This window comes from Legionella maceachernii, from assembly GCF_900167045.1.
Classification (GTDB): Bacteria; Pseudomonadota; Gammaproteobacteria; order Legionellales; family Legionellaceae; genus Tatlockia; species Tatlockia maceachernii.
In genome coordinates this window covers 57,672-115,342 of the sequence record NZ_FUXJ01000005.1, presented here as the reverse complement: position 1 = coordinate 115,342, position 57,671 = coordinate 57,672, and the positions used below count along the sequence as shown (strand labels likewise).

Sequence of the window (57,671 nt, the reverse complement as noted above, 5' to 3'; positions counted from 1 at the left end):
TGGAGTGAACAGATGGTTAAATCGGTTCTCCCAATAGTGCAGAAAGTTGAACCGCAAATCCTAGACGATTTCAACAATCAAAATAAAGCGCCTATCGATCGTCATTATTCCGAAAATTTTAAAGAAAAAACCCAATTATGGTGGAATAAAATCAAACGCAATATGGCCCTAGATGCCCTTTTAGCCAGTAATTTCAAAGAAGAAAATAAAGCCATCGCTGTAACGAATACTCTGGCTCGCGCTTTGCCAGACTCTGCGCCAGATTTTTATCATGTGAGTCTTCCAGGTCAAGGCTTTCCTTTTGATAACTTACAAGAGTCCGCCATTTGGGCTGGGACACCGCTTTATGTGGTCAGTACTTCACAGGATAAAGCATGGTCATTAGTTCTTACCCCAGATGCCTATTTTGCTTGGGTAAAAAGCAGTGATATTGCTTATGTCTCGAGTCAATTTATTAATCTATGGCAGCAAGCCGCACAAAAAAATCTGGTTGCAATCACTAAAACGGAGGCTAGTATTGTTGATACAAAGGGTAATTTCCGTTTTACAGGATACGTTGGGGCTGTATTCCCTCTTGCTCAACGCAATACGCAAAAAACATCTCTCTTAATCCCTGTTAAAAACGAGCATAATCAGGCGATCATTAAAACCGCCGTCGTTCAATCTCACAACGCCGAAGTAATGCCCTTAGCGGCATCGAAAAAAAATCTTGTTAAAATTCTCAGGCAATTAAAGAATCGCCCCTATGGCTGGGGAAGTACTTTCTTTTTTAATGACTGCTCCCAAGAGATGAAAAGCATTTTCACTCCTTTTGGCCTATGGCTACCAAGAAATTCGGGAGCACAAGGACAATTAAGCGCCTCCCTCGATTTATCTCAAAGCGATATGGATCAACGCCTTGCAGTGCTTAAAGAAAAAGGTCATCCATTGATGACACTTATCTATATTGGTGGTCATGTCATGTTGTATGTGGGCAATAAAAAACTGAATAACCAGGAAACAGAAGCCATTAGCTACCAAAATGTCTGGGGTCTATCACCTAAAAACCGAGATAAACGCTATGTGATAGGCCAGTCTGCTTTTCTTCCTCTTCTTAAGTACTTTCCCGAAAATCCGGATATTAATTCGCAAGCCAATGCCAAGTATTTCAAATTGGTTTATCTGGATCAATTACAAACAATACCAGAAACACCACAAGCCTTTTCAAAACACTTCATGGCCAAACTTGAGCAACCTGTTGGCTTTAGTAATTAATCGATAAGCTCTATATACATGATTATCATCTTGCGCGCAGCGAAGGACCTCCCGACTCTTAGGACATAGCCTGATGGAGGAGCTCCTTGTGCTGTGTTCAGGATGACGAGCAATGTAATGTTCTATAATTAATCAGAAAGGTTATTTAGGAGTATTCCCATGTTAAGCACATCTATTAAGAGCTATCTGGATAACCACAATATAAGCTATAAAACGGTCAGCCACCCAAGAGCCTATACCGCTTTGCAGTGCGCACAAGCAGCCCATATTAAAGGAGGCAATTTTGCTAAGTCTGTTGTTGTCAAATTGGATGGTAAGTTTGTACTTGTCGCAATTCCTGCCCACCTTCGCCTAGATTTAGATGAATTTAAAAAAGAGACTCGTGCAAAAGACGCAGAAATTGCTCATGAATACGAATTCCAAGATAAATTTTCAGACTGCGAAATTGGGGCTATACCCCTTTTAGGGGAGCTCTACGGCATGGATGTCTACCTTGCAGACAGTCTGGCACATCAAGAATGGTTAGCTTTTAATGCAGGTAATCATAATGAGTTATTAAAAATCAACAGCAAAGATTTTTTAGCTTTAGTGCATCCGAAAACGTTATCGTATTGTTAAAAGTCATCTTATTAGCAAAATAAAAAGACGAGATAAGAAGAACGAGGCTTAGACAAAACGAATGAAAGATAAGTCCATATTGATTGTAGAAGATAACGTTAAGTTAGCAAATTACCTCAAAGAAAGCTTACAAGAAGCAGGCTATGATGTTTCTATTGAAAAACGTGGTGATAGAGCGGTCTATCGCATCATTCGTGAGCAACCTTGCCTAGTGATATTAGATATCATGCTTCCTGGCATGAATGGGGATCAAATATGCCATACCATTAGAGATGAGTATTTAGGAAAAGTACTCATGCTAACAGCAATTAATGATATTGAAAGTGAAGTATCCTCTTTAAATTTAGGAGCGGATGACTACTTAACTAAACCTGTTGCAGACGAGGTTTTGAAAGCAAGAATAGAGGCATTGTTACGTCGACCCAATTTAGTGAATAATCAAAATCAATTTCAATTTGGCAATTTTTCTATCAATTTTAGTACTAAGAGTGTTCATCTCTTTGATAAAGAAATTTCAATAAGTACCAGTGACTTTGAAATGCTTGCTTTGTTGGTTAAAAACCATGATAGGTTGCTGAGTCGGGATAGCATTATGTATGCCCTTTCCGGGCATGAATACGATGGGGTTGATAGAGGTATCGATTTAAAAATCTCACGTTTAAGAAAAGCATTGAATGATAATAATAAAAAGCCCTATCGTATAAAAACAATCCATAAAAAAGGATATATTTTTGTATCAGCGGCTTGGGAATAAATATAGATCACAGCCACCGTTCTTATGTAAGTCTTATGAAAAATAGTAAAAAACTCTTTTGCCTCGACCTTGGGGGGTTTCGTCCAGTTATGAAAGCTTCACCAAATATATCGCAAATCGATAATCATTTACCCTCGACAAAGTAGCATTTTAAAATGCCTGTACAATATATATACATTTGAGCCAAGTGTTTTTGATAAAATCAACTTATTCTTTTAAGTAATAGTCGAGATGAGCCATGAAAGACGCTGCAATAGAAATTTTAATATATAAACCAGATCCAGATCATCCACTCCCTGAAAATCAGAGAGGTGTGGTGATAAATCCTCACTTAAAACAAAGGTTCAAGCAATTTATTCCCATTGGCGCCTATTTAGAAGGCTCTGACTTGAAGTATTATTTTTTCGATCAGTGTGATAAATCCCCAAAAATCTATAGTAGCTTGGATGAACTCAAACGAGACTTACCGGAAGAACTAGACAATATATTTGAGAAAAACCCCAAATTATTTATTATGGGCCATGCTAGTGGTGGCGAATATGGTATGGGAAATTGCCATGGCCCAAGTGAGCAGTTATATGATGATAATTTTGATAATTTATTACATGCTTTTAAACGAACATTGCCCGCACATCATGGTGAAGTTTTTGTGACTTTAGAAGGTTGTAATACAGACAACCAACTTAATGCTGTAGCAAACTCACAGGAAAAAACATTTTTAGAAAGAGTATCAGCGAAACATCCAGAAATCACGTTTGGTGGAACTGGACCATGGGGTGCGCAAGATGTACAAACAGGCTTTCGATCCCTTTCCCCGGCATCCCCAATCACATCGATGGCAGGAAATATTTGGAAGGCTGGAAACAGTGTTATTTTTCATCACGGTGAATACCAAGTTGCCGTTCGAAAATCTTTGTTTGCCTCAACACAAACAGCTAAAGAATTAAAAGTTAACACCATCGAATATGCTCGTGCAATTCTAGGTGAAGACGGAGCTGATGAGCAAATAGCAAAAATCGCTTTAAATCGAGATATTCTAACTATTCAAGATTTAGAGAAAATTGATGGTTTTCCAGAATTGCGATTTGAAGGAGATGATGTTGCAAAGTTTGTTGAACAGGAAAACCAAATATTAGGTAAAGAACAAGAAAATTATTTAATACGTGTCCGTGATATCTTAGGTCGGGCAGATCCTATAGAACAACTGACAGATAGAGATGTACTAGAAATTCTCTTAGGTTTACAAGAACCTTCTGTATTTAAAGGTCATGAAGGCTTGCGAGAGTTAATTCTATCTAATAAAGCTTTGTTAAATTTGGCAATAGTAAGTTGTGGAAAAGTCCTTATTGGTGGCCCAAGTAATGATAGCGTCATTGATTTATTATTAAAACATGGCGCTGATATTAATAGTACAGATAAAAAAGGCATGACGAGCTTACACTATGCAGTCCAGAATTTTTATAACTATAGAAAAGAGCCGCTAAATCTCATTAAAAAGTTATTAGAGTGTGGTGCTAGCCTTGAAGTGCGAAATGAAAAAGGACAGACTCCTATCGAGACAGCGCAAGAACATAGCAAAGATGGAAGAGTAACTGCTCGTGATAAGCTTCTCGCATCTTTGAAATCGAGCGATCCGCTGCCAACGCCCTTAGAACTAAAACAATCTGTTAGACAAATATTTCAGATGAGTCAACACAAGGCTGATGAACTGCTTTCGTTACCTATTGCGAAACGTGAATATAGCAAATGTAGTGAAGGCACTCTTTATATTCCTGGAGATGTAGTGGAAAAGTTGCATGGAATCTTGCAATCTGCAAAGGGGAATAATGAACTATTATCGGTGTTTGAATCAGAGCTTAGTATGGTTATCAGTGCTCTTGAAAAAGGCATTGGGACTGGAGAAGTGGTTGATGGCGAGGACGATGAATTTATCCCTAAACGTTTTGAAAACGCAAAATTCAAATTAACAGCGGTTATGGACGCACTGGTTGAGATGAAACAAGAGATGGATACTTCAAAAGATGCTAAAGTTGGGGTTCAACTTCCAAAACTAAACTCTTAATCGCTAAGAGCATACTGGAAGTACTATGGTGAATCGAGCACCTTTTAATATCGGTGATTGTGTAGCCATGACCTTTCCTCCGTGGAGATTAACAACTTTTTTAACAATAGCTAATCCTAACCCAATATGTTTATCTCCAATTCCGGAGTCTTCGGCAATGGTATATTCAGAAAAAATGTCATCCGCACCATCATCCGGCAAGCCTGGGCCATCATCGTCTACGTGAAGTAAAATATGACTCTTATCCTGCGAAATGGTTAAAGAAATAGTGTGCGCTGCAAATTTCATGGCATTTGTAATCAAATTGGTAACTGCGTGTTTTAAAATATTTTGATCTATATATGCTTTCAAAGAATTTAACTCATTAGAATGAAATGTAATTTCAAAGGGTGAGGAAGAATAAGACTCTAATAACTTTCTTAACCATACTATTATATCAGTCTCAGACTGTATTAATTTCAATTCGTTCGAATGCATTTTTGAGTAAATTAAAAAAGTGCTGACCAGCCGATTCATATCTGCAATATCTTCTTGTATGCTGTTTAGCTGTTTATTGAGCAATACATCTTCAGCGTTTTTCCTTTTGATACTATCCGTCGCCATTTGTATGGTTGACAAAGGGGTCCTAATTTCATGCGCGACAAATCGGCACATTTGTTTATGTGATTCAATCAGTTTTTTTAATTGCTCACCCATTTGGATGATATTTCTGTACAGCCCATACAAAACAGAGGTAGTCCCTATTTTCCGATGAAAATCAAAGTTCCCTTGACTGAAATGTTTAGTTATCTGATACACCTTTTTCATATTTCTAACAAAAAGCAATGAAAAAAAGGCAATAAAGCAGAGGGATAAAAAAAAGAAAGTCCCTATAAAATAGTACATAACATCACTGATTCTTGCCATAACTGGTAGATAGTTGAGTGGGCCTATTTTGAGTATTCCACCACTAAAACTATAATAGAGAATAACAATTTGTGACGAGTTTTTATTGGTTTCAAATACTAAACGCTTTGTTGATAAAGAATTAATTATATTATCAGGTAAGTGTTTACTTTTAATTTTATAAACATGAAGAGGAAAACCATATATTTTTTCTAAATGTAATAGTTCATTACTCCATGTATTTTTTGATTTTGATAATAAATGTTGGACGATTTGTATTAAAACAGGATTCATATAATTAAAAATAATGTCGCCAGGATCTGAAAAATTGTAAGCTAATGCATATGAAGTATTACCCATTTTTTTATACGCAGTATGTTCTACAATTACCTCGTTTAGAAATTGATAGGTTTTACCTGATAAAAAAATGATTTCACCATTATTTAATTGATTATTCTGCTCCAGGGTGAGTTTTAGACTGTCGATTGCTATAAGATGAATAAGATTATCTGTTTTTTTCTTTATTATTGAATCCCAGGTTGATTTTGGGTTATTAATTAACTCTTTTTCTAAACTAATTAAAAGCCCTTGTGACGTCGTTTTCCCTGCATTAACAACTATCTTTTTCTCAACTGACTTTAAATATTTAAAAAATGCCAAAACAAGAATTAAAAAAATCACAAAGAACGCAGTCAATATTTTAATATAAATATTAAATTTCATTACTATGTACTCTAAATAATAGATGCCTTTTCACAAGATAGTACTCTGGATTATCTTTGATAATTTCAATATCTAATTCTAGGCTGTGCTCTTCTCAGAGTTCTTCGCAAAAGTTGCGTGTAAATAGGTTCATTGCGAGCCAGTTGCATAATGGTAGTTGAAGTTAAGCAAGACACCATTAAAGGTAAAATTAAAGAATAATTTTGAGTCATTTCGACAACCAAAATAATACCAGTAAGCGGTGCGCGCACTGCTGCAGCAAATAAAGCACCCATACCCGCAACAGCAAACATTCCCGGATGAATCGTGATGTCTTGCATTAGGTTTTGTAATAAATAAGAGGAAGCCGTACCAAGCAAGGCACCTAAAGCAAGCATCGGCGCAAAAATTCCTCCGGGCACACCAGTCGAATAACACAGCATCGTAGTAAAAAATCGAATAACCAAAATAAGAACAAGCACAGAAGCACTCGGAGTAAAGGTTAACGCTTGATGAATAATCCGGTATCCACCTCCTACCCAATCAGGTTGATAATACGCTAAAAAACCTACCCCAGCACCGATCACCAGCACATAGATAACACGCATACCCACAGTGAATGTATCGATAATTTTTAAAGACAGTATTAATACCTTGTTAAACAAGATACCTATAAAGCCCACCATGATTCCAAGAATGAAAAAAAGCCAGAGGGATTTAAGACTAGGAAGCGCAAAAACATTCATGGGAATAGCGGCTTGTGGCCCAATAATGAAATGTAACGTGGCCGTTGCCATGACACAAGCGATAGCAACTGTTTTAAAATTAGTAAAAGTAAAATTGAATTCATTTCGTAGCTCTTCTAATACGAAAAGCACACCCGCTAAAGGCGCATTAAATGCAGTCGCAAGACCAGCGGCAGCTCCTGCCATGATTAAAGTATCTCGTCTGTCCTGTGAGAAATGCAGCAATTCGCCAAACATATCACCAAGGTTTCCCCCCATCTGAATCGTTGGGCCTTCACGACCAAGAACAAGTTTGGCGGAAATGGCCATTGCTCCTGCAACAAATTTAACCGGTAACAGCCGTCGCCAAAAAATAGGTCTTTCATGAAGCAACGCCCCTTCAATTTCTTGCACCCCACTTCCGGAGGCTTCTGGTGAAATGTAACGAACCATAAGCCAAGCAATAAAAGCAAAAATCATAGTGATAAGTGCAGAAAAGAGCCCTGCAGTCGCACCTTGCGCAGAAATGAAAGCAAGAAGTTGCTCAATACGATCATCTAACCAATGAATTGCAATTTGAAAAAAAGACCCCACAATCCCTGTGGTTATTCCTAATAGAATCGCTACACTATAAACGATCAATAATTTATCGCGCATGTCCTCTAATCAGTCCCATTAAATTAGAAATAATCCGCAATCCTGCTTGATTAGACATCGATAGAATTGTTTCAGGATGAAACTGCACAGCATATACGGGTAAGGTTTGATGCTCCACTGCCATAACAACACCATCTTGACTTAATGCAGTTACTTTTAATTCGTCTGGAATGGCTGCAAGGCGAGCATACAAAGAATGATAACGTCCAGCTGTGAAAGAAGAGCCAAGACCGGCAAATAACCCTGACTCGTCTTTCACTTCAATTTCAGACGCCTTACCATGCATTGGATAAGATAATACATCCAATACCCCACCAAAATACTCAACAATACCCTGTAAACCTAAGCATACCCCAAAAAGAGGAATTTTACGGTTAAGCACCTCTGCGATGGTTTCGGCGACTTTAAAATCAGCAGGCCGTCCTGGACCCGGTGAAAGCAGAACAAGGTCGAAATCCTGCTTTAAGTAATCCATCACATGCTCGCTGCGTATGGTCATGACGTCTGCACCCGTTTGGCGCACGTAATTTGCTAAGGTATGAACAAAAGAATCTTGATGATCCACTAAAAGCACTTTTTTTCCTAAACCTTGTTTAGGCATGGCACTGGACTGCTGCGGTTGCCTGTCCGGCTTTTGCAAAATATCCAAAAAAGCAGACGCTTTAAGGCGAGTTTCCTGCTCTTCCGCCTGCGGTTGCGAATCATAAAGTAAGGTGGCACCAACACGCACTTCTGCAATACCCTGCTGAATGCGTATCGTTCTTAAGACAAGTCCTGTGTTTAAATTCCCGTTAAAACCAAACCATCCTACCGCTCCTGCGTACCACTTGCGGGGTGATTTTTCATGTTTTTCAATGAAATTCATTGCCCAAAGTTTAGGCGCTCCCGTGACAGTAACCACCCACATGTGTGTCAAAAATGCATCCACAGCATCAAACCCTTCACGCAATGTACCCATCACATGGTCAACGGTATGAATCAAACGCGAATACATTTCAATTTGCCGACGGCCAACCACTCGTACCGAGCCTGCCTCACAAATTCGTGATTTATCATTGCGATCCACGTCAGTGCACATGGTCAATTCTGAAGCCTCTTTTTCAGAATCCAATAAGACTTGAATGTTGTGAGCGTCTTCTATTGCATCAGAACCCCGCTTAATCGTTCCTGAAATAGGACAAGTCTCGACTTGTCTGCCTTGAACCCGAACATACATTTCTGGTGAGGCTCCAACTAAATATTCCTCCTCTCCTAAGTTGATAAAAAAGCCATAAGGAGAGGGATTAGTTTTCCGCATTCTACGGAAAATGGTTGAAGGCTGTTCAGGGCAATGCGCATAGAACGTTTGGCTTGGCACTACTTCAAATAAATCCCCACAAGCAAACCGCTGTTTGGCTAATTCCACAAGTTGAGCATATTCACCTGGCGCATGGTCGCAATTTTTTATAGGCTTATTTTTAGGGTTATAAGGGCTAAATTCACCCTCGCGAGGCAATGATTGCGTGGACTTTCCTTTGTGTTGAAAATTATAACGCCGAATAAACGCAATTTCTTTGCGATGATTCACCACATAAATTTCATCCGGAAGATACAAAATCATTTCACGTTGATCGGAAGGGCGTTCTTTGCATTGCGCTAAGTGTTCAAATTGAAAAATTAAATCATACCCAAAAGCACCATAAAAACCTAAATAAGGTTCCTCTGTTTTAAAAAAGGCGAGCAATAATCGCAAGAGAGTAAAAACCGAAGGCTGATGACTGCGCTCTTCTTCACTGAAAATACGCTGTGAAGGTTTCACGGTTATTTGACATAAACGCTCAGAGCATTCTTTGATGAGCAAATCAGTTGAAGACTGCAATACTGAAGTGACAATCGCTAATAAAATTTCACCTCGTTGATTCAATGCTTCCACATGAATTTCATTACTCTTACAAATTAACACCAAAGGTGGGTTATAAAAACCAATATCCCAACAGGTATAGCGCCCTGGGAACTCAAAACTGGAAGCGAATAATGCACCGCGATGGGTATCTAGTCGCTCAAGAAGTGGCTCTATAGCATTCTCATAAACTAAATCATGATGTTCGTATTCAATATGAATACCACCGTCGGTTTTAATTTGGTGCAGCATCAATCCAACTCAATAGAAAAAACATGCTTTCATTCTACTTTAAAACACGCGCACTGCAAGGTTGTCTCTCTTCTATCCCATTTAACTTTTTCTTAATAATCTTTTGCTAGGATGTATTTCTATATGACAAGAGGATTAATGATGACTCAGTCTATAGAAGTGCTCGATGAAAAAATTGATAAGCGTCTAGCCCGTCTTAAAAAAACACGAGGACATCATAACGCCATCCAACACCACGCTGAAGCCATCGTGTTTCATTATTATTTGAAGCAACTGATGCAACACCAGCCTAGTCGAAAACAAAACCAGCTCATTCAACGAGTGACTTACGAGTCAAGATTAATCTCAGAAATAAAACCTTACTTTAGGCTATTTACTCTTCTCGAACTAGCGATTAAAGAAGATGATAGCGAACTCCTTGAAGCGGTCATTGATGCAGATCACACAATTGCAAATCATGTGTTTACTGACGAACAAAGCAAAAAAACAGCATTGGTTATGGCGGCAGAGCAGAATAAAGCAACACTTCTTGACCTGCTTGTTCGTATCGATGGGTTTGACCCGAGCGATACTTATACCCAAAAAGCGTTAAATGCAGCAATTTTTAATGGCGACATCACTATTGTTAAAACCTTGTTGGCTGCAGGAGTAACTCCTACTCAAAGTGATTTTCAAAGAGCCTGTGCTCAAGGTCGATTAGACATTGCCAAAATGCTTAACGCGGCGAGCCCTGAACCTTTTGATTACAATTCGGCATTGCTATCCGCGACGGCAGCCGGGAACCTCTTAGCAGTAAAATACCTGGTTGATGATTTACAAGCGGATGTTAATTACTTAGAACCGCCTTTATTTAAATTTTCAAAACATGAGCTCATGCCCCTTATTGTCGCAATTCAATACAAAAAGCCTGAAGTTGCCCGATATTTAATTGACCAAGGCGCTAATGTTAAGCAAGCTCAAGACGCTTTAGGCTTGAATACATTAAATTTAGCTGCCTTTTTGGGTAAATCAGAAGCTATTCAAGCGGAATTGAGGCAAGGCGAAGAAGACAATATTGAAGAAGGGGATGACATTGCGTGTGCTAGCCTCAATGAGCCAGACCATGAAGGATTTACACCATTAATGCGTGCAGTCCAAAATGGCAATGTCGAGAATATTGACTTACTTATTGCAGCAGGAGCTGATGTTAATGCGCACAGCAAAAATGGTCACACACCGCTTATCGAGGCTGTCATTAAAAATGACCCTGCAGGGGTTGCTGCTCTATTGAAAATCGATCACTTGAATGTAAATGCTCGAGAAAAAGTGAAAGGACTTTCAGCCAGGGAAATCGCTTTGCGAAGTAAAAATACAGTCATCGTTGAAGCCATTGATGCCTTTGTTGCTCATCGCAACCTGAAAGAAAATCAAGAATTGATAAAAGAGAATAAATTATACGAGTTGCACAAAATTATTGATACTTACCATCAACATCGAAAAGAACAAAAGAACGAAAAAGGCAAGGTAAAAGAGTATTTACATATCAACATTTTTGGGTTGTTTCAAAAAAGTTACACACAAAAAAATGCAGCCATTAAAGCACTAAAAAGTGTATTAAAAGGGGATTATTTTGATAAAGAAGGAAATCCTATTGATTTAATTGCTCACTTGTCTACTCTTAGAAAAGGACGCTTAGGAGACGATTTAAGAACATTTATAAAAGAAGGGCACGCTGATTGTATTATTGGTCGCCCAGTGAATACTGTAAGCGATTTTGTAAAAGCGTTGCAGGAATCAATTCCTCCACAAAGACCTACTTTTGAAATGCCTTAGTTTTATTAGCTAAGCATGAGCCATCATTTCTAGGATTAATGCCTAAAAGAGTTTCTTCGCTGATACGATGCGAGGTATAATCTCACCTTCAACTTATTGGAATTATTATGACAGTTTCTGAAACCGATTTAAAAAAAATAGAAGAACTTGCTTACCTAGACAGTGAATCAGAAGATCATTGCCAATTAGCCGAAGAAGTCAATGCAATCATGGATTTTGTGGATCAACTGCGCAGGATAGACACCTCTGGCGTAGCTCCTCTCTTTCATTCCTTTGATGAACACCAGCGCTTAAAAGCAGATAAAGTAACGGAGAAAGACCATAGTGCAGAGTTAGCGAAAATAGCTCCCCTTTTTGAAGATGGACTTTACTTAGTTCCTAAGGTCATCGATTCAGGACAATAATTATGCACAAGCTTTCTTTATCTGAACTAAGTCGTGCGCTTCATCATCGCGAGCTTTCCAGTAAGGAGCTTACCCAGCATTATCTTAAACGCATTCAGCATCATCAATCGCTCAATGCCTTTATTCATGTCATCGATGAAGAGCAGGCTTTAATTACTGCAGATGCGGCGGATAAATCGCTAGCAACAGGTCAAGCAAAACCTTTGACCGGTATCCCCATGGCTCATAAAGATATTTTTTGCACAAAAAATATGCCTACGACATGTGGTTCCAAAATGCTTGAGCACTATTATTCTCCCTTCCAAGCCACTGTAGTCAATCGATTAGAAGAGCAAGGTGTTATTCTCCTTGGAAAAACCAACATGGATGAATTTGCCATGGGTTCAGCCAATGAAAATAGCTATTTTGGCCCAGTAAAGAACCCCTGGAATAAGGAACACGTTTCTGGAGGATCTTCTGGGGGATCAGCGGCGGCTGTTGCTGCTCGATTGATTCCTTTTGCGACCGGAACAGATACAGGAGGCTCGATTAGACAGCCGGCCGCATTTTGTGGTATTTCAGGAATTAAGCCTACCTACGGTCTGGTTTCTCGATTTGGAATGGTTGCTTTTGCTTCAAGTCTTGATCAAGGGGGCCCATTAGCAGCCAGCGCAGAAGATCTTGCCTTCGTTCTACAAGCCATGGTTGGTTTTGATGCACATGACTCTACCTCAGTGAATCAACCCATTCCTGACTACTTAGCCTCATTGAATCACTCTATTAAAGGATTACGTATTGGCTTGCCTTCCTGCTTCTTCCATGAACAAGTGGAACAGGATATTCAACAAGCCATTCATGCAGCGGTTACTCTTTTTCAACAAGAAGGTGCTGAGATTATTGAGTTGGAGCTTGCATTACAACCTTTATGGGTCCCCTGCTATTATGTGATTGCCTGCGCGGAAGCGTCATCGAATCTCTCGCGCTATGATGGAATACGTTTTGGCTATCGCAGCAAAAAAGGGAATAGCTTGCGGGAGCAAATTACGCATACGCGTACTGAAGGATTTGGTATTGAAGTTAAACGTCGCATTCTTACCGGTACTCATGTACTCTCTTCAGGTTATTTCGATGATTATTACTTACAAGCATTAAAAATTAGGCGATTAATCCAGAATGAATTGCTCGATAACTTAAGCAAAGTAGATATTATCTTAGGTCCTACTACTCCTACTTGTGCCTTTAAATTAGGTGAGAAAATCGCTGATCCAATTCAGAATTACCTTGCGGATGTGTTTACCGTCGCTGCAAATTTAGCAGGCCTTCCTGCGCTTTCTATTCCGACAGGATTTAGCCAAGGACTGCCCATCGGCATGCAATTCATTGGCAAACCTTTCAGTGAAGCGCTACTGCTTAACTGTGCTCACCATTATCAACAATGTACGGACTGGCACCAAGCCAGACCTACCTTCAAAGGGTGATTTATGGCATGGGATACTGTGATTGGTCTTGAAGTTCACGCTCAATTAAAAACCAAATCCAAACTCTTCTCAGGCACAGCCACACGTTTTGGTGCGCCACCTAATACTCAGACTAGCTTTATTGATGCAGGTCTGCCGGGTGTTTTGCCAGTGCTTAATGAGCAAGCCGTCTTTATGGCGATCCAATTTGGTCTAGCGATTAATGCGCAAATTAATGATCATTCCTATTTCGAGCGGAAAAACTATTTTTATCCTGACTTGCCTAAGGGCTATCAAATAAGTCAATTCCAATGCCCTATTCTCTCTCATGGGCGTTTAATCATTGAAGTAGACGGCCATGAAAAGCAAGTTGAAATTGTGCGAGCTCATCTCGAAGAAGACGCGGGAAAATCACTTCATGATGCGCATCCACACTATACAGGAGTCGATCTTAATCGTGCGGGAACCCCTCTTCTTGAGATTGTTACTGCCCCCTGTTTATATTCCGCGGAGGAAGCAATCGCCTATCTTAGATCTCTTCATCGTTTAGTGCAGTTTTTAGGAATTTGTGATGGCAATATGCAAGAGGGTTCTTTTCGCTGCGATGTCAATATTTCACTTAAACCGCAAGGTGCAAACCAATTAGGCGTGCGCACTGAATTAAAGAACCTTAATTCGTTCCGTTTCATTGAGAAAGCCATTCACTATGAACAAGCAAGACACATGGATTTGCTTGAACGTGGGCAAGCCGTTCAACAGGAAACCCGCCTTTATTGCCCGAATTCCAATACTACCCAGGTTTTACGCTCAAAAGAAAATGAAAACGATTACCGCTATTTTCCCGATCCTGATTTATTACCTATTCGAATTCAACGCGAAGACATCGAGAAAATTAGAAAAACAATGCCTCCTTTACCTCAAGAGCTTCGGCAAAAACTTAAGATGAATCAAGACCTGCAGGATGAAGATATTAATTTTCTTCTCTCTTCACCTGCCACTTATCAATTTTTTAGTGAGGTAAAGCAGTTAAGTCAAGCGAATGAAAAAATGATTATAAACTGGCTTAGGGGGAGTTTTGCCGCAGCATTAAATGAAGCAAATCTTGGCTTTGAACAATCCCCAGTACCAGCAGCTAAGTTCGCGCCTCTTTTAAGTTTATTGGTCGAGCAAAAAATCTCCGTCAAAGTTGCCAAACAAATTTTCACTAAGTTATGGGCTGGCGAGGGTACCGTTGAGGAGATTGTTCAAAAAGAAGGTTATGGACAAATTAAAGATGACCATTTACTTGAAAGTATAGTACGCGCAGTCATTGACCAACATCCTCAACAAGTTGTTGATTTCCGAGCCGGTAAGGACAAATTATTAGGCTTTTTTGTGGGGCAAGTAATGAAGCAAACAGGAGGTCAAGCCGCTCCGGAACAAATTCATTCTTTGCTGAAAAAATATTTAAATGATCTGAAATAGCCCCTTTCTCAACGTCTTTTCTATTTACTCATTGACGTTGAGAAAAGGTGAGCCGTTGCCACCGCGTTAGCGGACTCTCAAGCTATTTTCTACCGGCGATTCTTCAATGCTATCAATTTCCTCCGATTTATCGTTAGGTTCATTTACTTTTCTGCCCATCGCCGCTGTTAATCTCGCTGGATCATTGATCTTTTCAAAGTGATTTTTCAACAGAAAATTAATTTCAGAAAAGGATAATGACTCAAGATAGTCATCATCTTCCAATATCGGTTGCAATAAATTAGGTTGTGCTTGAGCAACACTTAAAATCCAATGAGGTAACATTTTAGGCCGTTTATTAATCAGAATATCCTTGCAAGTCGAATCGAACAAAATAGCGTAACCTGTCTTTTCATCGACTGTTATGCAATCTAAAAACTGGCAAAACGCATTAGGACTTGGATTTTGTAGCACTTTAAAGAGGCGTCTTTGCATTTCTACCATGGTTACAGCCTTCACTTCTGGAGAAAAAAAACCCAGGGATCGTTCCTCTGTGATGTTCAGTCGATTACAAATTTGTACCAGGATTTCATACGGAAGGTTTTTAAACATAAGAAATCTCCTCTCCTTAATGTTTTCTTAATAAATGCATAATTTGCTCTTAATTTAAGCATGTTATTTTATCAATGTGGTGCTCATTATATCACCACATTGAAAAATGTAGTGCTTGAATTTGAGGTATTTTATGACAATTGGTACTTTATTTGCTGAATCACGTTTAATTGCCAAAACAGTCAACCGAATCATTTTAGATCCTGATTATGTAGGTTTACAGGATTGGCGTACCGAAGGCAAACTGTTATGCAGTCCAGGAGGCGATTGCCTTTCATCAACAACCTTACTTGTGAAAGGCAAATATGTTCCTACCTATGGAATTGATGGACGCTGCTATGGCCTTCTACTCGATGCTAACCAATGTTACATCTACGATGTCAACTCTATCGATGCAAACACCAATAGAACAGATAAATTGGAAAAACGGGCCGCTCGCAAAGGCATTAATTTTTTAACTGAAAATAAAAAGGGATTTAAAACGTTAGACGAGTTAAGTGCCGAAATAAAATCAGGCAATGATGGCCATATGAACGAAGTGTTGCTTGATGCATGGAAACATTCAGTAGCCGGTCTATTCGTGAAAATAGTGGATCTCGAAACTGCCTCCTCGGAAGCATTGAAACACTATTACCAATCTTTGCTCGAGATTAGGCTGATTCAAAAATTTCTCATTCAGACTTATGGTTTTTCCCCAGGGTCATTACCCATCTGCCAATATAACGAAAAAGAAGGCAGACTTCTTAAATTCCCATCAGATGAGCAATTGTTTGCTTATGCCAGAATGCACGGTTTTAGTAAAGTAACTTATCCTAAACTCTTCGAGCTTTTAAGCGATGAGTATACCTTTAAACCAGCACCAAAACCGATCACAGTTAAGGAGTATCTAGAACTGAATATCCCTACAGAAATTCTTGCTGCTGATTATGAGGAAATTTGTATGCAATTGGCCGCCAAATTTGAGCCTTTTGATGGAAGACCAGTGGATACAGTTAGCATTCTTGCAGAACCTGTCGATGATGTTATCGGCTTATCTGAGACCGCCATTAAAGAAGTTACAGACATTTATCTTTTGAAACAAAAGATAAATGAAATCAGCTTATCAGCGTCCAGAGATAGTTTTTTTAACCAGTCTAACGCTTCAGCTACTCGTTCAGAAGACTCTGTGTTAACCCCAGCCTCAGAAGAGGCGGATAAGAAAAAAATGCCTGATAGTACAGCAGCTATCTTTAATTAATTAACATGCAATACAGCATTAACATGCTGTATTGCATGCATTTGCTAGTAAGGCTTAACAATAACGGTTGAACCCACATCCAGAAATTCTTGATTCAACCATTTAGCTGCACTCGGTAAAACCCGAATACAACCATGGCTTGCATTGTAGTTGGGTACTTCATAGGCAGCGTGAATAGAATAACCACCACTGAAGTGCATACAATAGGGCATACGGGCACCACCATTCGTTTCGATAGGATAGAGGCTTGAAGTACAGTCCTCCCCTTTCTTAGAATAAATATGGTAAGTACCGGTAACAGTATGACAGCTTCTACCGATGTCCTCGCAGAAATCTTTACCCCCTGAAGCCCTACCCGTTTTAACCCGGTTACCTTGAGCATCATAAGCTGCCCAAGCGGTAGCTTTCGGATCGAAAACAAACACTTTTCTACCCGTGGGCTCACGATGTTCAGGGAAATAACCAGCACCTTTGTGATCAGAATTCATGCTCATTGTATAATGCGTATTACCCGCATCATCAACTATGGGCACTGATCTATCCATTGATGCACACGATGCTGCTAATACCGACAACGAGCCAATGATGAGTTGTTTTTTCATTGGTGACTCCTCCCTTCTTCTTTTTTTTATGTTATCGGGAGGAATTTGAATAAATTTAGGCTTTTTTATAAATTATTTTAACTATTTGTTTATTTTATGATCTTTTTTATTCGGTAAAGCCTCTGCTTTCAGCGACTTAGGGAGCATAGAAAGTATTGCTAACATGAGCTGCTCATCACTGCACTCAAAGCAACCACCACGCGCTGGCATCGCATTAAACCCTTCTTCGGTATGACTAAATAAACTGTTAATACCTCGTTTAATTCTCGGCGCCCAGTCCTCTTTCTCTCCAATTCGAGGGGCACCAAGGGGAATTAAAGGGCTAGCAGCATGACAGCTAGCGCAAAAATGTTGCACAATTTGTTTTCCTTCCTCTTTACTGCCTTTAATGGATTGCAAAAATGCTTGAGGATGATGAGGAGCAGCGTGAGAAAAAATTAAGGGTAAATAACTTAACAATAGAAAACCAAACTTACGGATCATGGGTCATTAGCCTTGACGTTGCTTAATTTGTCATTATAAAACTTATTCTTCTTTCAAAGAATGCTCAATCAACCAACTTGACGATAGGAATTAATCAATCTAACCTGTCTAAGTAGGAAATAAAATCCACAATCACTTAATTAAAGGGAGAAAAGCATGAAAGGAATTTTAAATTTGGCTATTGCTGGTGCTTTTATTTTCGCAACATCAATGAGTATGGCGGCTGATTCAACCACCACCTCAACGACAAGCACTACCTCAACCAGCACAACCAAAACGGATATGAATACAAATTGGACTTGCACTACCAATGCCAGTACAGCGACTACTGATGCCGATAAAGCTGCTGACGATCAAATGGCAAAAAACGTCACTTCAGCAACAAGCGCCTTTGCAATGGCAGCACAGAATTGCCGCGACTGCACAAAAATCACTTGTGAAGCTCAAAGCTCAAATCAAAGCCAATAACTAATAATTCATTTCCCAAGCCATTGCGCTTGGGAAACACTTAGCAAAATTTATCCTCTAAGCGAATAATCAAAGCACAAGTCAGCGCAAATAAACAAATAAGAGTAACCATTTAAAAATTTATTTAACATCATAATGACTTTGCTCCATAAATATGATATTGGTTGATAATTGGACGCGTCTTTCTAAGACATTTTCTAAAGATTTCAGGATAGGAGCCGATAGCCATGATGAGTGCAATTGAGAGCAATGTTATGGTAAATCCACTTAATGATTCAAATAACTTCAAGCGGATAGAAGTACAACAAGGCCCATCAAACACAACTTCTCATTCTCAAATCGATGAAGAGGTGAGTATCAGCATGAGTGATACATCAAAGCACCTCTCCTCATTAAAAGAATGCATTCTCAATGCACCTGACGTGAATCAGAGTAGAGTACAATTTCTCAAAGAAGAGCTTGCTAGCGGTCGCTATCGAATTGTCAGTGATGACATCGCAATAAAAATGCTTGCTGATATTGAGTTAGCATAGTGTGCCATTTTACAAATGGCTGCATCTAACCCTATTCATTTTATAGGAAACCCATGGCTTAAAGAGCAAACATGCAACATTCATTAGCCAGCTAACCCAAGGAATTAACTGAATTGACGAACTTATTCGATGCCTTGACCCAACAATTTATAAATACACCAACTCTAAAGGGTCGAGCCAAGCCCCAACTAAGTCTCTAGCGGCAGTTAAGCGCTATTATTTCATCGCGCTTGCATCCGTAATGCCCCATCTAAACGAATCACTTCACCATTAATCATTGAATTTTCAATAATATGGATTGCTAAAGCAGCAAATTCCTCAGGCTTTCCAAAACGTTTAGGGAAGGTTACGGTTGCTGCTAAGTTATCCTGTACCTCTTGCGGCATATTTAGAAGTAAAGGGGTGGCAATTAATCCAGGTGCAATAGTATTGACTCGAATCGCATGCTGGGCAAGCTCGCGTGCTGCGGGTAAAGTCATTGCAACCACCCCGCCCTTTGAAGCACTGTAAGCCATTTGCCCTATTTGTCCCTCAAAAGCAGCAATCGAAGCGGTATTAATGATAACCCCTCTCTCTTGTGAGCTCGATTCAAGATCAAGCTGTGACATTGCCTGAGCCACAACGCGCATTACATTAAATGTGCCTACTAAATTGATATCGATCACTTGTTTAAATGCGGCTAAAGGCATAGCGCCTTCTTTGCCAAACATTTTCTTTGCTGGCGCTATTCCCGCACAATTAATGCAAATTCTAGGTATCCCCATTTGAGCAATTGTCTTTTCTATTGCGCGCTCAACCTCTTCAGCAGAACTGACATCACAAGCAATGGCAAGAGCCACTTCTGGTGCGGTTTCAATTTGCTTATCCCAAACCACAACCTTGACCCCTTGCTCACCGAATTCCTGTGCACAAGTTTTGCCTATTCCTGATGCGCCGCCAGTGATAACCGCGATTTGATTATCTAAGTTCATAGAATGCTCCGTTCTCTCAATTTATTGCAAATACACTTTGCTTAACGCTTTAAATTGCGCTGTCCCTGCTTGTCCCACCCACTCAAAGAAAACCATCTCTGATGTCACTAAATGCACCCCATTTTGCTTCATGCGCTTAAGGCCATATTTATAATCCAGCTCAAATCGACTACTCACCGCGTCAACTACCACATACACATCATAACCTACGCGTTGGAGATCCAAGGCGGTCTGTAGCACACAGACATGCGCCTCAATGCCTATCAACACCATTTGTTTTTTATTGAGCGACTGCAATCTTGGCTTAAATTCAGGAGCACGAAAACAGGAAAATTGAATTTTGTCGATAAAGCTATCCTGAGGAGCTAAAGTACGCAAAGGTTCAACCGTTGGACCCAAACCTTTCGGGTATTGTTCACTCACTAACAAAGGCACATCAAATTCTGCCGCTAATTGAATTAACCATTGGCAACGCTCCACCATTGCATCAGCATGCAGTACATGGGGAGTTAATTTTTCTTGCACATCAATTAGCAACAAACATGACCTATCTTTTTCCAGCAGCATTCCCTTTCTCCAACAGAAAAAAGACAATCTCAGCGTAAAGCTGAAAGACTGTCAAGTGAATAATTAACGCTTATCTGTGAAAGAGGAGAATCCCGCAAAAATTCGTAGAAACTGCGTATTTCCTAGATTTAAGGTTGACATTTGCCGGCATTTTTGTACATTTGGCAGCCAAAATGGATAATTAAAGAGAATTATGGGTTCAAAAACTCACAATGCATCCACTGCGACATCGACTACCATCCCGCAAGGCCCAAAAACCATTAAAAGATTAAGTTCTAGCGAACAGTTTGTTGAGCTGGAACAAGAATACCGACGTTTAAAAGACATACGGGTAACCCTCGAGCAACGATATTGCGAGTTGCAGGCTGAATTTACCCGTCTTCAACAATTTGAATTGAATTTAAATTCAATTGCTTCGCCCGAAAGTACAGCTAGCATTATTGCTGAACCAATCTTGAATTCTGAGCAGAATAATTTATCGGACACGGATTCACTAAAGTCGCCTATCCGCGTTGCGGAGCTCTATGCTGGTTCTGGAGCTGGACGAATTGCACTGGGAAGCAATCGCTCAAACTTCTCCTGTCCAGTTTAATTATGTTTTTACGTCTGAGAAAAATCAATTCGCCCGAAAATGTTATGCAACTAATTTCTTGGATGGTGATACACAAAATCCCTCGTTTAATGAAGACATTACTCAAATAAAAAAAGAAAATTTTGCCAGGGTGATCCCTGATTTTGATTTATTGATTGCTGGTTTTCCTTGTCAATCGTTTTCCAAAGCAAATCCAAAGCGTCAAGGCATCCATGATAATAAAAATGGTATGCATCCCCAAATAGTACTTGATTTAATCAATGCAAAAAAACCCAGTCTCATTATTCTGGAAAATGTAAAAGGCATTAAGAGCATGCCTGGGCCCTCAGAGGAGATTTCACTACCTGCTTATATAGTGCAGCAATTAATTTCTGCCGGTTATTTAGTTCAATCATCGATTTTGGAGAGCCATCATTTTGGTGTTGCTCAAAATAGAGAGCGCTGGTATTTAGTAGCAGTCAGGCAAGACTCTCCGTATGCGCTCAAATTTGCAAGCTTTACTTTTCCTCAAGGCGAAGCAGATGCATTAACGCTGTTTGATATCATTTCAATGGAGGAGCCCGCCAATGCCCCTTCCGAAAGTATCAAAAAAGCAATCATGCTTAATTCAATGCACATCGCTAATGCTCAAGATGACACTCCGAAGAAAATTGCAGAGTACTCCATTGCCGGGACAACTTATTTTTTGCGTTATAATGGAGTAGGCATTCTCTTAAGGAATCAAGATAAAGAAAAACTAATTAATTATGCAACACGGCAACGATCAGTCAGTGTATTCAATAAATACCCTACACTAGTTTCTTCCGGAGGTCTCAAAACACCCCTATTAGAACTAGGACGAGTGTTATCAATTAATGAAATGAAAAAATTACAAGGGTTTCCTTGCTGGTACACTCTGCCTCAAGGCACCACTTCACAAAAAGCACTGTCCCTTTTTGGAAATTCGTTTACTGTCCCAGTGATTCAAGCTGTTGCTACTGCATTACTGGGCTGCCATCCTGATTGGTCTAAAGCGAATGAAGTGCCGTCAAAACCAAAGACTCAAGCAACAACTCGAACTTCTTCTCCTAAACCCAGTGACATTCGAACATTAAAAGAAACCATTGATAAAGCCGCTGCTTATCGGTCAGAGTCTTCCGCATTTCGATTGGTTAAGCCCACAAATCTGTTTAACAAATTGGCTGGGCGTTGTCCAGCTGAACAGCATCAACCCCTCGATCCTGATAAAAAACCGAGTGTTTTAAGGCGCCTTTATTCCTTTTATAAAGCATCCCCTACGTCTACTACTACTGATTGCAAACATCCTTCTTGTGAAAATTTAACTTTTTGAGAGTTTTTATGACTATTTTGACCTCCCAATCAATTCCTTCTCTAGAGATTTATCTCGATACGCATCAGAAGCAAAAATTAAACCGGTTATTTTCGAAGCACTTAACCACAAAAATAGTTAGGGAAGCGAAAGAAAAAGCGCTTCAGGATCCTGGCGACAACTCTCCAACGGCATTAAAATTAAAAATCGCATTGAATGTGATAAATCGTTTACTTAACAATACCAATGAATCCCTTTCATTTACTTATTCTAACGCAACTCTTACCCGTAAATCCAACGTCGTGTTTGTCGATAAAGAAGGCCAGCCCTTTTATTATTTGCACAGGCTTTTTACCAAAAGCTGGTATCGCTTGATTCCTTTTGAGAGTCCCGATTCAGCTATTGCAAACGTAACCACCACTTCTTCGCACACCGGAAAACGTCCTTTAGCGGAGCAAGAAAAGGTAAACCAATTGGATCAATTGCAAGAAAAAATTAAAGAAGAATTGAATGCAATAACTGATATTTCCAGGCTATTGAACCAATTATCAGGTCGAGTTAGCGAATTGAGAAAAGAACTACAAGCAGGCCACACCCACGCCGAATTTTCAGAGGATCAAGACCTTGCAGAAGCAACCCGCTTACAAAAGACTGCCGAAAGAACAAGGCTTGAAAAAGGAAAAGATGCTGATACTGATCAGGGAAATGGATCCGAAGAAGCACCCATGCTACAAAGCGTCGCAGAAGCAGAATTTGAAAAAAGAAAGCGCCTTTGTATCCACTATCTAATAGTTGAAGAAAATAACCGGTCAGCAATGTCGCAAAATTCCCAAGCAAGTTCCGGGCAATGTGCCACCCCTCATTCAGAAATGTCTACCTCGCCTAATGAACCGGCACTATCTACTGTAGAATTCCGGTATAGTCCTTTTTCCGCCTTTCACTTTTTTGAGCGAAAACAACAACCACAGGATTCAACCTTACTACCTATTACGCCTCTTCCTCGATAACCAAAGCATCACAGGGATAGTTAAAAATAGAAATAATCCGCTCGATACTTTGAAGGCTCAGTTCTGGTTGCTTGTTAACGCTTAAGCAGTCCTAGATACCATTCATTGTTGACAGAGCCCTCATGAATCGTTACACTGCAATAACGTTATAGCACATTAATACATTATTATGAAACCACAACACCTGCATAAACACCATTCAATCCATCATTTAATGCAAGCAATCTGTTTGCTTAAAAACTCAGACGAAGCCTTGGCTTTTTTTACTGATTTATGCACGCCAGCAGAGCTTGAGGCCATGGCGGATCGCTGGGAAGTAGTGCCTTTACTTCGTCAAGGCATTCCGTATCGTACTATCCATGAACAGACTGGGGTGAGCGTGACAACCATCACGCGTGTCGCACGCTGCTTAAGCTTTGGCAGTGGTGGCTATAACTTAATTGCAGAGCGTTTGGAGCCATCGTGAATAGAATACGTTTAGCCTTACAAAAAAAAGGGCGTTTAGCGCAAGAGTCCCTAACTTTGTTACAACGTTGTGGGTTAAAATTTCGCCTTAAAGAGAATGCATTACTTACGCATGTCGATAATCTTCCTATCGATTTACTGTTTGTCCGTGACGATGACATCCCTACCCTTATTTTTGATGGCTTATGCGATGGAGGTATCGTTGGCGAGAATGTTTTATTGGAAGCCGCATTGGGATCACCCAATAAAAGCTATAAAACGATTTTAAATCTAGGTAACTGCCGTTGTCGTCTTGCCATTGCTGTTCCTGAAGAGTTTGATTATCGTGGCCCAGGATCTTTAGATGGCAAACGGATCGCAACAAGCTACCCCCTTCTGCTTGCAAAATATTTAGCTGAGCAACAAATCTGCGCGGAAAGGCTTATCCTTTCTGGCTCGGTGGAGGTCGCCCCGCGAATGGGCATGGCCGATGCCATTTGCGATCTGGTTTCGACTGGACAAACGCTTGAAGAGAATAAGCTCATTGAAGTGGAGACTGTGTTGGTAAGCCAGGCTGTTTTTATTCAGGCGGACAAAGCCATTGTCCCAGCAATACAAGATGTATTCGACATGCTAAAAAGGCGTATACAGGCAGTACAGCAAGCTGCCGAGCGAAAATACATTCTTTTTCACGCCCCCAAAACAGCCCTTGCACGCATTTGTGAACGCTTGCCTGGCGCTGAATCCCCCACTATTCTGCCTTTGCCTGATTATCCTGACAAAGTTGCAGTACATGTTGTTTCCAGCGAAGGGATTTTCTGGAACACCTTAGAAACTATTCAATCTTTAGGCGCCAGTTCCATTTTGGTGTTACCGATTGAAAAAATGCTGGAGTGATTTTATGTTAACCACGACCGATTGGCAAAATTTATCCACCCAGGAAAAGCAGCAAAAGTTAAGCAGGCCGAAGCAAGCTCTTTCGTTTAAAACGCAAGTTCAAGCCATTATTCACGAAGTTAAAAGCCGCGGGGATGATGCGTTATTTGCCTTTACGCGCGAATTCGATGGCATTGATTTAACAGATTTAAAGGTTTCTGCTGCGATAATAAAGGAAGCAGAAATCAGTTCTAAGGCCAGTATTGCCTTAAATCAAGCTATAGAAACCATTCGCACCTATCACCAAGCGATGATGCCTTACGCAAAGCAGGTGACAACTGCTGAGGGCGTGGTCATTGAGCGTACTTATAGACCTATTAGCCGCGTGGGCTTATATGTGCCCGGCGGTCATAATACCCCGCTCGTGTCCTCATTGCTTATGCAAGCAATCCCCGCACAAGTGGCTGGGTGCCCATTAAAGGTGCTATGCACTCCGCCTAATCATCAGGGCGAAATTGATCCCCATCTTTTAGTTGCAGCTCGACTTTGTGGAATCGATACAATTTATCGCATCGGCGGAGCCCAAGCCATCGCGGCGATGGCCTATGGAACAGAAACCATTCCCAAGATGGATAAATTATTTGGTCCTGGTAATCGTTATGTGACTGAAGCGAAAACGTTGGTTGCTGCAGACTCGGATGGAGCAGCCATTGACATGCCCGCAGGCCCCTCGGAAGTGATGATTCTTGCAGATGAGGAAGCAAATCCTGACTTTGTCGCCGCTGATCTTCTTGCGCAGGCAGAGCATGGCATTGATTCTCAGGTTATCTTAATTTGCGAAAGCGAGGAATTTGCCTTTAAAGTCAAACAAAAGCTTAAGCAGCAAATGCTGTCGTTATCGCGGCAAGCTATTCTGAAGCAAGCTTTACAACAGGGTGCCATTTTAATTTGTACCGACCCTGCTGAACAAATTAACATAATCAACAGCTATGCACCGGAGCATTTGATCATCAATCGCCGCAATGCCAAAGAATTAGTTCCTCACATCGTCGCAGCCGGAACTGTATTTCTTGGCCAATGGGCTGCTGAGACAATGGGGGATTATGTGACAGGAAGTAATCATGTATTACCCACTCACGGATATGCACGCAATCACAGCGGGCTATGTACACTGGATTTTTTAAACGCACTGACTGTGCAGTCCGTCACTGCAGAAGGCGTTAAATCGCTAGGCGAAGCAGCAGAAACCTTAGCCCTCATTGAAGGCTTAGATGCACATGCCAATGCAATTAAATTACGTTTAAACCAACTAGGGGAGTTCTAACATGTCGGTATTGGATTTAATTCGTCCGGATTTAAAATCACTGCAAAACTATAAACCGGGTGGAGACCACTTAGACTGTCGTTTACACGCGAATGAATTACCCTGGTGCCCGGTGGCTTTTAGTCAAGTCCCCTTAAACCAGTATCCCGATATTCGCCAGCAGCACCAGTTACAACAATTGCTTGCCCAGTATTATCAAGTAAGTAGCGAGCAACTGGTTTTGACTCGGGGAAGCGATGATGGCATTGATTTGTTGATGCGCCTTTTTCTCCGACCGGGACAAGACTGTTTCATGCAATGCCCACCTACTTTTCCCATGTATGAATTCTATGCCCGCCTGCAACAAGCTGAAGTGTTAAATTGCCCACTGGATGCGAAAAACGATTTTAGTTTGTCCATCGAAAGCCTAATTTCATTTTGGCAACCCCATTGTAAACTTATCATGCTTTGTCGACCCAACAATCCCACTGGGAATGCGCTCGATTTGGCAAGTATAAAAACGCTTTGCGAATACTTTCAAGGCAAAGCCATTATCGTCGTGGACGAGGCTTATATTGAGTTTGCTCAAACAGAGAGTGCGACTGAGCTCCTGTCTTTCTTTGACAATTTAATCGTTTTACGCACGCTGTCTAAAGCTTACGGCTTGGCTGGGTTACGATTAGGGAGCATCATTGCTCAAGCGCAACTGATTAAAGCCATAGAAAGTACAATGCCCCCTTATACCTTATCAAGTGCCGTTATCGATCTAGCTAAGCAGGCATTAGCCAATAAAGCGTGGTTCACCAGCAAAATTGATGACATTCTCAATGAACGCCAAGGGCTAATTACCCAATTACAACAATTCCCTTGGATAGAAAAAATTTACCCCAGTAGTGCTAATTTTATTCTAATTGCCTCTACTAACGCCTCCTCACTTGCCGCTTGGCTTGCTGAACTAGGTATTGCTGTACGACATTTTGCTGCAGCCCCCCTGCAGAACATGTTGCGCATTACCGTGGGTGATTCAGCACAAAACCAGCAATTATTAGCCGCATTGCGCAGGTTTCAGCCGGAGGGATAGAAATGCAAAAGGTATTATTTATTGATAGAGATGGTACTTTAGTTGAAGAACCTGCGGATTTTCAAGTGGATGATTTGAGCAAGGTTCGTTTATGTCAAGGTGTCATTCCTGCCTTACTTTCTTTAAGCAAAGCAGGTTTTACCTTAGTGATGGTTTCTAATCAAGATGGTTTAGGAACAAGCCATTTTCCACAAACGGCTTTCCAGCGTTGTCATGAGTTTATTCTTGCTTTATTTTCTTCACAAGGCATTCATTTCAATGCGATCTTTATCTGTCCTCATCAGGATAACGATAATTGCAATTGCCGTAAGCCCAAAACCGGTTTGCTTGATCCCTTTTTATTGGAAAACGCGATCGACCGTAATCAATCCTGGGTTATTGGTGATAGGCAAACAGATAAAGAATTGGCCCAAAACATGGGGATTTCGTTTCTGCCTGTGAGCCAAGAGCACACCTGGAAACAAATCGCTGAAACTATTTTATCTCGGCAGCGCTCTGCCTCCGTTAGACGGCAGACAAAAGAAACCTCGATCGAGGTTAGTCTGAGTTTAGATACGGAAGCACCTTGCCACATTCAAACTCCCATTGGTTTTTTCAGTCACATGTTAGAGCAAACTGCCAAACATGGCGGATTCAGTTTACACGTTGAGGCACAGGGTGATACTGAAGTGGATGAACATCACTTGATTGAAGACACCGCACTTGCTTTGGGAGAAGCCTTAAAAAAAGCGCTGGGTGATAAATGGGGCATTGCTCGCTATGGTTTCACTTTACCCATGGACGAAGCACTCGCCACCGTTGCAATTGATTTAAGTGGACGAAATTTTTGTACTTTTGAAGGCCAATTTACACGTGAATTTGTGGGTGGAATGGCAACAGAAATGGTTCCCCATTTTTTTAATTCTCTGGCAAGCAGCCTCGGCGCCACGCTGCATGTGAGTGTCAAAGGACAAAATCACCATCACATGATTGAGGCCTGTTTTAAGGCATTGGGCCGTGCGCTGCGCCAAGCCTGTGCTCGCTGTGACACGAGTTTGCCTTCAACCAAGGGGGTTTTATGATTGCGGTCATTGATGTCTGCGGTAATAACCTAGCTTCGTTTACTAATGCGCTGAAACGTTTAGGCTATCACTACAAACTCACTCATGAAGCGAATGATCTGCTTACAGCTACCCATGTGATTTTACCCGGTGTAGGCACGGCTGCAGCAGCAATGCGAGCCTTAAAACACTATCAATTAATCGATGTATTGTGCCAGCTTACTCAACCTGTATTGGGCATTTGCCTCGGTATGCAATTATTACTTGAGTTCAGTGAAGAAGGCAATGTGGATTGTTTAAAACAAATACCAGGTTATGCCAAACGTTTTGTTCCCCTTCCCGATTACCCTGTTCCTCACATGGGATGGTCAAAGCTCGTATGGACTCAACAGACGCCACTTGCCCGAGGGTTGACTGCAGAAGATTATGTTTATTTCGTGCACAGTTATGCACTACCATGCAGCAGCCACGCGGTAGCCAATTGCCACTACAGCGAGGAATTTACTGCAATTGTGCAGCACGATAATTATTACGGAATGCAGTTTCATCCAGAGAAATCTGCGGCAACTGGGCTTAAATTACTCAATAATTTTTTGCAGTTGGAGAAATTATGATCATTATTCCAGCAATCGATTTGTACAAAGGTCAATGCGTACGCTTACGTAAAGGCCGCTTTGATCAAGTCTCTATTTACGATTACTCACCGATTACGCTTGCACAAGGTTATGCATTGCAAGGTGCCCAGCACCTACACATTGTTGATTTGGATGGTGCCAAATCAGGAGTAGTCGAACAACTGCCACTCATTCAGGCCATGCATGCACCAGGCTTGTGTTTACAAGTGGGTGGGGGTATTCGCAGCCTTGAAACAGCGAAAACTTGTTTGCAAGCGGGCATTGAGAAACTGGTCATTGGCAGCATTGCGGTCACCAATCCCAAGTTAACAGCACAAATTATTGAGGTCATCAAAGCAGAGAACATTGTCTTGGCTTTAGATGTTCAGATTAAAAACAACATTCCTAAACCGGCTATCAACGGCTGGCAAATACCAACAGAAACGAATTTATGGCAATTAGCCAATTATTATCAACAACTGGGTATCACTCAGATTCTATGCACAGACATTGAAAGCGATGGCATGATGAACGGCCCTAATTTTCAGCTTTATCGTGAAGCAGTCACTCGTTTCCCGCAAATTCGTTGGCAAGCTTCAGGCGGAATTCGCGATGTGGATGACTTGGAAAGATTATCCACCTTAGGATTAGCCGCAGCCATTTTAGGCCGCATGCTGTATGAGAGTGATTTTGATATATCGTCTTATTTAGCGAGACAAACATGGTAGCTAAACGTATTATTCCTTGTCTTGATGTAGCCAATAATCAAGTGGTTAAAGGCGTCAAATTTCGTAATCACCGTGTAGTGGGAGATATTTTATCTTTGGCTAACCGCTATTCAAACAGCGGAGCCGATGAGCTTGTTTTTTATGATATTACTGCCAGCGCTGATCATCGCTCTGTTTGTTCCCAATGGATTAATCAAGTTGCTGCAGCCATCAATATTCCTTTTACCGTTGCGGGTGGCATTCGTGATTTGGCTACAGCAAGAGCCATTCTTAATGCCGGTGCGGATAAACTATCCATTAATAGCCCCGCTTTGGAAAATCCTGAGTTAATTAATCAATTAAGCCAAGAATTCGGCAGTCAATGCGTTGTAATTGGTATTGATAGTCAATGGATTGAGGATGATTTTTACGTGTATCAATACACCGGGGATGAGGCGAAATCAAGAAACTCAAGACGTAAAACCTTTGATTGGGTTTGCGAAGTCCAAGAACGAGGAGCGGGTGAAATTGTTTTAAATTGTATGCAAGCGGATGGAGTAAGAAAGGGTTATGATTTACACCAATTGCAACTGGTTCGCAATCTTTCTCTCGTCCCGTTAATCGCTTCTGGCGGAGCAGGAAGTGCAGAAGATTTCGTGAAAGTGTTTCAACAGGCTAACGTTGATGGGGCTTTAGCAGCCTCCGTTTTTCACGATAAGATTCTCTCCATTGATGAAGTTAAACGTCAGTTAAAAGCCAATAGTATTGAGGTCAGATGATGAATACATTTCAAATTGAACAGTTAGATTGGCAAAAAATGAATGGCCTTATTCCCGCCATCGTCCAACATGCCAATAGCGGCGAAGTCTTAATGTTGGGTTACATGAATCGTGAAGCGCTGCAAATGACTTTACAACGAGAACAAGTGACTTTTTATAGCCGCAGCAAGCAACGTTTATGGACCAAAGGCGAATCATCCAGTCATTTCATGAGACTTAAAGCGATTGCCACTGATTGTGACGGCGATAGCCTATTAATCCAAGTAATCCCCGAGGGCCCTGCATGCCATCTTGGTTTCACAAGTTGTTTTCAGCCAGGGATAGTCACAACGCTTGGTTTTATTGATCACTTAATCAAGCTCATTCAAAATCGCGCAAAAGAAAGAAACACCAGCAGTTACACCGCTCAATTATTAGCCTCAGGCATTAACCGCTGCGCACAAAAAGTCGGTGAAGAAGCGGTGGAAACAGTCATTGCAGCTGTGACTCATAATCGCGACGAATTACTCAACGAAGCAGCCGATTTGGTATTCCATCTTCTTGTTATGCTGCAGGCTTGTGAACTGAGCTTTTATGAATTATTAGCGTGTTTGCAGGAAAGACATTGATAAAGTCTATGTTTGCACAAATGAATTCGATGGGCAAAGCAAACTGTATTGATTATAATGACGCACTTAGAAATGAGATATTCCTTGCAGGAGTCTTTCGATGTTTCCTGATACAACTCAATTAGCCTTCTTTCTAACTGCAACCATTATTTTAAATTTGACCCCAGGTAGCGACGTTTTATATGTCGCAAGCCAAAGCCTGAATAGCTTTAAACACGGTGCGGTTGCTACGATTGGTATCGCCACAGGAATTGCTATTTATGCAATTGCCTCAGCCCTGGGTTTATCTAGTGTCTTAATGCAATCTCCCTTCGTTTTTAATTTAATAAAAATAATGGGCGCTTTTTATTTATTTTACCTCGCTTGGCAAGCATTGAACTCTAAAAGCAAACGGATTACTCCCAATAAACAAAGCATTTCTGTTTGGAAATCTTATAAAAATGGCGTGCTTACAAACGTACTTAATCCCAAAGTAGGTATTTTCTTTTTAACCTTTTTACCCCAATTCGTGGATATTGAACGAGGGACCGTTTGGTTGCAACTATTAACATTAGGCGGCTGTTTTGTGATTTCAGGAACATTGATTAATTTTCTTTATGTTTTTTTGTTCGTATACTTAAAAGACCGTCTTTTTTCTAACTCCAGTGCCCAAAAATGGCTTAATAAATTCACTGCATTTATTTTCTGTGCCTTAGCTTTGAAAGTGCTTAGTGCTCAGCAACACTAGTCAATTAGGGCATATTAATCTGTCCCTCATTTCCTTCTAAACTATAGAAAGGAAAAATCGATAACCTTATAATATTTAATACAGTAGGTATATTCTTATCCTAAAATTCCTTTAAAAAGACTTTCACCGTTAACAAGTTAAGATTTCATTTCAAACCACAGCTAATAATATCGCAGTTAAATAATTCCCCTCAGGGAAAGAAGCCAAGGTGGGATGGCAACTTGCTGGACCAAAAATACCAAGCAGCCGCGCTTGTTTCCCAGCCGCAGCCGCTTGGCTACTGACCAAAATACTAAATTCTTGGGTCGTTAACGCAGACGAACAATTACAAGTCATCAGTAAACTACCCGGTTTCATCGCTTTGAAAATCTCACGATGCAAAAAGCGATAGTAATTTTTAGCACGCTCCAAATGCCGCTGTGAAGGGACGAGTTTTGGGGGGTCAAGAATAATCAAATCGTAATCGCCTGCTTGCGCCAAATGATCGCGAGCATCTGCCTCTATAAACTCGATATCTAAATTATTCAACCGCGCATTCTCTTTTGCCTGTGTAATTGCTTGAGCTGAACTATCGACTGCGGTGATTTTAATAGCTCCTGCTTTCGCTGCGTGCAAAGCAAAACCGCCCGTATAAGAATAAAGATCCAATACCCGCTTACCTTGTGCAAGCGCTGCAACACGCTGATGATTTTCACGTTGATCAAGAAACAACCCTGTCTTTTGCGCCTGAGAAAAATCAATTTGGTAAATCACTCCCGCCTCAAGCACTTTAATTTTTTTTCCACTCATCGATTCTGCTTGCTGATGCCAACCATCTTGAGCAAGTGGCTTTTCTTGGGACAACCAAATCACTTCCTCTTTCGGGAATAACGCTTGAATGCCTTGACGAATCATCTGCTTGTTTGCCTCCACCCAGTATGCAGAACTCGCAACAACAGAGATATCCTCGAACCGATCGACAGTCAAACCTGATAAACCATCAGCCTCACTGTTGAATAGCCGGTAAGCCGTGGTCATTTCATTGGGAAGATTTAACGCCTGTCTTACAGCTAAAGCTTGCCTTAAACGTTGAGTAATAATCGATGAAAGCGATTGGGTATCCATTGATTCGTGTTGAAGCGCTAAAACACGGACTCGATAGAGTGAATGCTCGTTGTAGGCTCCTACGCCAAGAAGCTCGCCTTCTGCTGAGAAAATATCAACCAATTCGCCCGTGGCTAATTCACCCGATGTTTTTGCAATCGCCTTTGGAAAAATCCAAGGATGTCCCCGCCGAACCGTATTCTGTTTCGCTTTATGCAGATAAACAGCAGCTTTCATACTCTTTTCACCCCCGCAACGATTAAGGTCGCTATATTAAGCAATCGCAACCCATTTAGAAACATGTTAGCATCCGTTTTTTAAGAAAAAGGATAAAAAATGTGGTTTAATAATGCTCTTATTTATCAATATGAACTCCATGAGCCAGTTGATCTGGCTCGTCAGCTTGACGAAGAAAAACTAAAGCCTTGCCCTCCGCATGCACGCTTTATTTATGGCTGGTTGCCTGCTTATGTGGATGAATTAGTCCAAGAAGTCGCCGGCTGTTCGTTAATTTGTTTAGGGAAAGAAGAAAAAATTTTACCCAACGGCGTGATTAAACGCTTACTTGCTGAGCGCATACAGACTATCGAGGCAGAACAAGGAAGAACAGTGAGGCGCGCGGAAAAGGCGCAAATGGCAGAAGATTTGGAGTTTGAACTCTTGCCAAAATCATTTTGTGTGCAAAAACGGTTACCTGCATTACTGGATAGCATGACTAAGCGATTAATTGTGAACACATCCAGTCAGAATCAAGCCTCCCAATTGACTTCTCTATTAAGAAAATCTGTTCCTGGTATTCACATTGAGCCGCTTGCGTGCAATGAAAATTTAGCCTTGCGTTTCGCGCAATGGTTAAGCAACCCGACCCTTTTACCTCCCTCTTTTCAACTTGCCTCGGACTGTTTATTGTTCTCTCTCGATAATGAAAAAAAACGAGTTAATTGCAAAGGGTATGAGCTGCCTGCCGAAGAAATCTTAACCCTTTTATCGCAAGGATTGGCCGCGGCGGAGATTTCATTGATTTGGAACGAGCGCATTCAACTGACTTTAACTCACGATTTAACATTTAAGCGGCTAAAAAGCCTTGACTATCTCATCGATGAATTTAATGAAATCCGCGATCTTGAAGAAGAATATCAGCAACGAGACGCGGCATTAACTCTGCTTTGCGGCGAGTTGCGAGGACTTACCAATGATTTATTAGCAGGGCTGAACGAATCGACGGAAATAAAAACCACTGAAAAACAAGAGAAAGACATTTGTATTGCTTAAAAAGGTAGTAGGTCACCACTCTCCATTCTCTACATTCTGGAGCGTAGAGAATGGGGACTATTAAAGCACAACCTTAGATCGTTTGACCTAACATTCGATCGCCTATTTGAAATCAATGCCCAGCCATCTTCCGCAGATCAATTAACGATAATCCCCGAATCTCATTCTCTTGTACCGTAAACTGTTTGGATGTGTTTATTCCGCCAGTAGTAATAAATAATTCATACCGGCCTGGGGATAAACCTGTTGCATAGAATTGACCACCCTGTGTTATAGTCAGCGGGATTGCAGGTTGATACCAGGGATCTTTCGCAATTTCCGACATTACTGAGCGCAACATAATATTCGAGCCTTCAACACCTGACCAAGGCAAAACACGCCCTACTACTCCGGTTTTCTTATTTCCACCTAGCTTAACAAGGACGACAGGAGGAACGCTCTGTAAAAGTTGTTTTTTATTTATCGATACTGTCACTGTTTTATAGCCAGGTAGCGCAAAAGAAATTGTTTTGCCCACAGGATGAACAATAAAAAATCCTTCGTCTAAAAGCTTTACTTCACTTCTGATCATCGCAAGTGGTTCTGGGCCTTGGATCATTACTTGCCCATAAACAATTGGGTATTGCTTGCCTTTATCTAATTCATGTTTGATTTGATCAATTGCATGCGCCTGTTGCTGATTACTTTGCGCTAACCAATCAAGCCATTTATCAAAATGCTCCCACGTTTCAGCGGTTGGCAACAAGAATTTAAAATCAGTCCAAGAAACGTTATTCTCGTGCAGGGTGTAAACTTGATATAACTCTTCTTCCGTAAAGGGTTTTGACAAACCATAGCGATGACGTAATGTTTGCGCTAACTGTGTGGCTTCGCTGATTTGTGAAGGGAGCAACTTGCGCTTATAAATTGCTAATAACTTCTCTTTTTCTGGGTAGGATGGGGGTAACATATCGACATAGATCAATTGCCACGCTAGGGCTTTAATCGGCTCTGGATTTAGAGTGGTACCAAACAGATAATTACGACTCAACACCCAAGCTTGATATTGTTGATACTCTTTCTGCAAAAGCTGCGCGTCTTCAATAGAGAGCGCAGCATAATCCACTAAAGTCCATAAGACTAACAGACCGCTGAGAAAACAACGAATAGTTCGCTGCGCTTTCCCTGCCATCCTAAACTCTTATGAAACAGAAACACTAGGTGGATTACTGTGATAGGTTGCTTGATAAACTTTTAAAGCATCCTCAGCGGCTTTCTTTAAACCCAAAATAGTATTAGCACTATAAAGAACCGCTAAACCTTCCTTTGTACTTGGTGCTTGTGGATAATTTTCAATCAAATAACTCGCGCGCTCTGCCGCAGCAACATACATTTTACGCTCATAATAATATTTGGCGGTATTCAGTTCACGCTGGGCAAACATATTACGTAAATAAATCATACGTTGTAGTGCATTGGCTTTGTAACGGCTGTCAGGGAATTTTTGCACAAGCGTCGCAAAATCTGAGTAAGCTTGTGATTGAGAGCCAGGATCTCGCCACGATTCATCAATAGGAAGACTACTAGCCAACGTACCCCGGGTTTGCTGGAAATTCGCCAATCCTTTCATGTAATAGGCATAATCAACATTTTTAGCGCGTGGATAAAGGTGTATAAATCGTTCGGCAGTCGCTGCTGCAGAAGGATAATCACCCTTTTGGTAGTAGGAATAAATTAAATCCATCTGCGCTTTCTCTGCGTGATCACTAAAAGGATACATGGATTCTAATGCCTCGAAGCGTTTAGCAGCACTATCATACTGCCCTTTTGCGAGGGCCTGCTCAGCTTCAGTATACAACTGTTTTGCAGTCATTCCCTGGTAAGGACTGTTATCCTCATCGTTTTTGCTCCACCAACTGCAGGCAGTAAGAGACAGCACAAGCCCCGTTAGGACCAGCTTTTGAATTCGTTTCATTTAAACACCCATTACAAAACAATTTGTTACAAATGCCGCCCATTATACCCACCCATGGGAATTTTGCGAATAAAAGCTAACCTAAAAAATGCATAAAAATTATTTGCAAACAATCAAACCTTGAGATAGTATTCAGCTCTGTCGGAGAGGTGGCTGAGCGGTTGAAAGCGGCGGTCTTGAAAACCGTTGAAGGGCGACCTTCCCAGGGTTCGAATCCCTGCCTCTCCGCCAAATCCTCCTTCCCTTTGTACCCCCCTACAGTTATTTACAAACACAATGGTAAAACAATGTCATCCCGAGCAAAGTGAGGAGCGGCAATACCACTGTCATCCTGAGCAACGCGAAGAACCTCCCAACTCTTGGCACTAGCCCCACCAAGCAGATCCCTCACTACGTTCGGGACGACAACACCAACTGTCATCCTGAGCAACGCGAAGGACCTCCCAACTCTTGGCAGTAACCCCCCAAGGAGATCCTTCGCATCGCTCAGGACGACAATACCACTGTCAGGAAGACAATACCGCTGTCATCCCGAGCAAAAGCGAGGGACCTCCCGACTCTTGGCACTAGACCCAAAGGAGATCCTTCGCTTCGCTCAGGACGACAAACCACTGTCAGGACGACAATACCGCTGTCATCCTGAGCAACGCGAAGGACCTCCCAACTCTTGGCACTAACCCCCAAAGGAGATCCTTCGCTTCGCTCAGGACGACAAACCACTGTCAGGACGACAATACCACTGTCAGGCAGGACGACAAACTGTCATCCTGAGCAAAGCGAAGGACCTCCCGACTCTTGGCAACAACCCATCCAGGAGGCTCCTTCGCTTCGCTCAGGACGCCACGCCTAGATACTCATCTTAGAAGTTTTGTCGATTGCCATTAATGTTTCCAATAATGACTTCATTTGAGATAAAGGCCAACTATTAGGGCCATCACTGAGGGCTTTCTCCGGTTGAGGATGCGTTTCCATAAAAATACCTGAAATGCCAACAGCTACTGCTGCCCTTGCCAAAGCGGGAACAAATTCACGCTGTCCACCAGAAACACCATTATTACCCCCAGGTAATTGAACGGAATGAGTTGCATCATAAATCACAGGACATCCTGTCTCGCGCATGATTTGCAGTGAGCGCATGTCGGAAACTAAATTGTTGTAGCCGAAACTGACTCCACGTTCACAAACCATGATTCTTTCATTGCCACAAGCCTTTGCTTTAGCAACTACATGCTTCATTTCCCAAGGCGCCAAGAACTGACCTTTTTTTATATTGACTGGTTTATTCATCGCAGCCACTTTTTGAATAAAATTAGTTTGACGGCACAAAAAAGCGGGGGTTTGCAACACGTCTACCACAGAAGCCACCTCTAACAAAGGCGTGTCCTCATGCACATCGGTGAGAACTGGAACACCGACTTGTGCCCTCACTTTCTCTAAAATAGAAAGACCCTTTTCAAAACCCGGGCCTCGATAGCTATTGATGGATGAGCGATTAGCCTTATCAAAAGAGGATTTGTAAATAAAAGGCAATTTAAGCTGTGAGCAAATTTCCTTCAGGTATCCCGCGGTTTCAATCGCCAACTCCTCACTTTCAATAACACAAGGCCCTGCAATTAAAAACAATGGAGACTCAAGACCGACTTCAAAACCACATAATTTCATTCTTTATCCTTGTTTTGGTGATGTTCGCGTGCGGCTAAAATAAATTGTAGAAATAAGGGATGGCCATCACGCGGAGTCGATGTAAACTCAGGATGAAACTGGCAAGCCACAAACCAGGGATGTTCTTTAAGTTCAATCATTTCAACGAGGTTATTGTCTGCCGAACGTCCAGAAATACTTAAACCATGTTGCATTAATACGTCAACTAATTGATTGTTTACTTCGTAACGATGACGATGGCGCTCAATGATCTCTGTGTTGTTATAAATTTTAAATGCAAGTGAATTTCTGTCCACCCGGCATAACTGCGCGCCCAGTCGCATGGTTCCACCAAGATCTACATTTTCATCGCGGAAGCTCATGCTACCATCGGCTTCTGACCATTCACTGATTAGGGCAATAACAGGGTAAGGAGTCTTTTTATCAAATTCAGTTGAATTAGCACCGGAAAGCCCAGCTACATGACGAGCAAACTCAATCACTGCGGTTTGTAAACCTAAACAAATGCCTAAAAAAGGCACCTTATTTTCGCGTGCATACTGAATGGCTCTGATCTTGCCTTCAATACCACGTTCACCAAACCCACCTGGGACAAGTAATGCATCAATCGAGGCTAAAGTTAATGGTTCAACGCCCTGTTTTTCGATTAATTCGGCGTCGATATAGACGATTTCAACCTTAGTTTGCGTATGAATTCCTGCGTGAATCAAAGCCTCATTAATGGATTTATAAGCATCGTTTAACTCGGTATATTTACCGACCATGCCTACTTTAACTGTCATTGTTTGTTTTGATTGAGCATCGACAACGTGTTGCCATTCGCTAAGATCAGCAGGCTTAACGTTTAAGCCTAATTTTTTCACCACAATTTCGTCTAGGCCTTGTCCATGGAGGATTATGGGAATTTGATAAATACTCTTAGCATCTTCTAAAGGAATGACCCCTTCTTTCTCCACGTTGGTAAATAAAGCAATTTTTGCTCTATCCGCGAATGATAAAGGTTTTTCTGAACGACAGATTAAAATATCAGGCTGAATACCAATCGAGCGTAATTCTTTTACCGAATGTTGGGTAGGCTTTGTTTTGGTTTCACCTGAAGTCGCAATATAAGGAACTAGCGTTAAATGAATAAAGAGTGAGCGCTGAGATCCCAGTTCGATACGCATTTGTCGAATCGCCTCAAGAAAAGGCAATGATTCAATATCCCCTACTGTTCCGCCAATCTCTATCATCGCGATATCATAATTATCCGCCCCTTCCTTGATAGAGCGTTTAATTTCATTCGTGATATGAGGAATCACTTGGACTGTACCACCTAAATAATCGCCGCGACGCTCTTTCTTAATCACCGTCTCGTAAATTTTACCTGAGGTGAAATTATTTCGTTTAGTCATTGTGGTTCGAACAAACCGCTCATAATGGCCGAGATCAAGATCTGTTTCTGCGCCGTCATGAGTTACAAAGACTTCACCATGTTGAAATGGGCTCATCGTACCTGGGTCAACGTTGATATAAGGATCAAGTTTAATAAGGGTGACGCGCAATCCTCGTGCTTCTAAGATTGCAGCTAGAGAAGCAGCAGCAATGCCTTTACCTAACGAAGAGACCACTCCGCCAGTGATAAAAATATAATTCGTCATAAGATGATCCCGTTTGAAATGCCAAAACCGCAGTGGGCGGTAAAATAGCTATGCATGTAAACGGGATTTAATTTTAACAAACTTGGAGAAGAAATAACACTTAATTCTAAAGAAATACATTATTTACTCAATACCCAACAAATGGCCAAGTTTCTGTTGCTTAGTTCTTAAGTATTCGCGATTCTCTGGTGTAGGCTCGACAGCCAAAGGTAACCGTTCGCAGACTTTTAAGCCAAAGTTTTCTAAAGACTCCACTTTTTTTGGATTATTAGTCAATAACCTTAACGATTCCACCCCTAAGTACTTTAAAATCTGGAAAGCAACTGCATAATCTCGATTATCAGCAGGAAAGCCTAACTGCAAATTAGCATCGACTGTGTCATATCCTTTTTCTTGTAAAGCGTAGGCTTTCAATTTATTCGCCAGTCCTATTCCACGCCCTTCTTGACGTAGATAAACAAGAATGCCTCCCTCTTTACCAATTTGCGCCAACGCCCGCTTCAATTGCTTACCGCAATCGCATTTGCATGAACCAAAAACATCACCGGTGATGCATTCTGAATGAATACGAACTAGAGGAATTTGATTTTTAACCATCGGAGCTTTGCTTAAAGCAAAATGTTCAGCCGAATCAAGTTCATTGTGAAATACGGTCATTGAAAACTCACCATGCTCATGTAAAGGAATCGGAGTCGTAGCGACTTCTTCCACTAAGTTTTCATGCCGAATGCGATATTCGATGAGGTCTTTGATTGAAACCATCGGCAAATCATGAGATTGTGAAAAGGCGACTAGTTCGTTGTGGCGACTCATTGTGCCATCTTCATTTATAATTTCACAAATGACTGCCGCTGGCTTAAGACCTGCAAGACGCGCTAAATCAACGCTACCTTCTGTTTGCCCTGGTCGCGCTAACACCCCCTTTTCCCTTGCTCGTAGCGGGAACACATGTCCAGGAGAAATGATTTCCTGAGGACCGCTGTCTTCGGAAATAGCCACTGCGATCGTGTGGGCACGGTCTTTAGCCGAAATGCCTGTGGATACACCACTCGCGGCCTCTATAGACACGGTAAAAGCAGTACCATAAGGTGAACGATTGTTGCTTGCCATCATCGGCAATGCTAATTTATCAATGTATTCACCCGTCATCGGTAAACAGATTAAGCCTCTGCCAAAGCGAGACATAAAATTAATTGCTTCAGGGGTAGCATGCTGAGCTGCAATAACCAAATCCCCTTCATTCTCACGCCCTTCATCGTCCACTAATATGATCATACGACCAGCCTTTAGTGCTGCAATCGCTTGCTCAATTGTTGCAAAAGCTGTCATGCAAATTCAACCTCATTCTTCAACTGTCCCGTTATCTTAAGCTGATGCGCAACGATTCGGGTCAAATAATCAAATTCCACATTTAAACGTTGGCCAACTTTAAATTGGCCTAAAGTTGTCTGCGCCAAAGTGTGCGGGACTAACATTAACTTAATATCCCCTTCCGTGACGGCATTAATCGTTAAACTGACACCATCCAGAGTAATGCTGCCTTTAGGCAAAAGGTACATGCTAGCACAAGCAGCAAAATCACCAACAATAACTTCTAGGAATTCACCTACTGTGATCATTGATTTAAAACAAGCGGTGGTGTCAATATGACCACTTACATAATGCCCCCCAAACCGTGCATTAGCCTGCATTGCACGCTCCAAATTGACTTTATCACCCTGCTTTAACTGGCCTAGCGTTGTTAAATGTAACGTTTCAGGGGATACATCAAAAACGAGGTTCCCACACTGCTCTGGAAGCAACGTTAAGCACACGCCATTGACGGCAATACTTTCACCTGTTTTTAAATCTTCAAAAGGCGACTTAATTTCCAATCGGTTCGCCCTCTTTATAGAGGTATTCGCTAAAACCACCCCTTGTTGCTCTATTATTCCGGTAAACATCACTTCTCCTGCCAATCAAAGCATGCTATCACATTATCGGCCTTTATTTCCCACGTTACCTTAGATTCCCTCTTAAAAATTTCGTGCCCATCAAACGCCGGTACTGCGTCATTGCCTAAAAGCTGAGGGACGACATAGAGATAGGTCCTCTGAACTAAAGCTTCACGATGCATTGCTGAAAAAAGTTGTCCGCCTGCCTCTAACCAAACATCATGAAAACCAAGATGCCCTAGATGCTTAACGATTGTAGTAAGATCAAGTAAGCCATTTTTACTAGGAACTGCATGATAAGAGCAATTGGGATAAGGACTCTCTACCTTATACCTTTCATCATAAAAGAAGTGGCAATGTTTTGCTGTTTTAAATAGCTTAGCCTCTTTATTGGTGGATAAACACCTATCGATGATTGCGACTACTTTACCCTGCTCGCTCTCTTTAATACGTACATTCAACAAAGGATTATCCAAATTAACCGTGCGAGCAGTGGTTAAAATGACATCAGTATGCAAGCGTTTTAAATGGGTAAACTCAGCGCATTCAGTGTTTGATAAATAGCACCGTTGTCCGTTGCTTCCCGCAATCTTACCATCTAACGATTGGGCTATTTTCGCCGTAACCCATGGCATTTTTGTTAATGTCCAATAGCGATAGCTTTGATAAAAAGCATTAATCTCTGTCAATGGATAATGGAGTACATTAACTCCTTTTGCCTGCAAAAGTTCAGGCGTATTGTTTGCAGCAACCAGAGGATTGGGGTCACTGTAACCATAAATCACTTCTGCGATGCCATGGTCAATAATGGCGGTCACGCAGGGAGGTGTTCGCCCCCAATGATTACAAGGTTCTAACGTGACATATAAAGTAACATCACTCATGCCTCGTGGGATTTGCTCCAGTACGCGTTGTTCTGCATGCGCTGTTCCGGCACCTCGGTGCCAAGCACGCGCAATGATTTCGCCTTTGTGAACTGCAACAGCACCAACACTTGGATTTGGTGCACAACTACCTCGTCCGAGCCAGGCCTGATCAAGAGCAGCCAGCATAAAGTATTTGTGCATAGTTAAATCACTGATGAAAAATTTTAATATGATAACAAATTATTCAATTTATGAGTAGCCTATGTCTTGCCGAAACGCTCAATAAAAACCGCTGATTTTACTTAATAACCTGGAGTAGTCAAAGAAATCAAGCTTCACTCGGTTTTCCTTAGGCTGGTATATATGCCTACTTGATTATGATATACTGCCTAAGTTCCACCAACGTCACGATCAATTGAGTAACGTATGAGCCTATTGCACCGTTTTAAACGACAAAGGTTTCTTAAAAGAAGTTTGGGATTCTTACTCGCTGTTTTGCAACTTTTTCCTTTTAATGCCTTTCCTTTGTCACCTTACTCAACGCACGAACTTGAAGAGCTAGAGAAGGAATTTGTGCAACTTATTAATCAATCAGACAGTGTGGAGCGTAATCCTCTCGCGACTCAATACATTAATCACTTAGGTCGAAGATTAGCCCATTTTGCGCACATTCCAACGCCATATTTCTTTATTGTAAAATCAAACGAAATTAACGCATTTGCCGGCCCTGGCGGCTATATCGGGATTAATACTCGGCTTATCCTTGCGACTGAAAATGAAAGCGAGCTTGCCGCAGTAATGGCGCATGAAATTGCTCACGTTCGACTTCATCATCTTTACAACATGATTGAGCATCAAAAACAAATGCGAATTCCGATGATAGCCTCTATGTTAGCTTCCATTGCTTTAGGCGCAATCAATCCAACTTTAGGTTCCGGCGCATTGATGGCTTCAATGAGTGGGTTTGCACAAGATAACATTAATTTTACTCGCGCAAATGAGAAAGAAGCGGATCGGATTGGTATTGATATGCTCATTAAATCTGATTTAGACCCTAAAGCGATGGTTAGTTTTTTTAAAAAAATGCAGGAAAATTCGCGTTACTACTATACAGCCAATATACCCGCTATTTTACGAACTCACCCTCTTGATGATGAGCGTATTGCCGAAGCAGAAAATCGCAGCTACCGTTTAGCTAAAAAACAATACCCTGATAATTTGAATTATCGCTTATTTAAGGAAATAATTCGTGTTTCGGTGACTAATGATAGTAAGCAGTTACTCGATTATTATCGTGATCAATGCCCCAAAAAAAATCATCCAGCCTGTGAATACGGGTATGCATTAACGCTGCTTAATATAAATCAATTTCAGCAGGCTGAAACACATTTGAATGCATTGCTTGCTCAAGATCATGATAATCTGTTTTATCAAATTGCGATGGCTCAAGCCGAAACAGGGGCTAAGCAGTTTGCTCCAGCGATAGCGCGATTAAGCGTTTTACAAAGTAATTATCCCGAAAACTATGCAGCCCTAATGGCTTATGGGCGAGGCCTTCTCGCCGCGGGGCAAGCAGAACGAGCAGCAAGTGTTTTGCTTAAAGGATCAAGACAATTTAAAAAGGATTTATCGCTGTGCGAAGAATTAGCCCACGCACAAGCGGCTGCTAATCGCAAAAGCTATGCCTATTTTACCGAGGCCCAATGTCAATTGCTTCAGGGACGCCAACGCGATGCGATTCGCCAATTAAAACTCGCTAAAACGCTAGCTAAAAACGATGCGTATCTACAAGCAAGGATCACCGCCATGATCGATGAGATTAAATTTTTGTTGGAAAAATAAATTGGCTCACTTCCTAATCAAAAATAGACGTGCTATTCCTTTCAAGCCATAGTCTATATATAGACTTTTTATGTTTTATAGTCTATATTTAAACTATCCTCAAAGTAGGAGAAGGAACAATGATTCGGCCTAAAAAAATAACAGAAATCAGTGGTCATCAAGTCCATACTGCCTTTAAGGCTGTACTGAATATTTTGCGTAAATGGCATTGCACCACTGAAGAAATGCAAATTTTACTTGGACTAAAACGTTCGACCCTTTTCAAATACAAAAGCATGCCTGAGAAAGCGTCTATCAGCCATGATTTAACCGAACGCCTATCGTACCTATTAAATATTCATGCCGCATTGAGAATTCTTTTTTCAAATCCCGATTCAGTCTATGGTTGGGTTAGAAAGCCTAATCGTGCTCCTTTTTTTAATGGTAAATCCGCAATGGATATCATGTTACAAGGACGCGTCGTGGATCTTTGGGCTGTTGCTAGCCGTCTTAATGCAGAGCGAGGTGGTAAATCATAATGGGCTTTTACATTGGATTGCATAAGCTTGTTTTCACCCATCAGCGATGTTATCGCTTGATTCCTTCTAAATTTCCTCCTATTCATCTCTTCGAGGATGTCGCGAGTGAAGAGGATTTTGCTGCATTGTATACAATACAAGCATTGACCAACCCTAGAATTCAAGACGAACTTGGTGATATATCCTTAGTGCCAGAAGGAGAAGGACTTTATGCCGTTCCTGGTGCAGGCTACGTGATGGCCGCTTTCACCCATGTCAATCCCAATGGCAGTCGATTTTCGAACGGCGATTACGGCGTTTACTACGCCTCAGAATCGTTAGACACTGCAATTGCGGAAACAGTTTATCACCGCGAGCGGTTCTTAAGCTACACACAGGAACCCGCGCAAGAAATTGATATGAGAGCACTCATCGCTGAATTCAGTGCCAGTTTGTATAGTTTGTTAAGTCTAAATAAATCCGAGCATCCACTTTATGCTTTAACCGACTATTCAGCCAGTCAACGTTTAGGTGCAGAGATAAAACAACGAGGTGAAGAAGGATTAGTTTATCACTCTGTTCGCGCTGTCGGGCCAGAAGATAAAAATTTTGCCCTCTTCAAACCAAAAAGTATCCGTCACTGCATTCAGAGCTCTCACTACACCTACGTGTGGACAGGTGAACGAATCAGCACTGTCTATAAAAAGACACTGACCAAGGCACTCGCCTGATTCTTTCTACTGCTGAATACCAAACCACCCACCCGTATCCCCTCCAGCCCAACACTCGATGTTTTTACAAGAAGCTATTCTTTGTGAGCATAAGCGCTTAAATTGATCTGCTGCGCTGATGTCTTTATTTTCATAGCCTGTCGGCTGACAAACACGTACCTGATAAGAGCCACTGACACGAATTTGCCCCATGACGTTAATGGTTGGCGAGACTGCATAAATTCCAGGTTGATGCGAATAACACGCGATGTAACACCCAGGTGACTTAGTATAACTATTGTCAGTCGGTAACATGAGTTTGGTCGCACCAGGGTAAGGATGATTAATCACACCCGAATTTTGAATAACGTAAATGGGAAAAGGGGAAGGTAATAATGTTTTATTGGCGATTTGATTAAGCGAAACGGGTTCACCATTAACAAACTGTACGCCTTCAGGCGAACCTGGAGTCAAAGAAAAACCGTTAAACGCAACGCCGAGCATGAGAAATAAACCACTTAATCGATAAGAAATTGGCATCATCATATTCCTTTTCTTGGTGACTTAACTTAACTAATTATAGGCAAAGAAAAAAAATGGCCGTAAACTATACGATTTTGTAGTCATGAAATAGAGTATGTCTCAAACCGATGAATTGATAATACAACACACACTCAATTGGATTCGCTTATTTGTTATCCAATTGAATATTTGCCCTTTTGCCAAACGAGAGGTCAATCGAGGTACTTTAAAAATCCAAGTCAGTAGAGCACAAACCCTTCAAGAAGCACTTGAGGCATTAATGGTAGAGGTCCAACGATTGGACCATGAATCTTCTATTGAGACGACCTTTTTAGTTTTTCCTAAGCTATTTGAAGATTTTTTTCATTACCTGGATTTTGTGGATGCAGCTGAGGCCCGCTTATTTGAAAACGACTATGAAGGAATCTATCAATTAGCCACTTTTCATCCTGATTACTGTTTTGCGGATGCGGGATTTGATGAGGTGACTAACTACACCAACCGCTCCCCCTACCCCATGCTCCACTTACTGCGCGAAGAAAGCGTGGAAAAAGCGATTGCTTTTTATGGAGACACAGAACAAATCCCTAAGACCAATATGGATTCTCTGCGTGGACTAGGGATAGAAGAGATTAAAAAAATATTAATCAATTGCACATCCCTCGAAATTGAATTACTGCCATAACGCTAAGTATTGCTATTTCCGCTAGCGCGGAATGCGCTCTTCATTTACTTAAAAAACTTGAATCTGCACAGGATCTAATGCATCCAATGCATCTTCTACGCCGCGGACTATTTTTTCAGAACGAGTAGCCCATATAGAACAACCTCTTCGCTTAGGGTCGCTGAAGTAATCAATTGCCGCATAGGCAAAATAAAAAATAACTAATCCTGCAATTAACCCTAGTATATTATACCCAATCATTTTATCTTTATTTCGAGGCGTTGCTAGAATAGGTAAATTCTCTTTGATTGCTTTATCAGCTACTCCTTGGAAAACAATATAGGCTTGATATGACGGGTTTTCTTTATAAGTATCCAAAGCCTCGGAAATACGCCCATGGATTGTTTTCGCTGCCTCCTCAGCCAATCTATATTTTTTAATTTCCTCATGCATACGCTGCAAAGTTTCATTGGGTTCTGAGATTTCATCAGCAATCGCATGCTCGTTTACAAACACCCTATATTCTCTTATCTTCTCTTTCTTTATTTCTTCGAACTCCGCTGCTTTGTCTAAAAGCTCTTCTAGCGTTTCCTCTAATACAGCGATTCGTCTCTTAAACTCCTTCTCTCTCTCAGTGGGTACGGTGAATGATCGCGTTTTGAAAGCAGTTGTAGCAAGATTACCTCGACCATTAGAAGTATCTATCTCCGATCTTCTACCAGTAGGTACAACGCGCTCATTCGCTGCGCCTGACTGAACTCTTTGGGACCCAGAATGAGTATAGGTTTGTCCAATTGCCGCGTGGGCTTGAGTTACTTGCCCTAATCCGCGACGGTCGATTTGTTCGGTTTCCCCAAATAATAGCGGAGTAATACCTCCTAATCCAATACCGGGTTGCTCAACTTTACTTAGCGAATCCTTGCTTTCTAATCGGTGACCATGAGCTGCTGACAGATCATACCCTTTAAGCTTAGTTACTGGGAATGGGTAGTCCTGGATTGGTTCCTTTCCATGACTTAAGAGTGCTTCATTCCACGGTTCCATCCTCGAAGAGGAAGATCGATGCTCATTTTCTCTTGCCTCTCTACTTTTCTTAATTTCTCGCCAACTGGGAACTTGCTTATCGAGCAATTCAAAAAGAATCTGATCATGATTTTGGGCAACGTAATCCCTATTGGCTAGTTGTCTCCAAGCGTTAACGACGTATGTGCCACATTCATAGTCATTCGACTGGGTTCCAGTGGTGAAGTATCGTAAGGTTCCAAAATCATTTTGTTTATGCATCTTTTCAAGAAAATCGAAGCATTGACCATAGATAGTACCTTGTCGGGGCGTGAGTGAATGGCCCGTACTGAAGGAATGACTACCATCAGCATAGGGTTGTGAATCGTGAATAACCCACTCTCCTTTCTCTCTTTTCAAATAGAACCAATGCCCATCATGCACAATAGGTAGAAATACATCCTTCTCAACTTGATTAATAAGGGTTTGAATGGGTTCTGCATCGAGAGGGTCGATCTCTGCAAGGGGAAAAGGATCAGACTTAAGTGTATCGTCAGCGTTAAAGCCCTCAACACCCAGAAGATCTTTCATGTCCTTAAGCGTGAGTAACGTTTGGCGACTCACTTTTCCAGTTCGTTGGAATTGATGCCCCACGCTTAAATCAGCATTCCTATGTTCTTCAAGCATTTGCTCGTCTGCTTCTTTTCTACAGGCTAAGAACTCCTGTTTCCATATTCGTCGCTCCTGCAATTTTATGGTGTATTGCTCTTCACCAAGAAGGTCTTTATCCAAAGGAACTGCGATCAAATCAACCAACTTCCTCAGTAAATATTGGGCCTGCCAATACGGCAAAGTCCTTATGTTATAGAGTTCTATTCCTTCTTTAAGACAAAAAACAATAACCGCTTCTTTAATCTGTTTCCAATCCGAAAGATTGCTGCTTAAATAGTGTCTTAGATCATCATAACTATCATTAACGAGCATTGTCTCAGTGCAAAGCTTTTTAAACGCTTCTTTCCATATTAACCGCTTCTCCAATTCGGCGGCGACCTGTCCATCCGAAACGGTGGAACTTGAAGGTCCTGGGAGAATCTCTATAAATTGACGGATTACCACTTTAGCAATTTCCTTGGGAAGTGCTTTAAGTTGATAAAGTTCTATCCCTTCTTGCTCACAAAACGCCACAATATGCTGTCTCAACTCGCTCCAAGCAACTCTGGCCTCCACATATTGAGCCAGCGAATCGTATTCCCTTTCTAACTCTGTTTTTTGATATTCATTTAAACTCATGATAGTCGCTCTCAAAAGACACGTGTTAATTGGATAATGACTAATTTGTATTTCCTAAACAAATAATCATCTTACGAGTGAACTGAAATTTTATCCCATCATAACAATTTCGTTCGAACTTGTAAAAGATGATTGCAAAATGTAAAAAAAATTTAATATAACCTTTACAATTTTGCCTCTTTGAGTCTCGCTATTAATCAAGGTAAACACCTCTAATAGTACTATATAAAACTAAAAAGTCTACTTTCCGTGCTTTATGCACGGAATCAAGTCTACTAGCCTCATTATATTGCATTTATTACGCGCATAAAAATCATAAAATAGACAAAAAGATAAGGCGTTTATTTTCAAAAATGAGATGAATTTACCCTTGCACTATTACTATTTAGACTTGACATCGTTTTACAATGATCATATCATGATCCGAATGACCATGATTTTTGCTCGTTGTGAGAAACAAAACATGTCTACTCGCATACATTCTTTTATAGCTTCTCTTCATAAGCTTCTCCGCTAAGCGGAGTACTTTTCAAGCCATTCATTACACTTTGTCCTCCAGCTCTTATAAAAAGATTAGAGTTGATTTCATTAAACTAACACTACTGAAGCGATAAGTTATGAATACATCAATTACACGCGTTGCAGCATGGGCAATATGGATCATTGCTTCATTATTCTATGCCTATCAATACATTTTACGAGTCATGCCTAACATCATGCTGGATAATTTTATTCAGCAATTTCACATTGATACCACGGTTTTTGGCCAATTTTCCGGTGTCTATTATCTAGGTTACTCGCTGATGCATTTACCCATTGGCATTATGCTAGATCGTTTTGGACCTAAAAAAGTGATGTCGAGTTGCATTTTGCTCACGGTCATTGGCCTTCTACCCATTCTTTTTGCAGAACGTTGGATGTATCCAATGATTGGTCGTGCTCTAATTGGTATGGGTTCTTCAGCAGCAATTCTAGGCACGTTTAAAATAATTCGCATGGCATTCAAAGAACAGCAATTTACGCGAATGCTAAGCTTCTCGGTCACGATAGGCTTAATTGGTGCAATCTACGGCGGCGGTCCAGTAAGTTATCTTTGCACCCATCTTGGTTATAAAACCGTAGTAGAAATTTTTGCTTTTTTTGGTATTTTACTCGCTGCATTAACTTATTTTATCGTGCCCGAGATTGAAAAAGACATTCAACCCCATTCAATCATGGCGGATATCAAACGAGTTCTTACCAACCGACAAGTGATCGCATTATGTCTTTTATCAGGCCTAATGGTAGGTCCTCTGGAGGGGTTCGCCGATGTTTGGGGTTCCGCGTTCATTAAGCGGGTTTATGGCTTCGATCCAACACTAGCTAGTTATCTGCCTTCGATGATTTTTATTGGCATGTGCTTTGGTGCTCCTGTGCTCAGTTTCATTGCCGAGAAAACCAATAATTATCTCGGTGTCATTATTGGAGCTGGAATTGCAATGATGCTGGTCTTTTTAGCACTTATTTCTAAGCAATTTACTGCAAATACAATGGCATTGAGTTTTATTTTAGTAGGTGTTTGCAGTGCTTATCAGATTTTGGCCATTTACAAAGCATCGACCTACTTACCTGAACAGGTAGCCGGCATTACTACTGCCATTGCTAATATGATCATCATGAGTTTTGGCTATGCATTCCATACGAGCATCGGCTTTTTAATCCATACGTTTGGTGGCTCTGGCGTGTCTAGTGCTTTTATTTATGGCTTAAGTGTTATTCCATTGACTCTAGCAATTGCTGTGATTGGATTTTTTGCCTTGTTCTACCAAGAACGAGGTAAAACTGCTTTTATTTCAGGAAATGCTGCCCTGTAATGTTATATGCTGCGTCATCCTGATCACACAGTGAAGAATCTCCCTAATTCATGGCTCTAACTTAATCCAGGAGTTTCGTCACTCGGTTCGGGACGACGCCGTCCTGTCATAAATTTGAATATAATTAATCGCTCATCTATCCTTAAAGAAGATTTTCGTCTATTTACAAATGGAGATTGAAATGGATAAGAAAAGTCTCATCATCGCAACTGCAGCAGCAACTCTCTTCACCTCGGGCCTTTATGCTTCTGGTTGGGGTGGCGGTTATGGAAGTACCCCGAACACCTCTGGAGGCTCTAACTCCGGTTACGGAGGTACCAATTCAGATTATGGAGACTCTAAAGGTTCTGATTCAGGTTATGGTGGCTCTAATGATTCAAAAAACTCGTGCAAGAGCAAAAACAGCTGTAAAAGTTCTAATTCTTGCAAAAGCAGCAACAGCTGTAAAAGCTCTAATTCTTGCAAAAGCAACAACAGCTGTAAAAGCTCTAATTCTTGCAAAAGTAAAAACAGCTGCAAAAGCTCTAATTCTTGCAAAAGCAACAACAGCTGTAAAAGCTCTAATTCGTGCAAAAGCAACAACAGCTGTAAAAGCTCTAATTCTTGCAAAAGCAAAAACAGCTGTAAAAGCTCTAATTCTTGCAAAAGCAAAAACAGCTGTAAAAGTTCTAATTCTTGCAAAAGCAAAAACAGCTGCAAGAGTTCTAATTCGTGCAAAAGCAAAAACAGCTGTAAAAGCTCTAATTACTGCAAAAGTAAAAACAGCTGCAAAAGTTCTAATTCTTGCAAAAGCAAAAACAGCTGCAAGAGTTCAAGCGGTTCATATTAATCGGGGTTAATCCATAGATGTCCCCCATGGGACATCTATTTTTATAACTTAGTCACCTGAGAATTCCATGGAAAACAATAATGGCGTTCAAGAAAAAAAATATTCACCCTTAGGCATGGGACTTGGCTTAAGAACAGATCATTATCACACCATTTTAGAGCGCTTACCTGCTGTGGATTGGTTTGAAATTCTAACAGAAAACTACCTCGTTGACGGCGGAACCCCCCTTTATTACTTGGATAAAATCCGTGAGAATTATCCTCTTGTCATGCATGGTGTTTCCTTATCCATCGGTAGTTCCGATCCTCTCAATGATGAATATTTGAAACGCGTCAAACAATTAGCCGATCGCATTCACCCTCAATGGATCTCGGATCATTTGTGTTGGACTGGGGTTAATCAACGGAACATGCATGATCTATTACCTTTACCCTATACTGAGAAAGCCATTGCACATGTCGTCGACCGAATAAATTACGTGCAAGATTTTTATCAGCGACGAATACTATTAGAAAATGTATCCAGCTACATTACTTATAAAGAATCTGAAATGACAGAGTGGGAATTTCTTAGCGAAATTGCTAATCGTTCGGATTGCTTAATTTTATTGGATATCAATAACATTTATGTGAGTGCATTTAATCACGGCTTCGACCCTATGCACTATATCCATTCAGTGCCTATCCATCGAGTTCAACAATTCCATTTAGCAGGCCATTTAAATTGTATCGATTATATTATCGATACTCATGATCACCCGATCATCACTGAAGTTTGGGATCTTTATGCTAAGGCGGTTAATCGGTTTGGTAATGTATCGACAATGATTGAGCGCGATGATCATATTCCGCCCTTTGAGGAGCTATGGCAAGAATTAATGCTCGCAAAAGTAATTCAGCAGAATAATCTATTCGCCACAAAAGAGAGCTTAAAGATATGAAACTCAATGAATTACATACGTTAATGCAAAATTCCATGCTTACTTTAGAGCCTCTCATTAAACCCTACCTATGCCCGCCACCACGCGGATCAATCGAGGACAGAATTGCTATTTATGCACAAGGATTTTATAGCAGACTTGAAGAAATATTAATGAGCGACTATGCCACACTTGTTGCGGTGATAGGAGAATCAAAGTTCATTCAGCTCTGTAAAAAATACACAGACACTTACCCGTCCTATCACTATTCGCTCGACACATTCGGTCAAAATTTAAGTCAATTTCTGATTGAAACACTTCCTTATCGTAAAAAACCCTATCTAAGTGAGATTGCTGCCTTCGAATGGGCAGAATCCCGGGCGGTTGTGAGTCGCAATCCGGTTCTATTAACCGAAATCGATTTACAGCAACTTTCCCCAAGTGAATGGCCTAGTCTTAAATTCCACCTGCATCCCTCAAGCCAGACGCTTTGCTTTCACTGGAACAGTCTTGCTCTCATTGAAGCAGTACGTCGGGGCAACTCAATACCTCACCCTAAAAAACTTAAACGACCACAGTCGGTGCTTGTTTGGCGTCGCGGGTTAGAGGTACGTTATTGCAAGCTTAACCCGTTAGAACAGCTTGTACTTAAAGAAATCGAATCTCAAGCTTCATTCGTTGAAATTTGCGAATGCTTGTGTCAACAAATGCCCGAGGAAGACGTAGCGAATTACATAGTCCAAGAATTACATTCTTGGCTTAATGAACAGTTATTTGAAAAGAAAGCTTAAGTATTCACCATTCAATCGATCGATTTGGAGAAAAGATGATGACTCTCATGACACGGAAATGGATGGTTACATCATTTATTATTTTCTTTCTCAATTTCCCCTTACAAACGCACAGCAACACAACAACGGTGTACAACACACAAAAAGAAGCACTCAACGAATTTGCATTTGATCTCTATAAACAGGTGACACAACCGAACCAAAATATCATCCTTTCACCGTACAGTCTTTCCTCCCTTTTAGTTATTTTACTGAATGGTGCCCAGGGTACTACGCAACAACAACTCGCTAAGCTTCTTCATTTTAATGAAGACAATGGAAATAAGTTTAATTTAGAGGCGATTGACGCCAATTTGTTAGGATCGAATGCCTGTCCGAGAGATGCTTATTGTAAAAGCGATGACAATAACTCGGTGCTCTTAATTGCAAACGCGCTTTGGGCAGACCGTAGTTTTTCTTATATTCCAGCGTTTCTTACCGCTTTACAACAAGCCAAAATCACTCAATTTCACCAAGCTGATTTTAAAAATCTACCTGAAAAAGCGCGAAACACCATCAATAATTGGGTTGAAAAGAAAACAAATAATTACATCCAGCACCTTATACCTCAAGGCGTCATTTCAGAGGATACCAAATTAATCTTGGTCAATGCCATTTACTTCAATGGATTATGGGCCTTGCCTTTTCAACCTAAAGATACGGCGACAGCACTTTTTCTTCTTGAGAATGGGACTTCTGTGCAAACACCGATGATGAAGCAAGAGGATCGGTTTCTTTACAAGGAAGATGCTCATTTGCAAATATTGCAATTAGGCTATAAAAACAGCGCTATTAGACTGGCCATTTTGCTCCCAAAAGGAAGTTACACCGTACAACAAGTGCTGAGAAATTTAGATCAAAATACATTTTCAAAACTCATTAATGCCTCTACAGAGCAAAAAATACAAGTCAATATTCCGCGCTTTAAACTCGAGTCAACTTTCAATGCATTAAATACTTCTCTTCAAAAAATGGGATTAAAAGATGCGTTTACGGATCAAGCCAATTTTTCTAGAATGACAAAATCGCCGCTCAGTATTTCTGCGATTTTACAAAAGGCAATCATTGAAGTAGATGAAAAAGGCACAGTCGCTGCGGCCGCAACAGCGACAATAATGACTGCCACCGCGGCATTTCCTCAACCCGTTATTCAATTTAATGCCAATCATCCTTTTTTACTGGTTTTATTTGATACAAAATCAGGCATTATTCTTTTTATAGGGCAGGTGGTTAATCCCACAGGAACGTAGACTCTTTGACTTGAATAATGCACCCTTCCAAAGTAAGTTGGGCCTGGCCCAACTTACATGAAGAATGATGACATTATTAAATCCGATTAAAACCCTAAAATATCTCTATGACGAAAAGTTTCTGCCAGATTTTCTTCAAATAGATGATCAAGTAGTTCAATTGTTTTTTGATGTAACGCTTTTTCTGCAGGAGAGGGATTAGGGATAGCGGCAGTGTGCTCTTTTACTGAAGAAATAACCGTTTTTAGCGTGCTCATTACAGTCATGTTATTTTTCACCCCTATAGAAAAATGATCTTCTAAAGGGTGGTCACTCATCACAGTTAAGAGTCTATGGACCTCTTCTGCATTGAATTTTGGCCTTTTTAGTAAAGTGTCTATTGCCAGAGCCATTATAGTAGTCGAAGCAGAATAACAATTGGAAGTAACCATGTTACAAGTCTGCGGTTTATTAATGAGTTCATCCGCTTTCCTAAGAAGTCCATTAACCTCTTCTTTAGATAAGAAAACGCCTGTTGGGTGTGCTTTAAATTGAAACTTGGGATGCAGGTATTTCGCTTCATTATCCATCTTAGTGCGAAAAGTAATGCCATCACGTAACCAATTATAGAAATCCCATGGGCTTTGTCGTCCATAGATGGCAAAGCGATCCTTACTGGGATCATGAAATGCTGCCGCTGAATGGTTGATCGGGAAATGACGAATAGGTAATCCTTCTTTCGTTGCAAACATGAGCTCTAAATGATGATTATCTGAGCAATGTTCCAATGATTGCATTTTTTCACGAGGAACAACAATAGGAGGTTTAATATCGGGTTTAATACTTGCTGTGGATGACGCTTCATTTGAAAAGGATCGCTTAAAAAAAGAAAAACCTTTTCCTATTGCAGGTTGAATTTTGGTTATTGGAGACCTTTTACCTAACATGGTGAATGCTAGACCCGCAGCTGCTTTTAACTCTGCTCCTGGCACGTTTCCTACTCCTTACTTTAGACTTTTCAAATTTTCCTTGCGGATTCCATATTTCTAAAAATAATGTTTAAAACCTAAATTGGTTCCTCATTAGAATTATTGATTTGCAGACCAGAATTTAGTGTGATGCATTCTTACATATAAAAGACGTTTAGTCAATCCAAATTGATCGAAATATTAACAATTAGAATTAAAACAAATCAAATAAGTTGTCTTTAACTCTTTTTCTTGTAACCTTTTAGTAGCATTTTAACTCAAAGCAGAAAGAATTCTGAGCTTAGGCGCCTCTTCCTCTATTTTCTTGCTTAAAGCCAAACTTTGTTTAACTAAAGAAAAATCTTCCTCGGATTTATTATCAATAGCGCCAAGTCGAGCTTGAATTTGCTTATTAACAGAAACTAGTTTATCAACAACAACTGGATTATTAAAAACACCAAAAGCGCAATGATCCGATAATGGATGCCCTTCCATAACGGAAATAATTCGGCTTATTGCCGCAGAATCCAAGATGGGACGTTCAAGCAATTGTTGAATCGCTAAAGCCATTACAGTGACTGAATAAGAATAGCAATTCGAATTAACCATATTACAAGACTGTTTTTCATTGATTAAGCGATCAGCCTCATTCAAGCAGTACTCCATTTCTTCTTTGCTAAAAAATACGCCCGTAGGGTAAGCAGTAAAATTAAACCCTTTATTTAAATAAGGCATTTCATTATCTTTCTTTGTGCGGATCTTAAACCCTTTATCCAACCACATTGTGAAATTATAGGGGCTTTGCCGACCATACACAGCAAAACGGTCTTTATCATCACGCAATGCAATGGCTGAATGGCTGACTGGAAAATTTGGAAGAGGCAAACCTGCCTTGGTTGCAAACATCAATTCATAAACAGCGTTCTCCGTAGCCCCTTCTTTCAAAGAGTCTAAAGAGCACATTTTATTAGGATCCACCGTAATGGGATCCGCTACATAACCGCTCGCTGATGATTTTTGTTTTAAAGAAGCTTCTGCACTATGGCTTGTCTTCTCCCTAGGACTGAAAAAAGATATCACTGAACGTATTTGTACCATTCCATTTTCCTTAACTAAACTAATAGTAGACTTGTAAAAGCCATTTGGGCTTGGCCCAACATTGTACTTTGCGTAACTATTAACTTTTCTTGAGTCAAGCTCAACCGACATTCATTACCGTGAATTACGCCATTCCTCTCTTTCGTTTTAGGCAAAGAGCAGGCTTTTTTATCAAAGGTGTAAATTTTTTTTATTTCTGGTTAATTCTAACTCATTTATAAAATCGATGAAAGATAATTATCCAGTCAATTTTAAATTAAATTTTATAAATTGGTTTCTTTTATTTTTATCCGACTCTTATTTGCCCATCCGATTAAAAAATATATAAATTTTTTCATAAATTATTATCAAAAAAAAAATCTTAATGTTATTTATATATTAATCATGAATATAATAAATCCTTAATGTTTAATTAGTATACTTAGTTTAAATTAGTAACTTTTAGAGGTGGTCATCGTGTGGTCTAGATTAGGTATATTTATTAAACCAGTATTAACAGGTACGATTGGAGCGGGGGCGGCTTATTTGACACAGCAAGCCGTTGAATATAAAGAATTTCACAAAAAAATGGAGGATTTCTCTCCAACCCAAGAACTCCCAGAAAGACCTGTCGTTGTCGCTGATAAAAAGGAATGGTTTGTTGTTGGTCGACAGAGTCCAGGCTATGTGCGCGATCCCCAAAAAAATCCCAAGCATCATCTTTTTGACAAAATCAAGCAAAGCCCGCTATTGATTCAAGGTTTAGGCACTCATATGGATAATGAGAAGCATTACGAGTTGCTCCCTGGTAGCGATTTTGAAACCGTGCCATTCACTCAAGATCCTAAAGCACCCAAAGTGGTAATTAAACCGGAACAAATGATTGGTAAAGAACTCCATAAGATCGAAGATGATGAGCAATTCGAGGTAAGCTTTGCGAGAAAGCAAGCCTTTGCGAAAGAGACTAACAAAAAATCTCCTTTTTTTCACTCTTCCTTTGCATTAAGAAAGGTGACTGAGGAACGGCCAGCTAGCTCTGGATCAGTGGTGATCTCTGGGTTAGAGGCAAAAAAATGGATTGAGGATATTAATGAAACGATTTGCAAACCTCAACATTGCACCATGTACACCTCTAATTGTTATTCTGCTGGGATTTATGGAACAGGCTCTCTTGTTCAAATCATTGATGCAAGAGTAGGTGGCGATGAAAAGAAAAAGAGCGATGATATTAAATCAATCGCAGACGTTGCGACAAAAGTTGCACTGGATAATTTTGGGCGAGGAGTGAGTAATAATCCGGTGGTGAATGTTCAGATGACTTCTACATTACCGAAGATACTGGCTAAACATGGACTACTGCAGACCGAAAAGGAAAAAACGGAAGAACACCAAACTAAGCCGCCCTCAAATTCATAGTCTTTTTCCGTTCATTAACGGTGAAATAAATTTTCATAGGAGATTATCTCATGAAAAATTCAGCTGGGGTTATAGTGGATGAGAATATCATAAAAGCCCTTGGAGCCCATACTGCTAAAGCAATCAGGGTAAAGAGTGCCCAAATGGAGCATGCCATCGCGGCAAAATT

At 40.8% G+C, this 57,671-nt stretch carries 57 protein-coding genes and 1 tRNA gene (2 of these 58 cut by a window edge); 37 read left to right on the top strand and 21 right to left on the bottom strand.

The window, feature by feature from the left end; translation table 11 throughout:
• From B5D33_RS05055 to B5D33_RS05040, 4 genes are all read left to right on the top strand, one after another.
• A protein-coding gene (locus tag B5D33_RS05055; RefSeq protein WP_058451368.1) for an SH3 domain-containing protein crosses the window boundary here: on the top strand, positions 1-1,254 show its 3' portion. 249 nt of this gene lie to the left of the window's left edge; 1,254 of the gene's 1,503 nt are visible here — the last part of the coding sequence; the start codon falls outside the window, past its left edge; its stop codon occupies positions 1,252-1,254.
• 159 nt (positions 1,255-1,413) lie between these two features.
• Positions 1,414-1,872, top strand: coding sequence for an aminoacyl-tRNA deacylase (locus B5D33_RS05050; RefSeq protein ID WP_058451367.1), 459 nt, complete (start codon positions 1,414-1,416; stop codon positions 1,870-1,872).
• Between the two features lie 61 nt (positions 1,873-1,933).
• On the top strand, positions 1,934-2,626 hold the full coding sequence (locus tag B5D33_RS05045) for a response regulator (RefSeq protein WP_078767345.1): 693 nt from the start codon (positions 1,934-1,936) through the stop codon (positions 2,624-2,626).
• A 238-nt stretch (positions 2,627-2,864) separates the two neighbouring features.
• Positions 2,865-4,688 (top strand): ankyrin repeat domain-containing protein, encoded by a 1,824-nt coding sequence (locus B5D33_RS05040; protein WP_078767344.1) that lies wholly within the window; start codon positions 2,865-2,867, stop codon positions 4,686-4,688.
• Positions 4,689-4,691: 3 nt separating this feature from the next.
• Here B5D33_RS05040 and B5D33_RS05035 read toward each other — a convergent pair whose 3' ends face one another.
• The 3 genes from B5D33_RS05035 to B5D33_RS05025 all read right to left on the bottom strand — a co-directional run bounded on the left by B5D33_RS05035 (position 4,692) and on the right by B5D33_RS05025 (position 9,788).
• The gene (locus tag B5D33_RS05035) at positions 4,692-6,296 is read right to left on the bottom strand and encodes a sensor histidine kinase (protein WP_078767343.1); all 1,605 of its coding nucleotides are present in this window, start codon (positions 6,294-6,296) and stop codon (positions 4,692-4,694) included.
• Positions 6,297-6,361: 65 nt separating this feature from the next.
• A complete protein-coding gene (gene clcA / locus B5D33_RS05030) occupies positions 6,362-7,657 on the bottom strand; it encodes a H(+)/Cl(-) exchange transporter ClcA (protein WP_058452967.1) in 1,296 nt (431 codons plus the stop codon).
• Positions 7,647-9,788 carry an anthranilate synthase component I gene (locus B5D33_RS05025; RefSeq protein WP_058452966.1) on the bottom strand — a complete coding sequence of 714 codons (2,142 nt, stop codon included), beginning with the start codon at positions 9,786-9,788 and terminating at the stop codon, positions 7,647-7,649. Before B5D33_RS05025 ends, clcA begins: the two co-directional genes overlap by 11 nt.
• Before the next feature lie 123 nt (positions 9,789-9,911).
• On the opposite strand from B5D33_RS05025, the gene B5D33_RS05020 reads away from it, so the two are divergent.
• The 4 genes from B5D33_RS05020 to gatB all read left to right on the top strand — a co-directional run bounded on the left by B5D33_RS05020 (position 9,912) and on the right by gatB (position 14,904).
• Positions 9,912-11,600 (top strand): ankyrin repeat domain-containing protein, encoded by a 1,689-nt coding sequence (locus B5D33_RS05020; RefSeq protein ID WP_214608089.1) that lies wholly within the window; start codon positions 9,912-9,914, stop codon positions 11,598-11,600.
• 107 nt (positions 11,601-11,707) lie between these two features.
• Positions 11,708-12,004 carry an Asp-tRNA(Asn)/Glu-tRNA(Gln) amidotransferase subunit GatC gene (gatC, locus tag B5D33_RS05015; protein WP_058452964.1) on the top strand — a complete coding sequence of 99 codons (297 nt, stop codon included), beginning with the start codon at positions 11,708-11,710 and terminating at the stop codon, positions 12,002-12,004.
• A gap of 2 nt (positions 12,005-12,006) precedes the next feature.
• Entirely contained in the window at positions 12,007-13,461 is a 1,455-nt protein-coding gene (gatA, locus tag B5D33_RS05010) for an Asp-tRNA(Asn)/Glu-tRNA(Gln) amidotransferase subunit GatA (protein ID WP_058452963.1), read from the top strand.
• 3 nt (positions 13,462-13,464) lie between these two features.
• The gene (gatB, locus tag B5D33_RS05005; protein WP_058452962.1) at positions 13,465-14,904 is read left to right on the top strand and encodes an Asp-tRNA(Asn)/Glu-tRNA(Gln) amidotransferase subunit GatB; all 1,440 of its coding nucleotides are present in this window, start codon (positions 13,465-13,467) and stop codon (positions 14,902-14,904) included.
• 66 nt (positions 14,905-14,970) lie between these two features.
• On the opposite strand, the gene B5D33_RS05000 is transcribed toward gatB, so the two are convergent.
• Positions 14,971-15,495 (bottom strand): hypothetical protein, encoded by a 525-nt coding sequence (locus B5D33_RS05000; protein ID WP_058452961.1) that lies wholly within the window; start codon positions 15,493-15,495, stop codon positions 14,971-14,973.
• Positions 15,496-15,628: 133 nt separating this feature from the next.
• Between B5D33_RS05000 and B5D33_RS16570 the strand changes: the two genes are divergently transcribed.
• Entirely contained in the window at positions 15,629-16,732 is a 1,104-nt protein-coding gene (locus tag B5D33_RS16570) for a hypothetical protein (protein WP_065240026.1), read from the top strand.
• Positions 16,733-16,776: 44 nt separating this feature from the next.
• On the opposite strand, the gene B5D33_RS04990 is transcribed toward B5D33_RS16570, so the two are convergent.
• A complete protein-coding gene (locus tag B5D33_RS04990) occupies positions 16,777-17,334 on the bottom strand; it encodes a L,D-transpeptidase (RefSeq protein WP_058452960.1) in 558 nt (185 codons plus the stop codon).
• Between the two features lie 81 nt (positions 17,335-17,415).
• Positions 17,416-17,817, bottom strand: a complete 402-nt coding sequence (locus B5D33_RS04985; RefSeq protein ID WP_058452959.1) for a c-type cytochrome — start codon at positions 17,815-17,817, stop codon at positions 17,416-17,418.
• A gap of 156 nt (positions 17,818-17,973) precedes the next feature.
• Here B5D33_RS04985 and B5D33_RS04980 point away from each other — a divergent pair, with 156 nt between their 5' ends.
• Positions 17,974-18,285, top strand: a complete 312-nt coding sequence (locus B5D33_RS04980; protein ID WP_065240025.1) for a hypothetical protein — start codon at positions 17,974-17,976, stop codon at positions 18,283-18,285.
• 227 nt (positions 18,286-18,512) lie between these two features.
• Complete coding sequence (gene flgM / locus B5D33_RS04975; protein ID WP_058452958.1) at positions 18,513-18,818, top strand: flagellar biosynthesis anti-sigma factor FlgM; 306 nt, start codon at positions 18,513-18,515, stop codon at positions 18,816-18,818.
• A 221-nt stretch (positions 18,819-19,039) separates the two neighbouring features.
• On the opposite strand, the gene B5D33_RS04970 is transcribed toward flgM, so the two are convergent.
• Together B5D33_RS04970 and B5D33_RS04965 are read right to left on the bottom strand one after the other, a co-directional pair.
• Complete coding sequence (locus B5D33_RS04970; RefSeq protein WP_058452957.1) at positions 19,040-19,789, bottom strand: SDR family NAD(P)-dependent oxidoreductase; 750 nt, start codon at positions 19,787-19,789, stop codon at positions 19,040-19,042.
• A 21-nt stretch (positions 19,790-19,810) separates the two neighbouring features.
• Positions 19,811-20,356, bottom strand: a complete 546-nt coding sequence (locus tag B5D33_RS04965) for an isochorismatase family protein (RefSeq protein WP_058452956.1) — start codon at positions 20,354-20,356, stop codon at positions 19,811-19,813.
• A gap of 193 nt (positions 20,357-20,549) precedes the next feature.
• Here B5D33_RS04965 and B5D33_RS04960 point away from each other — a divergent pair, with 193 nt between their 5' ends.
• From B5D33_RS04960 to B5D33_RS04900, 13 genes are all read left to right on the top strand, one after another.
• A complete protein-coding gene (locus B5D33_RS04960) occupies positions 20,550-20,948 on the top strand; it encodes a hypothetical protein (RefSeq protein ID WP_058452955.1) in 399 nt (132 codons plus the stop codon).
• Positions 20,881-22,278: a DNA (cytosine-5-)-methyltransferase gene (gene dcm, locus B5D33_RS04955; RefSeq protein WP_078767341.1), complete on the top strand. Its 1,398-nt coding sequence runs from the start codon at positions 20,881-20,883 to the stop codon at positions 22,276-22,278. The genes B5D33_RS04960 and dcm overlap by 68 nt, the downstream gene beginning before the upstream one ends.
• A gap of 8 nt (positions 22,279-22,286) precedes the next feature.
• The gene (locus tag B5D33_RS04950) at positions 22,287-23,264 is read left to right on the top strand and encodes a hypothetical protein (RefSeq protein ID WP_058452953.1); all 978 of its coding nucleotides are present in this window, start codon (positions 22,287-22,289) and stop codon (positions 23,262-23,264) included.
• A 169-nt stretch (positions 23,265-23,433) separates the two neighbouring features.
• On the top strand, positions 23,434-23,730 hold the full coding sequence (locus B5D33_RS04945; protein WP_058452952.1) for a YerC/YecD family TrpR-related protein: 297 nt from the start codon (positions 23,434-23,436) through the stop codon (positions 23,728-23,730).
• Positions 23,724-24,605 (top strand): ATP phosphoribosyltransferase, encoded by an 882-nt coding sequence (gene hisG / locus B5D33_RS04940; protein WP_058452951.1) that lies wholly within the window; start codon positions 23,724-23,726, stop codon positions 24,603-24,605. The genes B5D33_RS04945 and hisG overlap by 7 nt, the downstream gene beginning before the upstream one ends.
• Positions 24,606-24,609: 4 nt before the next feature.
• Positions 24,610-25,908: a histidinol dehydrogenase gene (hisD, locus tag B5D33_RS04935; RefSeq protein WP_058452950.1), complete on the top strand. Its 1,299-nt coding sequence runs from the start codon at positions 24,610-24,612 to the stop codon at positions 25,906-25,908.
• A 1-nt stretch (position 25,909) separates the two neighbouring features.
• Entirely contained in the window at positions 25,910-26,968 is a 1,059-nt protein-coding gene (gene hisC / locus B5D33_RS04930) for a histidinol-phosphate transaminase (RefSeq protein ID WP_058452949.1), read from the top strand.
• Between the two features lie 2 nt (positions 26,969-26,970).
• Positions 26,971-28,029: a bifunctional histidinol-phosphatase/imidazoleglycerol-phosphate dehydratase HisB gene (hisB, locus tag B5D33_RS04925; RefSeq protein WP_058452948.1), complete on the top strand. Its 1,059-nt coding sequence runs from the start codon at positions 26,971-26,973 to the stop codon at positions 28,027-28,029.
• Positions 28,026-28,622 carry an imidazole glycerol phosphate synthase subunit HisH gene (hisH, locus tag B5D33_RS04920; protein WP_058452947.1) on the top strand — a complete coding sequence of 199 codons (597 nt, stop codon included), beginning with the start codon at positions 28,026-28,028 and terminating at the stop codon, positions 28,620-28,622. The genes hisB and hisH overlap by 4 nt, the downstream gene beginning before the upstream one ends.
• Positions 28,619-29,350, top strand: coding sequence for a 1-(5-phosphoribosyl)-5-[(5-phosphoribosylamino)methylideneamino]imidazole-4-carboxamide isomerase (locus B5D33_RS04915; RefSeq protein ID WP_058452946.1), 732 nt, complete (start codon positions 28,619-28,621; stop codon positions 29,348-29,350). The genes hisH and B5D33_RS04915 overlap by 4 nt, the downstream gene beginning before the upstream one ends.
• Positions 29,344-30,108, top strand: a complete 765-nt coding sequence (gene hisF / locus B5D33_RS04910; RefSeq protein ID WP_058452945.1) for an imidazole glycerol phosphate synthase subunit HisF — start codon at positions 29,344-29,346, stop codon at positions 30,106-30,108. The genes B5D33_RS04915 and hisF overlap by 7 nt, the downstream gene beginning before the upstream one ends.
• On the top strand, positions 30,108-30,716 hold the full coding sequence (hisIE, locus tag B5D33_RS04905) for a bifunctional phosphoribosyl-AMP cyclohydrolase/phosphoribosyl-ATP diphosphatase HisIE (protein WP_058453067.1): 609 nt from the start codon (positions 30,108-30,110) through the stop codon (positions 30,714-30,716). The genes hisF and hisIE overlap by 1 nt, the downstream gene beginning before the upstream one ends.
• 100 nt (positions 30,717-30,816) lie before the next feature.
• Positions 30,817-31,443, top strand: coding sequence for a LysE family translocator (locus B5D33_RS04900; RefSeq protein WP_058452944.1), 627 nt, complete (start codon positions 30,817-30,819; stop codon positions 31,441-31,443).
• Positions 31,444-31,593: 150 nt separating this feature from the next.
• Here B5D33_RS04900 and B5D33_RS04895 read toward each other — a convergent pair whose 3' ends face one another.
• Positions 31,594-32,763, bottom strand: a complete 1,170-nt coding sequence (locus B5D33_RS04895) for a class I SAM-dependent rRNA methyltransferase (RefSeq protein WP_058452943.1) — start codon at positions 32,761-32,763, stop codon at positions 31,594-31,596.
• Positions 32,764-32,862: 99 nt separating this feature from the next.
• Between B5D33_RS04895 and B5D33_RS04890 the strand changes: the two genes are divergently transcribed.
• A complete protein-coding gene (locus tag B5D33_RS04890) occupies positions 32,863-33,798 on the top strand; it encodes a recombination-associated protein RdgC (protein WP_058452942.1) in 936 nt (311 codons plus the stop codon).
• A 112-nt stretch (positions 33,799-33,910) separates the two neighbouring features.
• On the opposite strand, the gene B5D33_RS04885 is transcribed toward B5D33_RS04890, so the two are convergent.
• Positions 33,911-34,969, bottom strand: coding sequence for a hypothetical protein (locus B5D33_RS04885; protein ID WP_058452941.1), 1,059 nt, complete (start codon positions 34,967-34,969; stop codon positions 33,911-33,913).
• A gap of 9 nt (positions 34,970-34,978) precedes the next feature.
• Complete coding sequence (locus B5D33_RS04880; protein WP_058452940.1) at positions 34,979-35,752, bottom strand: outer membrane protein assembly factor BamD; 774 nt, start codon at positions 35,750-35,752, stop codon at positions 34,979-34,981.
• Positions 35,753-35,895: 143 nt separating this feature from the next.
• Between B5D33_RS04880 and B5D33_RS04875 the strand changes: the two genes are divergently transcribed.
• Positions 35,896-35,983 (top strand) — tRNA-Ser (locus B5D33_RS04875).
• A gap of 34 nt (positions 35,984-36,017) precedes the next feature.
• Here the strand turns inward: B5D33_RS04875 and B5D33_RS16565 are convergent.
• The 6 genes from B5D33_RS16565 to ribD all read right to left on the bottom strand — a co-directional run bounded on the left by B5D33_RS16565 (position 36,018) and on the right by ribD (position 42,055).
• Positions 36,018-36,182 (bottom strand): hypothetical protein, encoded by a 165-nt coding sequence (locus tag B5D33_RS16565; RefSeq protein ID WP_160158662.1) that lies wholly within the window; start codon positions 36,180-36,182, stop codon positions 36,018-36,020.
• Positions 36,183-36,598: 416 nt separating this feature from the next.
• Positions 36,599-37,414 carry a 3-deoxy-8-phosphooctulonate synthase gene (gene kdsA / locus B5D33_RS04870; protein ID WP_058452939.1) on the bottom strand — a complete coding sequence of 272 codons (816 nt, stop codon included), beginning with the start codon at positions 37,412-37,414 and terminating at the stop codon, positions 36,599-36,601.
• On the bottom strand, positions 37,411-39,054 hold the full coding sequence (locus B5D33_RS04865) for a CTP synthase (protein WP_058452938.1): 1,644 nt from the start codon (positions 39,052-39,054) through the stop codon (positions 37,411-37,413). The genes kdsA and B5D33_RS04865 overlap by 4 nt, the downstream gene beginning before the upstream one ends.
• A 123-nt stretch (positions 39,055-39,177) precedes the next feature.
• The gene (locus tag B5D33_RS04860; protein ID WP_058452937.1) at positions 39,178-40,383 is read right to left on the bottom strand and encodes a bifunctional 3,4-dihydroxy-2-butanone-4-phosphate synthase/GTP cyclohydrolase II; all 1,206 of its coding nucleotides are present in this window, start codon (positions 40,381-40,383) and stop codon (positions 39,178-39,180) included.
• A complete protein-coding gene (locus B5D33_RS04855) occupies positions 40,380-40,997 on the bottom strand; it encodes a riboflavin synthase (protein ID WP_058452936.1) in 618 nt (205 codons plus the stop codon). Before B5D33_RS04855 ends, B5D33_RS04860 begins: the two co-directional genes overlap by 4 nt.
• Positions 40,997-42,055 carry a bifunctional diaminohydroxyphosphoribosylaminopyrimidine deaminase/5-amino-6-(5-phosphoribosylamino)uracil reductase RibD gene (ribD, locus tag B5D33_RS04850; RefSeq protein ID WP_058452935.1) on the bottom strand — a complete coding sequence of 353 codons (1,059 nt, stop codon included), beginning with the start codon at positions 42,053-42,055 and terminating at the stop codon, positions 40,997-40,999. The genes B5D33_RS04855 and ribD overlap by 1 nt, the downstream gene beginning before the upstream one ends.
• 225 nt (positions 42,056-42,280) lie before the next feature.
• Here ribD and B5D33_RS04845 point away from each other — a divergent pair, with 225 nt between their 5' ends.
• The 3 genes from B5D33_RS04845 to B5D33_RS04835 all read left to right on the top strand — a co-directional run bounded on the left by B5D33_RS04845 (position 42,281) and on the right by B5D33_RS04835 (position 44,924).
• On the top strand, positions 42,281-43,696 hold the full coding sequence (locus tag B5D33_RS04845) for a M48 family metalloprotease (RefSeq protein WP_058452934.1): 1,416 nt from the start codon (positions 42,281-42,283) through the stop codon (positions 43,694-43,696).
• A 119-nt stretch (positions 43,697-43,815) separates the two neighbouring features.
• Entirely contained in the window at positions 43,816-44,214 is a 399-nt protein-coding gene (locus tag B5D33_RS04840) for an MbcA/ParS/Xre antitoxin family protein (protein WP_058452933.1), read from the top strand.
• Complete coding sequence (locus B5D33_RS04835; RefSeq protein ID WP_058452932.1) at positions 44,214-44,924, top strand: RES family NAD+ phosphorylase; 711 nt, start codon at positions 44,214-44,216, stop codon at positions 44,922-44,924. Before B5D33_RS04840 ends, B5D33_RS04835 begins: the two co-directional genes overlap by 1 nt.
• A 6-nt stretch (positions 44,925-44,930) precedes the next feature.
• On the opposite strand, the gene B5D33_RS04830 is transcribed toward B5D33_RS04835, so the two are convergent.
• Positions 44,931-45,449 carry a hypothetical protein gene (locus B5D33_RS04830; RefSeq protein WP_234802462.1) on the bottom strand — a complete coding sequence of 173 codons (519 nt, stop codon included), beginning with the start codon at positions 45,447-45,449 and terminating at the stop codon, positions 44,931-44,933.
• 91 nt (positions 45,450-45,540) lie between these two features.
• On the opposite strand from B5D33_RS04830, the gene B5D33_RS04825 reads away from it, so the two are divergent.
• Positions 45,541-46,110: a DUF1415 domain-containing protein gene (locus B5D33_RS04825; protein ID WP_058452931.1), complete on the top strand. Its 570-nt coding sequence runs from the start codon at positions 45,541-45,543 to the stop codon at positions 46,108-46,110.
• A gap of 48 nt (positions 46,111-46,158) precedes the next feature.
• Here B5D33_RS04825 and B5D33_RS04820 read toward each other — a convergent pair whose 3' ends face one another.
• The gene (locus B5D33_RS04820) at positions 46,159-48,381 is read right to left on the bottom strand and encodes a hypothetical protein (RefSeq protein WP_058452930.1); all 2,223 of its coding nucleotides are present in this window, start codon (positions 48,379-48,381) and stop codon (positions 46,159-46,161) included.
• A 617-nt stretch (positions 48,382-48,998) separates the two neighbouring features.
• Between B5D33_RS04820 and B5D33_RS04815 the strand changes: the two genes are divergently transcribed.
• The 5 genes from B5D33_RS04815 to B5D33_RS04795 all read left to right on the top strand — a co-directional run bounded on the left by B5D33_RS04815 (position 48,999) and on the right by B5D33_RS04795 (position 54,062).
• Positions 48,999-50,234 (top strand): MFS transporter, encoded by a 1,236-nt coding sequence (locus B5D33_RS04815; RefSeq protein ID WP_058452929.1) that lies wholly within the window; start codon positions 48,999-49,001, stop codon positions 50,232-50,234.
• 371 nt (positions 50,235-50,605) lie between these two features.
• Positions 50,606-51,073: a hypothetical protein gene (locus B5D33_RS16560; RefSeq protein WP_176119739.1), complete on the top strand. Its 468-nt coding sequence runs from the start codon at positions 50,606-50,608 to the stop codon at positions 51,071-51,073.
• A gap of 57 nt (positions 51,074-51,130) precedes the next feature.
• Positions 51,131-52,003 carry an MNIO family bufferin maturase gene (bufB, locus tag B5D33_RS04805; protein ID WP_058452927.1) on the top strand — a complete coding sequence of 291 codons (873 nt, stop codon included), beginning with the start codon at positions 51,131-51,133 and terminating at the stop codon, positions 52,001-52,003.
• Complete coding sequence (locus B5D33_RS04800; protein ID WP_058452926.1) at positions 52,000-52,773, top strand: HvfC/BufC family peptide modification chaperone; 774 nt, start codon at positions 52,000-52,002, stop codon at positions 52,771-52,773. The genes bufB and B5D33_RS04800 overlap by 4 nt, the downstream gene beginning before the upstream one ends.
• Positions 52,774-52,808: 35 nt before the next feature.
• Positions 52,809-54,062, top strand: coding sequence for a serpin family protein (locus tag B5D33_RS04795; protein ID WP_058452925.1), 1,254 nt, complete (start codon positions 52,809-52,811; stop codon positions 54,060-54,062).
• An 86-nt stretch (positions 54,063-54,148) separates the two neighbouring features.
• On the opposite strand, the gene B5D33_RS04790 is transcribed toward B5D33_RS04795, so the two are convergent.
• Both B5D33_RS04790 and B5D33_RS04785 read right to left on the bottom strand, forming a co-directional pair.
• Complete coding sequence (locus tag B5D33_RS04790; protein ID WP_058452924.1) at positions 54,149-55,033, bottom strand: hypothetical protein; 885 nt, start codon at positions 55,031-55,033, stop codon at positions 54,149-54,151.
• 249 nt (positions 55,034-55,282) lie between these two features.
• Complete coding sequence (locus tag B5D33_RS04785) at positions 55,283-56,107, bottom strand: hypothetical protein (RefSeq protein WP_115304911.1); 825 nt, start codon at positions 56,105-56,107, stop codon at positions 55,283-55,285.
• Positions 56,108-56,563: 456 nt separating this feature from the next.
• On the opposite strand from B5D33_RS04785, the gene B5D33_RS04780 reads away from it, so the two are divergent.
• Both B5D33_RS04780 and B5D33_RS04775 read left to right on the top strand, forming a co-directional pair.
• Positions 56,564-57,502, top strand: coding sequence for a hypothetical protein (locus tag B5D33_RS04780; protein WP_058452922.1), 939 nt, complete (start codon positions 56,564-56,566; stop codon positions 57,500-57,502).
• Between the two features lie 50 nt (positions 57,503-57,552).
• Positions 57,553-57,671: the start of a YbaB/EbfC family nucleoid-associated protein gene (locus tag B5D33_RS04775; protein ID WP_058452921.1), read on the top strand. It continues 268 nt past the right edge of the window; only the first 119 of its 387 coding nucleotides appear in the window; it begins with the start codon at positions 57,553-57,555; its stop codon lies beyond the right edge, outside the window.

Coding starts and splice junctions, on each gene's coding strand:
- B5D33_RS05050 (WP_058451367.1), top strand. CDS start 1,414: ATGTTAAGCACATCTATTAAGAGCTATCTGGATAACCACAATATAAGC.
- B5D33_RS05045 (WP_078767345.1), top strand. CDS start 1,934: ATGAAAGATAAGTCCATATTGATTGTAGAAGATAACGTTAAGTTAGCA.
- B5D33_RS05040 (WP_078767344.1), top strand. CDS start 2,865: ATGAAAGACGCTGCAATAGAAATTTTAATATATAAACCAGATCCAGAT.
- B5D33_RS05035 (WP_078767343.1), bottom strand. CDS start 6,296: ATGAAATTTAATATTTATATTAAAATATTGACTGCGTTCTTTGTGATT.
- clcA (WP_058452967.1), bottom strand. CDS start 7,657: ATGCGCGATAAATTATTGATCGTTTATAGTGTAGCGATTCTATTAGGA.
- B5D33_RS05025 (WP_058452966.1), bottom strand. CDS start 9,788: ATGCTGCACCAAATTAAAACCGACGGTGGTATTCATATTGAATACGAA.
- B5D33_RS05020 (WP_214608089.1), top strand. CDS start 9,912: ATGACAAGAGGATTAATGATGACTCAGTCTATAGAAGTGCTCGATGAA.
- gatC (WP_058452964.1), top strand. CDS start 11,708: ATGACAGTTTCTGAAACCGATTTAAAAAAAATAGAAGAACTTGCTTAC.
- gatA (WP_058452963.1), top strand. CDS start 12,007: ATGCACAAGCTTTCTTTATCTGAACTAAGTCGTGCGCTTCATCATCGC.
- gatB (WP_058452962.1), top strand. CDS start 13,465: ATGGCATGGGATACTGTGATTGGTCTTGAAGTTCACGCTCAATTAAAA.
- B5D33_RS05000 (WP_058452961.1), bottom strand. CDS start 15,495: ATGTTTAAAAACCTTCCGTATGAAATCCTGGTACAAATTTGTAATCGA.
- B5D33_RS16570 (WP_065240026.1), top strand. CDS start 15,629: ATGACAATTGGTACTTTATTTGCTGAATCACGTTTAATTGCCAAAACA.
- B5D33_RS04990 (WP_058452960.1), bottom strand. CDS start 17,334: ATGAAAAAACAACTCATCATTGGCTCGTTGTCGGTATTAGCAGCATCG.
- B5D33_RS04985 (WP_058452959.1), bottom strand. CDS start 17,817: ATGATCCGTAAGTTTGGTTTTCTATTGTTAAGTTATTTACCCTTAATT.
- B5D33_RS04980 (WP_065240025.1), top strand. CDS start 17,974: ATGAAAGGAATTTTAAATTTGGCTATTGCTGGTGCTTTTATTTTCGCA.
- flgM (WP_058452958.1), top strand. CDS start 18,513: ATGATGAGTGCAATTGAGAGCAATGTTATGGTAAATCCACTTAATGAT.
- B5D33_RS04970 (WP_058452957.1), bottom strand. CDS start 19,789: ATGAACTTAGATAATCAAATCGCGGTTATCACTGGCGGCGCATCAGGA.
- B5D33_RS04965 (WP_058452956.1), bottom strand. CDS start 20,356: ATGCTGCTGGAAAAAGATAGGTCATGTTTGTTGCTAATTGATGTGCAA.
- B5D33_RS04960 (WP_058452955.1), top strand. CDS start 20,550: ATGGGTTCAAAAACTCACAATGCATCCACTGCGACATCGACTACCATC.
- dcm (WP_078767341.1), top strand. CDS start 20,881: ATGCTGGTTCTGGAGCTGGACGAATTGCACTGGGAAGCAATCGCTCAA.
- B5D33_RS04950 (WP_058452953.1), top strand. CDS start 22,287: ATGACTATTTTGACCTCCCAATCAATTCCTTCTCTAGAGATTTATCTC.
- B5D33_RS04945 (WP_058452952.1), top strand. CDS start 23,434: ATGAAACCACAACACCTGCATAAACACCATTCAATCCATCATTTAATG.
- hisD (WP_058452950.1), top strand. CDS start 24,610: ATGTTAACCACGACCGATTGGCAAAATTTATCCACCCAGGAAAAGCAG.
- hisC (WP_058452949.1), top strand. CDS start 25,910: ATGTCGGTATTGGATTTAATTCGTCCGGATTTAAAATCACTGCAAAAC.
- hisB (WP_058452948.1), top strand. CDS start 26,971: ATGCAAAAGGTATTATTTATTGATAGAGATGGTACTTTAGTTGAAGAA.
- hisH (WP_058452947.1), top strand. CDS start 28,026: ATGATTGCGGTCATTGATGTCTGCGGTAATAACCTAGCTTCGTTTACT.
- B5D33_RS04915 (WP_058452946.1), top strand. CDS start 28,619: ATGATCATTATTCCAGCAATCGATTTGTACAAAGGTCAATGCGTACGC.
- hisF (WP_058452945.1), top strand. CDS start 29,344: ATGGTAGCTAAACGTATTATTCCTTGTCTTGATGTAGCCAATAATCAA.
- hisIE (WP_058453067.1), top strand. CDS start 30,108: ATGAATACATTTCAAATTGAACAGTTAGATTGGCAAAAAATGAATGGC.
- B5D33_RS04900 (WP_058452944.1), top strand. CDS start 30,817: ATGTTTCCTGATACAACTCAATTAGCCTTCTTTCTAACTGCAACCATT.
- B5D33_RS04895 (WP_058452943.1), bottom strand. CDS start 32,763: ATGAAAGCTGCTGTTTATCTGCATAAAGCGAAACAGAATACGGTTCGG.
- B5D33_RS04890 (WP_058452942.1), top strand. CDS start 32,863: ATGTGGTTTAATAATGCTCTTATTTATCAATATGAACTCCATGAGCCA.
- B5D33_RS04885 (WP_058452941.1), bottom strand. CDS start 34,969: ATGGCAGGGAAAGCGCAGCGAACTATTCGTTGTTTTCTCAGCGGTCTG.
- B5D33_RS04880 (WP_058452940.1), bottom strand. CDS start 35,752: ATGAAACGAATTCAAAAGCTGGTCCTAACGGGGCTTGTGCTGTCTCTT.
- kdsA (WP_058452939.1), bottom strand. CDS start 37,414: ATGAAATTATGTGGTTTTGAAGTCGGTCTTGAGTCTCCATTGTTTTTA.
- B5D33_RS04865 (WP_058452938.1), bottom strand. CDS start 39,054: ATGACGAATTATATTTTTATCACTGGCGGAGTGGTCTCTTCGTTAGGT.
- B5D33_RS04860 (WP_058452937.1), bottom strand. CDS start 40,383: ATGACAGCTTTTGCAACAATTGAGCAAGCGATTGCAGCACTAAAGGCT.
- B5D33_RS04855 (WP_058452936.1), bottom strand. CDS start 40,997: ATGTTTACCGGAATAATAGAGCAACAAGGGGTGGTTTTAGCGAATACC.
- ribD (WP_058452935.1), bottom strand. CDS start 42,055: ATGCACAAATACTTTATGCTGGCTGCTCTTGATCAGGCCTGGCTCGGA.
- B5D33_RS04845 (WP_058452934.1), top strand. CDS start 42,281: ATGAGCCTATTGCACCGTTTTAAACGACAAAGGTTTCTTAAAAGAAGT.
- B5D33_RS04840 (WP_058452933.1), top strand. CDS start 43,816: ATGATTCGGCCTAAAAAAATAACAGAAATCAGTGGTCATCAAGTCCAT.
- B5D33_RS04835 (WP_058452932.1), top strand. CDS start 44,214: ATGGGCTTTTACATTGGATTGCATAAGCTTGTTTTCACCCATCAGCGA.
- B5D33_RS04830 (WP_234802462.1), bottom strand. CDS start 45,449: ATGATGATGCCAATTTCTTATCGATTAAGTGGTTTATTTCTCATGCTC.
- B5D33_RS04825 (WP_058452931.1), top strand. CDS start 45,541: ATGTCTCAAACCGATGAATTGATAATACAACACACACTCAATTGGATT.
- B5D33_RS04820 (WP_058452930.1), bottom strand. CDS start 48,381: ATGAGTTTAAATGAATATCAAAAAACAGAGTTAGAAAGGGAATACGAT.
- B5D33_RS04815 (WP_058452929.1), top strand. CDS start 48,999: ATGAATACATCAATTACACGCGTTGCAGCATGGGCAATATGGATCATT.
- B5D33_RS16560 (WP_176119739.1), top strand. CDS start 50,606: ATGATTCAAAAAACTCGTGCAAGAGCAAAAACAGCTGTAAAAGTTCTA.
- bufB (WP_058452927.1), top strand. CDS start 51,131: ATGGAAAACAATAATGGCGTTCAAGAAAAAAAATATTCACCCTTAGGC.
- B5D33_RS04800 (WP_058452926.1), top strand. CDS start 52,000: ATGAAACTCAATGAATTACATACGTTAATGCAAAATTCCATGCTTACT.
- B5D33_RS04795 (WP_058452925.1), top strand. CDS start 52,809: ATGATGACTCTCATGACACGGAAATGGATGGTTACATCATTTATTATT.
- B5D33_RS04785 (WP_115304911.1), bottom strand. CDS start 56,107: ATGGTACAAATACGTTCAGTGATATCTTTTTTCAGTCCTAGGGAGAAG.